Source organism: Marinobacter pelagius, assembly GCF_003315345.1.
In the GTDB taxonomy this organism is placed as follows: domain Bacteria; phylum Pseudomonadota; class Gammaproteobacteria; order Pseudomonadales; family Oleiphilaceae; genus Marinobacter; species Marinobacter pelagius_A.
The window spans coordinates 1-49,171 of sequence record NZ_QNRO01000026.1; the positions used below are offsets into that span (position 1 = coordinate 1).

The 49,171-nt window shown below is 60.1% G+C and carries 50 protein-coding genes; 24 read left to right on the forward strand and 26 right to left on the reverse strand.

The genetic code is table 11. The features are described 5' to 3' along the window. Window positions 1-86 precede the first annotated feature (86 nt). Entirely contained in the window at window positions 87-368 is a 282-nt protein-coding gene (ppnP, locus tag DET50_RS17040) for a pyrimidine/purine nucleoside phosphorylase (RefSeq protein ID WP_113863948.1), read from the forward strand. Window positions 369-521: 153 nt separating this feature from the next. Continuing rightward, window positions 522-2,165: a fatty acid--CoA ligase gene (locus tag DET50_RS17045; RefSeq protein ID WP_113863949.1), complete on the forward strand. Its 1,644-nt coding sequence runs from the start codon at window positions 522-524 to the stop codon at window positions 2,163-2,165. Window positions 2,166-2,269: 104 nt separating this feature from the next. On the opposite strand, the gene DET50_RS17050 is transcribed toward DET50_RS17045, so the two are convergent. From DET50_RS17050 to DET50_RS17085, 8 genes are all read right to left on the reverse strand, one after another. Next, window positions 2,270-3,700, reverse strand: a complete 1,431-nt coding sequence (locus DET50_RS17050) for an alkaline phosphatase PhoX (protein ID WP_113863950.1) — start codon at window positions 3,698-3,700, stop codon at window positions 2,270-2,272. Between the two features lie 12 nt (window positions 3,701-3,712). Further along, window positions 3,713-5,443 carry an alkaline phosphatase D family protein gene (locus DET50_RS17055; RefSeq protein WP_113863951.1) on the reverse strand — a complete coding sequence of 577 codons (1,731 nt, stop codon included), beginning with the start codon at window positions 5,441-5,443 and terminating at the stop codon, window positions 3,713-3,715. A gap of 236 nt (window positions 5,444-5,679) precedes the next feature. Then, entirely contained in the window at window positions 5,680-6,933 is a 1,254-nt protein-coding gene (locus tag DET50_RS17060; RefSeq protein WP_113863952.1) for a D-amino acid dehydrogenase, read from the reverse strand. Window positions 6,934-7,069: 136 nt separating this feature from the next. Beyond that, on the reverse strand, window positions 7,070-7,423 hold the full coding sequence (locus DET50_RS17065; RefSeq protein ID WP_113863953.1) for a translation initiation factor Sui1: 354 nt from the start codon (window positions 7,421-7,423) through the stop codon (window positions 7,070-7,072). 24 nt (window positions 7,424-7,447) lie between these two features. Then, entirely contained in the window at window positions 7,448-7,978 is a 531-nt protein-coding gene (locus DET50_RS17070; RefSeq protein ID WP_113863954.1) for a DUF4136 domain-containing protein, read from the reverse strand. An 82-nt stretch (window positions 7,979-8,060) separates the two neighbouring features. Then, window positions 8,061-8,666 (reverse strand): IMPACT family protein, encoded by a 606-nt coding sequence (locus tag DET50_RS17075; RefSeq protein ID WP_113863955.1) that lies wholly within the window; start codon window positions 8,664-8,666, stop codon window positions 8,061-8,063. Between the two features lie 13 nt (window positions 8,667-8,679). Beyond that, window positions 8,680-9,993 (reverse strand): sensor histidine kinase, encoded by a 1,314-nt coding sequence (locus tag DET50_RS17080; RefSeq protein WP_258546162.1) that lies wholly within the window; start codon window positions 9,991-9,993, stop codon window positions 8,680-8,682. Window positions 9,994-10,001: 8 nt separating this feature from the next. Then, window positions 10,002-10,688 (reverse strand): response regulator transcription factor, encoded by a 687-nt coding sequence (locus DET50_RS17085; RefSeq protein ID WP_113863957.1) that lies wholly within the window; start codon window positions 10,686-10,688, stop codon window positions 10,002-10,004. Window positions 10,689-10,860: 172 nt separating this feature from the next. Between DET50_RS17085 and DET50_RS17090 the strand changes: the two genes are divergently transcribed. Together DET50_RS17090 and DET50_RS17095 are read left to right on the forward strand one after the other, a co-directional pair. Then, the gene (locus DET50_RS17090) at window positions 10,861-12,021 is read left to right on the forward strand and encodes a GNAT family N-acetyltransferase (protein WP_113863958.1); all 1,161 of its coding nucleotides are present in this window, start codon (window positions 10,861-10,863) and stop codon (window positions 12,019-12,021) included. A gap of 56 nt (window positions 12,022-12,077) precedes the next feature. After that, window positions 12,078-12,743, forward strand: coding sequence for a hypothetical protein (locus DET50_RS17095; RefSeq protein ID WP_113863959.1), 666 nt, complete (start codon window positions 12,078-12,080; stop codon window positions 12,741-12,743). A gap of 18 nt (window positions 12,744-12,761) precedes the next feature. Here the strand turns inward: DET50_RS17095 and DET50_RS17100 are convergent, their stop codons facing one another. From DET50_RS17100 to DET50_RS17110, 3 genes are read right to left on the reverse strand one after another with little or no spacing between them, the layout of a single operon-like run. Beyond that, window positions 12,762-14,099, reverse strand: coding sequence for a nicotinate phosphoribosyltransferase (locus DET50_RS17100; RefSeq protein WP_220150166.1), 1,338 nt, complete (start codon window positions 14,097-14,099; stop codon window positions 12,762-12,764). Between the two features lie 17 nt (window positions 14,100-14,116). Then, window positions 14,117-14,665 (reverse strand): isochorismatase family protein, encoded by a 549-nt coding sequence (locus DET50_RS17105; RefSeq protein ID WP_113863961.1) that lies wholly within the window; start codon window positions 14,663-14,665, stop codon window positions 14,117-14,119. A gap of 53 nt (window positions 14,666-14,718) precedes the next feature. After that, window positions 14,719-14,934 (reverse strand): dodecin, encoded by a 216-nt coding sequence (locus tag DET50_RS17110; protein WP_113863962.1) that lies wholly within the window; start codon window positions 14,932-14,934, stop codon window positions 14,719-14,721. Window positions 14,935-15,020: 86 nt separating this feature from the next. Between DET50_RS17110 and DET50_RS17115 the strand changes: the two genes are divergently transcribed. Further along, on the forward strand, window positions 15,021-15,857 hold the full coding sequence (locus DET50_RS17115; protein ID WP_113863963.1) for a DUF3750 domain-containing protein: 837 nt from the start codon (window positions 15,021-15,023) through the stop codon (window positions 15,855-15,857). On the opposite strand, the gene DET50_RS17120 is transcribed toward DET50_RS17115, so the two are convergent. Both DET50_RS17120 and DET50_RS17125 read right to left on the reverse strand, forming a co-directional pair. Further along, window positions 15,786-16,097 (reverse strand): AzlD family protein, encoded by a 312-nt coding sequence (locus DET50_RS17120; protein WP_092001409.1) that lies wholly within the window; start codon window positions 16,095-16,097, stop codon window positions 15,786-15,788. The genes DET50_RS17115 and DET50_RS17120 overlap by 72 nt on opposite strands. Beyond that, window positions 16,094-16,834 carry an AzlC family ABC transporter permease gene (locus DET50_RS17125; RefSeq protein ID WP_113863964.1) on the reverse strand — a complete coding sequence of 247 codons (741 nt, stop codon included), beginning with the start codon at window positions 16,832-16,834 and terminating at the stop codon, window positions 16,094-16,096. Before DET50_RS17125 ends, DET50_RS17120 begins: the two co-directional genes overlap by 4 nt. Before the next feature lie 316 nt (window positions 16,835-17,150). On the opposite strand from DET50_RS17125, the gene DET50_RS17130 reads away from it, so the two are divergent. Beyond that, window positions 17,151-18,251 carry a Leu/Phe/Val dehydrogenase gene (locus DET50_RS17130; protein WP_113863965.1) on the forward strand — a complete coding sequence of 367 codons (1,101 nt, stop codon included), beginning with the start codon at window positions 17,151-17,153 and terminating at the stop codon, window positions 18,249-18,251. A 93-nt stretch (window positions 18,252-18,344) separates the two neighbouring features. Beyond that, the gene (locus DET50_RS17135) at window positions 18,345-19,757 is read left to right on the forward strand and encodes a sodium-dependent transporter (RefSeq protein ID WP_113863966.1); all 1,413 of its coding nucleotides are present in this window, start codon (window positions 18,345-18,347) and stop codon (window positions 19,755-19,757) included. Window positions 19,758-19,875: 118 nt separating this feature from the next. On the opposite strand, the gene DET50_RS17140 is transcribed toward DET50_RS17135, so the two are convergent. The 4 genes from DET50_RS17140 to DET50_RS17155 all read right to left on the reverse strand — a co-directional run bounded on the left by DET50_RS17140 (window position 19,876) and on the right by DET50_RS17155 (window position 24,134). Continuing rightward, the gene (locus tag DET50_RS17140) at window positions 19,876-20,778 is read right to left on the reverse strand and encodes an NAD-dependent protein deacetylase (protein ID WP_113863967.1); all 903 of its coding nucleotides are present in this window, start codon (window positions 20,776-20,778) and stop codon (window positions 19,876-19,878) included. 16 nt (window positions 20,779-20,794) lie between these two features. Beyond that, window positions 20,795-21,526 carry a polyamine aminopropyltransferase gene (locus DET50_RS17145; protein ID WP_113863968.1) on the reverse strand — a complete coding sequence of 244 codons (732 nt, stop codon included), beginning with the start codon at window positions 21,524-21,526 and terminating at the stop codon, window positions 20,795-20,797. A 200-nt stretch (window positions 21,527-21,726) separates the two neighbouring features. Then, window positions 21,727-22,290 (reverse strand): DUF1415 domain-containing protein, encoded by a 564-nt coding sequence (locus tag DET50_RS17150; protein WP_113863969.1) that lies wholly within the window; start codon window positions 22,288-22,290, stop codon window positions 21,727-21,729. Between the two features lie 257 nt (window positions 22,291-22,547). Next, window positions 22,548-24,134 carry an ABC-F family ATPase gene (locus DET50_RS17155; protein ID WP_113863994.1) on the reverse strand — a complete coding sequence of 529 codons (1,587 nt, stop codon included), beginning with the start codon at window positions 24,132-24,134 and terminating at the stop codon, window positions 22,548-22,550. Between the two features lie 183 nt (window positions 24,135-24,317). On the opposite strand from DET50_RS17155, the gene DET50_RS17160 reads away from it, so the two are divergent. Together DET50_RS17160 and DET50_RS17165 are read left to right on the forward strand one after the other, a co-directional pair. After that, complete coding sequence (locus DET50_RS17160) at window positions 24,318-24,596, forward strand: peptidylprolyl isomerase (protein WP_008939100.1); 279 nt, start codon at window positions 24,318-24,320, stop codon at window positions 24,594-24,596. A gap of 14 nt (window positions 24,597-24,610) precedes the next feature. Next, on the forward strand, window positions 24,611-25,546 hold the full coding sequence (locus DET50_RS17165) for a succinyl-CoA synthetase subunit beta (protein WP_258546163.1): 936 nt from the start codon (window positions 24,611-24,613) through the stop codon (window positions 25,544-25,546). Window positions 25,547-25,558: 12 nt separating this feature from the next. Here DET50_RS17165 and DET50_RS17170 read toward each other — a convergent pair whose 3' ends face one another. Further along, the gene (locus DET50_RS17170; protein ID WP_113863971.1) at window positions 25,559-26,740 is read right to left on the reverse strand and encodes a M24 family metallopeptidase; all 1,182 of its coding nucleotides are present in this window, start codon (window positions 26,738-26,740) and stop codon (window positions 25,559-25,561) included. A gap of 97 nt (window positions 26,741-26,837) precedes the next feature. Between DET50_RS17170 and DET50_RS17175 the strand changes: the two genes are divergently transcribed. Further along, entirely contained in the window at window positions 26,838-27,917 is a 1,080-nt protein-coding gene (locus DET50_RS17175; protein ID WP_113863972.1) for an MBL fold metallo-hydrolase, read from the forward strand. Here the strand turns inward: DET50_RS17175 and DET50_RS17180 are convergent. Further along, complete coding sequence (locus DET50_RS17180; RefSeq protein ID WP_113863973.1) at window positions 27,889-28,719, reverse strand: DUF2059 domain-containing protein; 831 nt, start codon at window positions 28,717-28,719, stop codon at window positions 27,889-27,891. The genes DET50_RS17175 and DET50_RS17180 overlap by 29 nt on opposite strands. A 90-nt stretch (window positions 28,720-28,809) precedes the next feature. On the opposite strand from DET50_RS17180, the gene DET50_RS17185 reads away from it, so the two are divergent. Next, the gene (locus DET50_RS17185) at window positions 28,810-29,538 is read left to right on the forward strand and encodes a transglycosylase SLT domain-containing protein (RefSeq protein WP_473741719.1); all 729 of its coding nucleotides are present in this window, start codon (window positions 28,810-28,812) and stop codon (window positions 29,536-29,538) included. Here the strand turns inward: DET50_RS17185 and DET50_RS17190 are convergent, their stop codons facing one another. Then, window positions 29,539-30,438: a LysR family transcriptional regulator gene (locus tag DET50_RS17190; RefSeq protein ID WP_113863975.1), complete on the reverse strand. Its 900-nt coding sequence runs from the start codon at window positions 30,436-30,438 to the stop codon at window positions 29,539-29,541. A gap of 130 nt (window positions 30,439-30,568) precedes the next feature. On the opposite strand from DET50_RS17190, the gene DET50_RS17195 reads away from it, so the two are divergent. Further along, window positions 30,569-30,763 carry a hypothetical protein gene (locus DET50_RS17195; RefSeq protein WP_113863976.1) on the forward strand — a complete coding sequence of 65 codons (195 nt, stop codon included), beginning with the start codon at window positions 30,569-30,571 and terminating at the stop codon, window positions 30,761-30,763. Window positions 30,764-30,855: 92 nt separating this feature from the next. Here DET50_RS17195 and DET50_RS17200 read toward each other — a convergent pair whose 3' ends face one another. Both DET50_RS17200 and DET50_RS17205 read right to left on the reverse strand, forming a co-directional pair. Beyond that, window positions 30,856-32,538 carry an AMP-binding protein gene (locus DET50_RS17200; protein ID WP_113863977.1) on the reverse strand — a complete coding sequence of 561 codons (1,683 nt, stop codon included), beginning with the start codon at window positions 32,536-32,538 and terminating at the stop codon, window positions 30,856-30,858. Between the two features lie 365 nt (window positions 32,539-32,903). Further along, entirely contained in the window at window positions 32,904-33,332 is a 429-nt protein-coding gene (locus DET50_RS17205) for an Lrp/AsnC family transcriptional regulator (protein ID WP_113863978.1), read from the reverse strand. Window positions 33,333-33,448: 116 nt separating this feature from the next. Between DET50_RS17205 and DET50_RS17210 the strand changes: the two genes are divergently transcribed. Continuing rightward, window positions 33,449-34,573 (forward strand): arginine N-succinyltransferase, encoded by a 1,125-nt coding sequence (locus DET50_RS17210; protein WP_113863979.1) that lies wholly within the window; start codon window positions 33,449-33,451, stop codon window positions 34,571-34,573. After that, complete coding sequence (locus DET50_RS17215) at window positions 34,563-35,369, forward strand: DUF1338 domain-containing protein (protein ID WP_113863980.1); 807 nt, start codon at window positions 34,563-34,565, stop codon at window positions 35,367-35,369. Before DET50_RS17210 ends, DET50_RS17215 begins: the two co-directional genes overlap by 11 nt. 12 nt (window positions 35,370-35,381) lie before the next feature. Here DET50_RS17215 and DET50_RS17220 read toward each other — a convergent pair whose 3' ends face one another. After that, window positions 35,382-36,038 carry a protein-L-isoaspartate(D-aspartate) O-methyltransferase gene (locus tag DET50_RS17220; protein ID WP_113863981.1) on the reverse strand — a complete coding sequence of 219 codons (657 nt, stop codon included), beginning with the start codon at window positions 36,036-36,038 and terminating at the stop codon, window positions 35,382-35,384. A 188-nt stretch (window positions 36,039-36,226) separates the two neighbouring features. Between DET50_RS17220 and DET50_RS17225 the strand changes: the two genes are divergently transcribed. Next, window positions 36,227-36,892, forward strand: coding sequence for an AbiTii domain-containing protein (locus tag DET50_RS17225; RefSeq protein WP_113863995.1), 666 nt, complete (start codon window positions 36,227-36,229; stop codon window positions 36,890-36,892). 10 nt (window positions 36,893-36,902) lie between these two features. Here the strand turns inward: DET50_RS17225 and DET50_RS17230 are convergent, their stop codons facing one another. Further along, entirely contained in the window at window positions 36,903-37,679 is a 777-nt protein-coding gene (locus DET50_RS17230) for a sulfite exporter TauE/SafE family protein (protein ID WP_113863982.1), read from the reverse strand. Window positions 37,680-37,798: 119 nt separating this feature from the next. Here DET50_RS17230 and DET50_RS17235 point away from each other — a divergent pair, with 119 nt between their 5' ends. The 6 genes from DET50_RS17235 (at window position 37,799) to DET50_RS17260 (ending at window position 44,054) form a co-directional block, all read left to right on the forward strand. Next, window positions 37,799-38,860, forward strand: coding sequence for a PA0069 family radical SAM protein (locus DET50_RS17235; RefSeq protein ID WP_113863983.1), 1,062 nt, complete (start codon window positions 37,799-37,801; stop codon window positions 38,858-38,860). Window positions 38,861-38,869: 9 nt separating this feature from the next. Beyond that, the gene (locus DET50_RS17240; RefSeq protein WP_113863984.1) at window positions 38,870-40,579 is read left to right on the forward strand and encodes a L,D-transpeptidase family protein; all 1,710 of its coding nucleotides are present in this window, start codon (window positions 38,870-38,872) and stop codon (window positions 40,577-40,579) included. A 69-nt stretch (window positions 40,580-40,648) separates the two neighbouring features. Continuing rightward, a complete protein-coding gene (locus DET50_RS17245; RefSeq protein WP_113863985.1) occupies window positions 40,649-41,305 on the forward strand; it encodes a c-type cytochrome in 657 nt (218 codons plus the stop codon). Window positions 41,306-41,319: 14 nt separating this feature from the next. After that, entirely contained in the window at window positions 41,320-42,300 is a 981-nt protein-coding gene (locus DET50_RS17250) for a c-type cytochrome (protein WP_113863986.1), read from the forward strand. A 45-nt stretch (window positions 42,301-42,345) separates the two neighbouring features. Next, window positions 42,346-42,801 (forward strand): hypothetical protein, encoded by a 456-nt coding sequence (locus DET50_RS17255; RefSeq protein ID WP_113863987.1) that lies wholly within the window; start codon window positions 42,346-42,348, stop codon window positions 42,799-42,801. Between the two features lie 152 nt (window positions 42,802-42,953). Next, window positions 42,954-44,054, forward strand: coding sequence for an oxidoreductase (locus DET50_RS17260; RefSeq protein ID WP_113863988.1), 1,101 nt, complete (start codon window positions 42,954-42,956; stop codon window positions 44,052-44,054). Between the two features lie 8 nt (window positions 44,055-44,062). On the opposite strand, the gene DET50_RS17265 is transcribed toward DET50_RS17260, so the two are convergent. After that, entirely contained in the window at window positions 44,063-44,950 is an 888-nt protein-coding gene (locus DET50_RS17265; protein ID WP_113863989.1) for an alpha/beta fold hydrolase, read from the reverse strand. 127 nt (window positions 44,951-45,077) lie between these two features. Between DET50_RS17265 and DET50_RS17270 the strand changes: the two genes are divergently transcribed. From DET50_RS17270 to DET50_RS17280, 3 genes are all read left to right on the forward strand, one after another. Continuing rightward, on the forward strand, window positions 45,078-45,863 hold the full coding sequence (locus DET50_RS17270) for a ZIP family metal transporter (RefSeq protein WP_113863990.1): 786 nt from the start codon (window positions 45,078-45,080) through the stop codon (window positions 45,861-45,863). An 88-nt stretch (window positions 45,864-45,951) separates the two neighbouring features. After that, complete coding sequence (locus DET50_RS17275) at window positions 45,952-47,619, forward strand: GMC family oxidoreductase (protein WP_113863991.1); 1,668 nt, start codon at window positions 45,952-45,954, stop codon at window positions 47,617-47,619. A 90-nt stretch (window positions 47,620-47,709) separates the two neighbouring features. After that, a complete protein-coding gene (locus tag DET50_RS17280) occupies window positions 47,710-48,330 on the forward strand; it encodes a LysE family translocator (protein ID WP_113863992.1) in 621 nt (206 codons plus the stop codon). Between the two features lie 5 nt (window positions 48,331-48,335). On the opposite strand, the gene DET50_RS17285 is transcribed toward DET50_RS17280, so the two are convergent. Next, window positions 48,336-49,007 (reverse strand): oxidoreductase, encoded by a 672-nt coding sequence (locus DET50_RS17285; protein ID WP_113863993.1) that lies wholly within the window; start codon window positions 49,005-49,007, stop codon window positions 48,336-48,338. Window positions 49,008-49,171: the final 164 nt, after the last annotated feature.

Consider the following 49,171-nt stretch of genomic DNA (forward strand, 5'->3'; position numbering starts at 1 on the left):
ACTCAACTACGGAGTCGATCTATCAACCATCTGAGGGTGGTATCAGATTGATGGGGTGAAGGTGCCCCATCAACCATTAAATCCGTATACCCAAAGTAAACGAGTATTTCGACGGCAAAGCCAAGTCCATTGCCTTCCAGACGGCCACCCTGCCGGCGACGGTAGGCGTGATCAGCCCCGGTGAGTACGAGTTCGGTACCACCAAAAAGGAAACCATGACGGTCATCAGCGGCGCGCTGACCGTGCTGCTCCCCGGCATGGAAGAGTGGATGACCTACGGCGCGGGCGAGAGCTTTGACGTTGCCGGCCAGGCCAGCTTCAAGGCGAAAGCCGATATCGACACCGCCTATCTTTGCACCTATCAGTAACACCCAGATTCGCAGAGCGTACCCGTTGCACCAAAATTGACGCGTACGTTCTGCAATTTTTTCACTTCCAGCGGTTCCTGTTTTTCCCAAACTGTGTCAGATTTATCTTTCTCATCGTAATAACAAGCACAAGCAGAGAAAGAGGAACACAAGATGGCACAGACCCGAATCCTGTCTCCGGCCAAGAACGCCTATCAGTACCCGCTGCTTATCAAACAGCTCCTGCTCTCGGGTCCCCGTTATAACCCGGACCAGGAAATCCATTACGCCAACCGCAGCAAGTACACCTACACCACTCTGGTGGAGCGCATTCACCGGCTGGCCAATGCCCTGACCGACGCCGGCGTGAAGCCCGGTGACACCGTGGCGGTCATGGACTGGGATACTCCCCGTTACCTTGAGTGTTTCTTTGCCATCCCGATGATTGGCGCCGTCCTGCACACCATCAACGTGCGCCTCTCCCCGGAACAGATCGTCTACACCATGAACCACGCCGAGGACGACGTGGTGCTGGTACACGACGACTTCCTGCCGATTCTCGAGGGCGTGAAGGGCGAGATCGAAACAGTCAAGACCTACATCCAGCTGACCGACTCAGACTCTGCCGCCGACACCAGCCTGGACACCGCCGGTGAATACGAGGCTCTGCTGAGCCAGGCGGGAACCGAGTTCGATTTCCCGGATTTCGACGAGAACAGCGTTGCCACTACTTTCTACACCACCGGCACTACCGGCAACCCGAAGGGTGTTTATTTCAGCCATCGGCAGCTGGTTCTGCATACCCTGGCAATGACCGGTTCCCTGGCCGCCTACGATGAGATGCCGTTGCTGCGTTCCAGCTCTGTGTACATGCCGGTCACTCCCATGTTCCACGTGCATGCCTGGGGTGTGCCCTATGCCGCCACCATGATGGGTATCAAGCAGGTTTATCCGGGTCGCTATGAGCCGGAACTGCTGGTAGACCTGCTCAAGGAGCACAAGGTCACCTTCTCCCACTGTGTGCCCACCATCATGCAGATGATGATGGCCACCGAATCCATCAAGACCGCGGATCTGAGCAACTGGCATGTGCTGATCGGCGGCAGCGCCCTGACCAAGGGCCTGTGCGATGCCGGCGCCAAGCTCGGCATCCGCATGTACACCGGTTACGGCATGTCCGAGACCTGCCCGCTGTTGAGCGCGACGCACCTCAAGCCGGAAGACCTGGAGCTGCCGCTGGAGCAGCAGACTGCCAAGCGGGTCAAGACCGGTATCGCCGTGCCCATGGTGGAGATCGAGATCGTCGATCCGTCCGGCAAGCCGGTTCCCCACGATGGCGAAGCCAAGGGCGAGGTGGTTACCCGTGCGCCCTGGCTGACCCAGAGCTATTTCAAGGAACCGGAGAAAGGCGAGGAACTCTGGCAAGGGGGCTGGCTGCACACCGGTGACGTCGCCAGCATGGAGCCGGACAACACCCTGACCATCAAGGACCGCATCAAGGATGTGATCAAGACCGGTGGCGAATGGCTGTCCTCCCTGGACCTGGAAAACCTGATCAGCCAGCACCCGGCCGTCGCCGGCGCCGCTGTGGTCGGTGTGCCCGACGAGAAATGGGGCGAGCGTCCCTATGCGCTGGTCACCCTCAAGCCGGGTGAAAGCGCCAACCAGGAGGATATCCAGAAGCACCTGCAGCAGTTTGTCGACAGTGGCGACATCAACAAATGGGCCATTCCCGGGCAGATGGACTTTGTGGATGACATTCCCAAGACCAGTGTTGGCAAGATCAACAAGAAGCTGATCAGGGATCAGTTGAAGTAACTGCGGGGATAAACGTGAACTCGGGGTCAGATGAAGGTTTTCATCAGACCCCTGGGGATTGTAATTGGGGTCTGAAGAACGCTTTCTTCTGACCCCGTTTTCACTCACCCCCCCTCAGGCAGGATCAGCTCATAAACCATCCCGAGGCCATTGGTAAACCCACCAAAACCATCCCTGCCCCCACGATCCGACGTAAAGTACATCCTCCGCCCGTCCGGCGAGAACGCAATGCCGGCAATCTCGGAGGCATCCTGCCCGACAATCTGGAGTAATGGCTTCAGGGTGCGGTCCGGCAGAATCACCACCACCTGCATATCACCGCCGTCTTCCGCTACCAGAATATCCCCCTGATCGGTCACAAACAGGTTGTCCACACCGGAGAGAATGTCATTCGGAGCCACGGCGGTGACGCGGTCATAGATAACCTCGATGGTCTGGGCCAGGGTGTCCACTGCCCAGATCCGGTCGTCGCCCTTGGTGGCAAAGTAGACGATACCGTTGAAGAACCAGACACCCTCGCCGCCGTCAAAAACAGTTGATTCCGGCAACCGGTTTTCATGCTGGGGCTCATGGGGGTTCTGAACATCCAGCCATTGGATCGGCTGGGGCGAATCCAGCGCCGCCTCGACGCCATCGCCGCCTACAACCAGAACCTGCAACCGGCCGGACTGCAACGCAGCCCGGTCACTGCCCTCGGGCCAGTCGGAGGGATCAGGAACCCACCGGTAGAAACGTCCATCCGGCATATCCTCGGTCAGGTACAGCAGGCGTTCGCCCGGATCGATGGCGATGGCCTCATGGGAGAAAAAGCCAAGGGTTGGCCTGGCCAATCCTTCGCCGGACTGGTAGGGGTCGCACTCCCAGACCTGGCCGTTGGGGAATTCCTCGCAGGACAGCCAGGTTTTCCAGGGTGTCACACAGCCAGCACAGTTGAACGTGGTACCGCTGAGAATGGTGTAGGAGTCAACAATGGTGCCATCAGGATCAAACACCAGTGTCCCCACCTGGGCCAGTCCCGGCGTGAACTCCTCGACGATATTGGTCAGCCCGGCCAGTTCCGGATAGGTAAACCCGATGCTGCCAACGCCGGGAACCTCACTGTTACTGATGTAGATCCAGCCTCCGTTGTCCCTGGGCACCACACCGGCGCCATCCGGAAAAATATGCCAGGGGCGGTTACCGATACCACCGGTCTGGGGGCCACTGACCGCCATGCCCTGTGGCTGAGGCAGCTCCCCATTGATCGCAACAACGCGGGTGACAAAGCCCTCCGGGGTACGGACCCCGTGAACGTCCGGGGCGCGCAACGGCCCGATATCCGCGAACCGGCCCACCAGCTTTTCCACCGTTTCAGGGAGGTCGCCGGTCTCGGGCGTGTCATCGGCTACAACTGGAGGAATGGCACTACCGGAGCCTGATCCGCCGCAGCCGGTCAGCCAGGTGGCGGAGCCCACCGCACCGGCGGTAAAGAACAGGGTCCGCAGAACATCGCGTCGTTTCCAGCGGTTTCCCTCCGGGATCAGTGATTGTGTCATCGATTGGCCTCCTTAACTCACAACCTGGCGCACTGGCGGATGAAACAGCGCGGTACGAACCGCCCGGGGCTCGGATCTCGCCCGATCCTCGTAGATCCGGCTATTGCCGCTATCGACACCGACCACCTTGGTCATCTCGGGATTGATCGTTCCAAGGCTGTCGACGCTTGAAATGCTTTGCACGTAAAGGAATTCCGCCTGGGTACGCGCCATGGTCACATCGACAAGAATGAAACCCGGAGACTTGAGTTCGACATACTTCATATGCGGGTTGGCCAGCTGAACCGCGGCCTCCGCGACTCCGGCTATTTCCTCAGGGAACCCCGGAGAGGTGACTGACGGCGTCACGAACTCTGCCGCCAGGGGCGCGGTCAGACTGTTCTCCAACAGGTTGCCGGAGTCCGCGTAGACCTCGTTGGCCCAGGAGGTATGGATATCACCGGTAAAGATCACCGTGTTGCCGATACTCTCTCCGGCCAGGGTCTGGAGAATATTCTCCCGGTCCGCCACATACCCGTCCCACTGGTCCATGTTCAGGGACAGCAGCTGACCGTTGAAGGCGGAGGTATCTTCCATGCCCAGAGTACGGGCTGCGTCCAGGGTGCGGACAATGTTCAGCTCGGCAAACATCACCTGCTGACCGATCATCCGCCAGGTGGCGGTGGAATCGGACAGCCCCCGGGTGAGCCAGCTCATCTGCTCTTCGCTCATGATCCGTCGTTGATCATCAAAACGGCCCGGATCCGCCGGCGATGAAACCTGCATATCCCGACCCTCGAGACGGGTGTCGAGCATGAACAGGTCGATCAGTTTGCCGAACTGGAATTTCCGCCAGACCCGTCCGCGTTCGGTACCGATTTCCCGTATGGGTAGCCATTCGAAATAGGCCTGTATTGCCGCTGCCCGGCGCTCACTCCAGCCACCCTCGGTAGCCTCGTCGTGGTTCTCTGCACCGTCACGGTAACTGTCATTGGCCGACTCGTGGTCATCCCAGATACAGATCATGGGAAACTGCTGATGCACCGCCTGGAGGTTGGCATCGGTCTTGTACTGGGCATGACGCTGACGGTAATCGGACAGCTCGATGATTTCATGGGCAGGCAGTGGATCCCGCCCCGGGAAATCACCGTACTCACCTGGACCGTATTCGTAGATGTAATCACCGAGATGCAGGATGAAATCCAGATCCGCCTGTTCGCTGACCGCCTTATACACGGAGAACAGGCCGTAGGCGTGGTTTGAGCAGGACACCACGGCAAACCGGGCACGCTCCGCCGGCATCCTGGTGTCCGGGAAGGTCCTGGTGCGTCCGACCACCGATTTCGCGCTGCCCACGGAGAACTGGTAGTAGTACCAGGTATCCGGCCGGAGACCGGTCACATCCACCTTGACGCAGAAATCCAGGTCCGGACCGGTGGAGGTATTGATCTGGCCAACCGGCTCCCGCATGTCCCGGTCCCGGGCAACGGTCACCCGCACCGGCACATTTTCGACGTCCCGGGCCAAGGCATCGGTGGGCGTGACACGGGTCCAGAGAATGACGCGATCCGGGAGAGGATCTCCCGAGGCAACGCCATGGTTGAAAGCCACCCGGGGAACCATGGCGGAATCACCGCTAACCACTCCGGGATCAGAGTCACCGGTTGAGGGCGAGGAATTTGAGCCGCTGCCGCCACAGGCAGTCAGCGCAGTGAAAGACGTAGCAGCGAGCCCTTTGACGACCGCACGACGTTGCCTGTCCATTCTGCTCTCCGTTGTTGTTTGCCCGGACCGGAAACAGACCGGCCGGATGTTGTGAGGAGTTCACAGATTGGGAGGAGTTTATTGCCAGTTGGTGACAGTTGCCCGGCATTTCGGGCCATTAAGGCAGAGATAGGGTCTAAGTTGGGGTCAGATGAAGGTTTTCATCAGACCCCTGGGGAAGGCGGAAGCTCTGGGCGAGATTGGGGTCTGAAGAACGCTTTCTTCTGACCCCGTTTTCACATCCCCGCGAAGGTGAAATCCACTTCGGGCTTTTTGCCCCCAACGATATCCGCCAGAGCCGCGGCCGAGCCGCAGGAGTGGGTCCAGCCCAAGGTGCCGTGGCCGGTATTGAGGTACAGGTTGGCGAAGTGGCTCTTGCCGATATAGGGCACGTTGGAAGGCGTGGCCGGGCGCAGGCCGGTCCAGAATTCGGCGCGGTCCCAGTCGCCCGCCTCCGGCATGATTTCAGCGGTGCGCCGGACGATGGCGCGGCAGCGGGTAAGATTCAGCTTGCGGCTGTAGCCACTGAGCTCGGCGGTACCGGCAACCCGGAGCCTGTCGCCAAGACGGGAGTAGACCAGCTTGTACTCGTCGTCGGTCAGACTGACCTTGAACGCCGCTTCCTCGTTCTTGACCGGCACCGTGATGGAATAGCCCTTGGCCGGGTAGATATTCAGGGTAATGCCCAATTGCTGCGCCAGGATGGCGCTGTAGCTTCCCAGGCATAATACATAGCTGTCGGCCCGCAGGGTTTCGTGGTGCCCTTCCCTCAGGGTCTGGACACCCAGAATCCGGTCACCGGCCTGGTCAAAACCGAGAATATCGGTGCCATAGCGGAACTCGACGCCGGCCTCTTCGCAACGTTTGGCCAACGCCTGGGTGAATTTCCGCGCGTCTCCGGACTCGTCCTCCGAAGTATAGGTCGCACCGGCAATACGATCCTTGATCGGCGCCAGCGCCGGCTCCAGTTCCACCGCCCGGTTGGCATCGATGATCTGACGATCACAGCCCAGATCCTGCATGATGCGGGTGGGCTCCAGGGCGCCATCGAACTCCTCAGGGTTGGTGTAAAAGTGGAGGATGCCTTTTTCCAGCTGGTCGTAGTCCAGGCCCAGCTCCGCCCGCAAGGTCTGGAGCTGACTGCGGCTGTAAGTACCCAGGTTGACCATCTGGCGGATGTTATGGGCCGCTTTGGCGGAAGTACACTCAGCCAGGAAAGCCAGCGCCCACCGCCACTGGGCGGGATCCAGGCGGGGCCGGAACAGTAACGGTGCATCCGACTGGAACAGCCACTTCAGGACCTTCAGCGGTGCGGACGGATTGGCCCAGGGTTCGGCATGGGAAACTGAAATCTGGCCGCCATTGGCGTAACTGGTTTCCAGGCCGGCGCCACTCTGCCGGTCCACCACCGTGACCTGATGTCCCTGCTTTTGCAGAAACCAGGCGGTGGTTGTGCCTATTACACCTGCGCCCAGAACCAGTATATGCATGCTTGCCTCCGGTCATAGAAATCCCCCAGCTCCGCAGTCCGGGGCTGAGGGATCTCGTGTATTGGTCAGAAATCGGGGAAATGCTGTCTCACGGCACTATTGTAACGTGAGCCGACGCGGATTGCGTATCAGACAATCATCCACCGGCTTTCTTGACGGTCCAGCCCTTCTGCTGAAGCAAGGGCACCAGCAGATCCCGTTGATCGCCCTGGATCTCCACTACGCCATCCTTGACCGTGCCACCGGTGCCGCATTTGGCTTTCAGAACCTTGGCATAGGCCTTGAGCTCCTTGTCATCCAGTGGAATACCGGAGATCAGAGTCACGCCCTTGCCCTTGCGGCCCTTGGTTTCACGGCTGACCCGGACAACGCCATCCCCTGCCGGCCGCTCAGACTTGCCGCAAGTGCACTGATCAACGGGGTTGCGGCATACCGGGCACATCTTGCCCTGCTCCGTGGAATAGACCAGACCGCCAGACCGATTCTTCATGGTGCCTCCGAGAGATTCCTCCGTTTACTCAAGGCCCGGAGGGTACTTCGAAAACATCTCGGACACCACCTCATCGATCAGCTCACTACGGGTCTCCGGTGACTGACTCTCCCGGAGATAGCGGCGACTGGCCGCGCGCCAGACCACCTGATCTGTTTCGTTATCCACCAGCTCGATGACCAGCTTGCCTTCCTCGATTTCACGCACGGGGGGCGGCGCCGCCAGCGCCCAACCGAAATGGCCGGTACCAAAACCGAACCCCAGGCCAACACCACTCTGTTCCAGCCGTTCTTCCTCGACAATCTGCCAGTTGACCAGAAGATCTGCCTCGGCTTCAGCCACCCTGCGCATGGCCTTGCGGTTCAGCTCCCGCTCAACCGCCTGGCGGACCCGGTTGCCGTCCAGGGAGACAAAGGAGGAGTTGCCCGCACTCGGTGCAAAAGCCCAGCTGGAATAATTGCCGAACACCACGGCATCGTCGTAGTCAGTTACCACGTTGGCGGCGCAGCCAACCATCAACAACGCGGCGAATGCTATGGTCAGAAAACGTATCATGATTGACTCCTCACACGGCTGATCCGCAAAAGATTTAGTTCAGTATACGCCTGCTACACGCACACCGATGCCGTTTCGATCCTCAGGTTTCCAGAACGTAATCCAGCTTCTGGGCGTTGCAGAACTGCGTAAACTCCTCCAGCTTGTCCATGGGCACAGACAGCCTGGCCAGAACGGAGGTTCCATAATCGATGCCATCGACACTGGCACCATGCACCTCGCACCAATGTCGAAGCGGCTGCTCGTCGGCAAAGGACATAGTGACCCGGGCCGGCGTTACCGGCTGCTGGACAACCCGGTCGACCGCTGACAACACGCTCTCCGCCGCCCCGGCATAGGCCCGCACCAGACCGCCGGCACCAAGCTTGATGCCGCCGAAATAGCGGATCACCATCACCAGTACATCCCCCATATCCTTGTGCTGTATCACGTTCAGGATGGGCTTGCCGGCTGTTCCGGAGGGCTCACCGTCGTCATTCATGGCCGCTTCCGCCGCCGACCCGGGGCGCCCGATCTGGTAAGCCCAGCAGATGTGCCGGGCATCCGGGTGATCCCTATGAGCCTGCTCCAGCCACTGATGGACCTCTTCCCGGGAACTGACCGGGGCAACACGGGCTATGAATCGGCTTTTCTTAACTTCTGTTTCCCGTTCGAGGTATCCTGCAGGTACTGGGTAATCTTTGCTCATGGGGAGTCCTGTTTCATCCTTTGCCGGCTGCCTTGACAGGAAGACGAATCGTCACCGAGAGGCCGCCCTCGTCGCTATTGCCGGCGGTGATGGTACCATCGTGAGCGGCAATGATATCCCGGGCAATGGCCAGACCCAGGCCCCAACCCTTGCCACCCCGGGACTTGTCAGCCCTGAAAAATGGTTCGAACAGCTGACCCAGCATTTCCTCCGGCACCCCCGGGCCCTCATCCCGAATTTCCAGAAGCAGTTGTTTTGCTGACGTTTTCAGTGCCACGTGAACGGATCTGCCACCGGGAGTATGGTCCAGTGCATTCTGCAGAATGTTGTCTACCGCCCTCTGCAACAAGCCCTCGTCTCCGAGCACCCGGGTACGGGCGACATCGGGAGCGGCGACGAGTCTGCATTCCACCCCCTGGTGTTTAGCGTAGTCTGACGCGTCCTCGAGAACCCGGTTCAGCAACGGCAACGGCTCCACCGGCAACCGGTTAATCTCCTCACCCTGCTCGGTGATCCGGTACAGGGTCAGGATCTGCCCGGTCATGGACTCCAGGCGCTCGTTCTGGCGCAGGATGCTGGCCATCAGGGGCGCATCCGCACCGCTATCACTGGCCAGCTCAATGGCCACCCGCTGGCGTGCCAGGGGCGTGCGCAGATCGTGGGAGATATCCCTGAGCAGCTGGGTCTGGCGGTCCAGCAGGTTGCACAACTGATCGGTCATGGCATTGAAGGCGGTCGCCAGCTGGCCCACCTCATCGCGTCGACCGGCAATGTCTGCATTCACCCGGAGCGAATTCTTGCCCGCCGCAATGGCCTGCGCCGTGGTTTCCATGTGTTTGAGCGGGCGGGACACCAGGCGGGCGATCCACCAGCAGGCCAGCGTTATCAAGACCGCGGCCAGGGCAAACTCTATGAACTTGAAGAACCCCGGATCCAGCCAGCCCTCCCCGCTGACCCTGGGCCAGGCCACCAGACGATAGCTTTCGGAAACATCGATCACCGCCGGCTTCTGGGGGTTCCAGCTCGACCGCATCCGTTCCCGGATCGGTTCAGGCAGGCGATCGTCCTGTTCATCCCGTTCGATCAGGATCAGGTGCAGGTCCAACCGCTCGCCCTGGCTGCGAAGGAAGCGCCAGGCATCGCCCCGGCCTTGGCGCTCCCGGATGTCGATGGCTTCCATGCCCAGGTCCCGAAGCCCCACCTGGCGCTCAATGGCCTGGCGCTCGCGATCCAACAGGAAGCGGGTGGCCAGGTTACTGGCAACGACGGTGACCGCCATGGCCAGCCAGATGGACAAGAAAATCCGCCAGAACAGCGGAAACGTCATGGGTTTCTTCACACGGGCACCCGATAGCTGTAGCCAAGCCCGCGCACGGTTTCGATCCGTGGCGGATCGTCATTACCCAGTTTCTTGCGAAGGTTACTGATGTGCATGTCGAGGGTCCGGTCATAGGCTTCAAGCCGACGCCCGAGGGCCCACTGCATGAGATCGGTCTTGCGTACCACACTGCCGGCATGGGCCAGCAGGACCTGAAGCACCTCGTATTCGGTTGCCGTCAGGTCCAGAGGCTGGTCGTTCTGATAGATGCGACGGTGGGCGGGCTCCACCCTCAGGTCGCCATATTCCCGGTTGTCGTTGACCTCCGCCTTCTGGTCCCAGGCGATGCGCCGGAGCAGGGCCTGTAGCCGGGCCACCAGCTCCCTCGGGTTGCAGGGCTTGGGAATGTAATCATCCGCGCCGACCTCGAAGCCGACAATGCGATCGGTCTCATCCCCCCGGGCGGTGAGCAACACCACCGGCAGGTGGGTCTGGGCGCGCAGCTCCCGCAACACATCCAGCCCGCTGATATCCGGCAGCATGATATCGAGTACCACGATGTCACAATCCTGGCCGAGGGCCAGCGCAAGACCGTCGCGGCCATTGGCGGCCTCACGCACGGTAAAGCCCTGATTGGCCAGGTAGCGGGCGAGAAGTTCCCTCAGCTCCTCATCGTCTTCAACGAGCAACACCCTGTCCTGCATCTTCGCACCTCTCACGAAACTGAAAAAAGTCTAACACGGCCATTAAACAACGCTGATCTGACACAAACTCCTTTGCACAACCTTTACAGATTGCTGCGCCGCCAAACAGGAGTGATCAGTCGGCGGGTTCTGGCGTATGGTATCGGGTACGCATCAACAATGTATCCGAGCCATGGCCGAATCCGCACCTCTGACCCTGCAGACCTGCACAAGCATCACCGACATTCCTCAGGAAGATTGGGAACGCCTGGCAGGTCGCACCAATCCGTTCCTGCGTTATGAATTCTTCCAGAGCCTGGAAGAATCCGGCTGCACCACTGCAGAAACCGGCTGGCAACCGTGCCACCTGGTATTCCGGCAAGGTAGCGTCATCGTCGGCGCTGCCCCCGGCTACCTCAAAAGCCATTCCATGGGTGAGTATGTGTTTGACTGGGCCTGGGCGGACGCCTATCAGCGTTATGGCCAGGACTACTACCCCAAGCTACTGATTGCCGTGCCGTTCACCCCTTCCCGGGGGCCCCGCCTGCTGCTCGAGGACAGCCTCAGGGCCAACCTGTCCGGCGGCACCATGGCAGAATTACTGGACGGGCTGATCGGTCAACTCGGGGCCCACTCCTGGCACCTGCTGTTTCCCGATGAGCGGGATCAGGCGTTGCTCAGCCAGCCGGACCAGCTGCACCGGATCGGCTGCCAGTTTCACTGGCATAACCGGGACTATTCCGGGTTTGACGACTTCCTGGCCCAACTCACCTCCCGCAAACGCAAATCCATCCGCAAGGAACGGCGCCAGGTGGCCGAACAGGGCATCCGCTTCGAACGATTTTCAGGAACCGATATTCCCGACCACGTGCTGTCCGCCTTCTATGTGTTTTACCAGGCCACCTACCTCAAACGAGGCCAGCGCCCGTACCTGAACAAAACCTTCTTCACCCTGCTGCGCGAGCGCCTGCCGGAACACCTGCACATCATCATGGCGGTGCGGGATGGCCAGATGATCGCCGGCGCGCTGTTCCTCAGTGGTGCGGACACCCTGTACGGCCGCTACTGGGGCTGCCTGGAGGAATACAACCACCTGCATTTCGAAACCTGCTACTACCAGGGCATCGAACTGGCCATAGAACTCGGGCTCGAGCGTTTTGACGCCGGTGCCCAGGGCGAGCACAAGCTGGTGCGGGGGTTCGAGCCAACCATCACCCACTCCTGGCACGGCATCGCCCACCCGGGCTTTCGGGAGGCCATTCAGGAATTTACCGAAGACGAGGCGGCCCAGGTGGAGACCTATTACCGGGAGGCGCAAACCTTGCTGCCCTATCGCCAACAGGATTCGAATTAACTTCTATACTGGCGTGAACCAAAATCAACTTTCGGGCCTGAACGGTAAGCACTGCCATGATAAGCGAGCTCCTGCCTGACATTCTCCTATCGGAAGCCAGCCTGATGATTATCGCCCTCGCCGCCCTTGTGATTGCGGTTATCGCGGCATTCCAGGCGGGCCGGATCCGGAATGCCTACCAGGACAGGGTGGAACTGCTGGAAGAGAAAACCTCGACCCTCTGGAGGGAAGTGGATGAAATGAGAGTGACCGGGTTCGACAGCGAGCCCCCGGTACTGACAGAAAACCCCGAAGGACAGAACAGCGACGCACGCTACCGCACCGAAAAAGCGGCTTATGATCGGCTCTGGCCACAGATCTGGCACCTTTATGACCGTGTTGGCGCCTTCCTCCGGGCCGTGGAAGCCGGCGACCCGCCAGGCGAGCTACGGCTGGATGCCCGCAACGCTGCCCTGGATGCCCGGGCGCGGCTCAACAACAACCGCCCCTTCTGCTGCGATACCGCCGAGCACCTGATTACCCAGCTGATCGATGTGGAAATCAAGGCCCACCTGACCGCATGCCAATACCTGGATGACCTGAAGGACGCCGGGGGCCACCCCTCTGACCATGATCGCCGGGTGATGAGGGATAAATGCAGCGCCCTGCACGACCACGAGGCGCGTGAATTGATGACCCAGTTGGTCCGGGTCATCCGCAAACGAACCCTGAATAACGGATAACCGTCGGGAGCCTGAAACCTAGACTGAAACCCGGGCGAGTGTCTCGGCCTGGAGCGTCTTGAGTTCCTCGCTGATGGTCACCCTGAGCGGTTCTGCCGGCTCGATTCCGAGGAGGCGTTCCGGAAGGGCTTTCAACCGGGCATCCGCTTGCCGGACCTGTTCGTCGAGGGGCGGAACCGCGCCTGCCACTGCCCGGCCATTCTCCATCACCACGTCCAGCAGCGGCTCGCCGTCGTGCTGTTCATGACTCAGGGCCACAATGTCTCCGCTGACCCGACCACTGCTGTCGAACTGTCGGAACACCTGTTTGGCGCCGGGGTAGGACACCTTGCCCGAAGAACTTTTCATCTTCGGTTCCCCGGCGTATTCCGTGAGTTTGTAAGCCAGCTCCAGTGAGGGCGAATCCACTGCAACGCCAATGGAAGTGCCAACACCGAAGGCGTCAATGGGCGCGCCATCTTCCAGTAACCGGGCGATGCCGTACTCATCCAGGCCACCGCTGGCAACAATCTTGATGTCCTGATAGCCGGCGTCATCCAGGATTTTACGGCAGTCCTTCGCTTCGGCGCCCAAGTCCCCGGAGTCCAGGCGAATCGCCCCGACCCGGGCATCGGGATCACTCTTCAGCCACGCCACAATGCGCCGGACCGCCCGCCGGCTGTCGTAGGTATCCACCAGCAATGTTGTACCCGGGTAGAGCTTAGCGTAGACCTTGAAGGCCTCCAGTTCCCGGGGATAGGCCTGTACGAAGCTGTGGGCCATGGTCCCGGTCACTTCCAGGCCGAAATCCAGCCCTGCCAGGACATTGCTGGTCGCAGACAGCCCCGCCAGGCGATAGGCGCGGGCACTCCGGTGCCCGGCATCCACACCATGCATCCGTCGCAACCCGAAGTCCGCCACCGAGCGGCCCCGGGCTGCCAGCGCCACCCGCACTGCCTTGGAGGCCAGCACGGACTCCAGGTGTACGTAGTTCATCACCAGGCTTTCCAGCAGCTGCGCCTCGGCGATGGGGGCTTCGATTTCAAGCAGCGGTTCCTGGGGGAACACCGGTGTACCCTCGGGCACTGCACGCACGGTGCCACTGAAACGGAAGCCTCTCAGCCATTCCAGAAATTCCTCCTGGAACCGGTTCAATTGTCTTAGCCGTGAGATGTGCTCATCGGTGAACCGGAGGTTTTCCAGCACCTCGCAAATATTGCGCTGGCCACAGGCGAGTACAAAATTGCGGTGCTCGGGCATGTCGCGGAAAAACAGACTGAACACGGCCCGTTCCTGCATGCCTTCGGACCAGTAGGCCTGGACCATAGCCAGCTCGTAAAGATCAACCAGCAGGGGCAGATCCTGTTCCCGAATCAAAGAATAGCCTCCTGGTGTCATGAAATGGTCGCGCCGGCAGCCCGCAGTTCGTCCAGCACCTCCGGCGCCTTCTGTTGATCCACGGCCCTGCAGCCGTCGCTCACCAGCTCCACCTGAAAGCCGTGTTTCAGCGCATCCAGCACCGTTGCCCGGACGCACACATCCAGAGCCAGGCCGGCGATGCGTAGCGTGGATATATCTTGACGCCTGAGGAAGCTCTGCAGCTGGGTTCCGTCAAAGGCGGAATAGGCATCGGTATCAAACCCCGTGCCCTTGCTGACCCGAACCGCAGTGTCCGGCAACGCCATGTCAGGATGGAAGGCCGCGCCCCGGGTATCCTGGATGCAGTGCGGCGGCCAGGGCCCGCCGCGGTCCTGGAAACTGCAGTGATCCACCGTGTGCCAGTCCCGGCTGGCGATGATCAGCAGGCGGCCCTGTTCCGCCTCCGAGATCATCCGGTTCACCACCGGGAGGATGTTACTGGCGCCCTCTACGGCCAGTGACCCGCCTTCACAGAAGTCATTCTGGATATCCACCAACAACAGGGCTGTGTTTTCAGTGGTCATATCACTCACCTCCTACAGCGCTCACCAGAGTGTGGGCACGATTCAGAAGAGGATCAGCTCCCGGCAATCCGGAAGCCGACCTTCAGCGCCACCTGGTAATGGCCAACCTTGCCGTCCACGATGTGGCCGCGGGTTTCTGTCACCTCGAACCACTCCATGTTGCGGACACTCTTGCCACATTCGGCCAAGGCATTCTCGATCGCATCCTCGATACTTTTCTTCGAGGAGCCGACTATTTCCACTTTTTTGTAGACATGGTGATCGGACATTGGCTATCTCCCAGTACATAAACGTTGTACTTTGAGATTAGAAGACAAGCCCGAGGCCAGCAAATGACGGCCGGAGAATGACCCGTATGAGAAAACTGAAACACAGTGCCGCCTGGATTTTCGCCAGCCTGCTCACCTTGCTGGCAGGACCGATGCTGATGGCGGCGAGCGGCACGCTCCAGGGTGCGGAAAGCTGGCAGACCGCCAGCCGGGACAGCACCGGGATCGCCCCGAAGCCCAAGCAGTACCAAGGGGCTATAGTCCAGGTCTACGGTGCCCGTGCCTGGAGCTGGCGCGGGTATTTTGCCGTGCACACCTGGATCGCCACCAAGGAAGCCGGTGCCAGCCAGTACCGGGTTCATGAAGTTACCGGCTGGCGTCGGTACGTAGTGAACTCACGCCCATCCATACCCGATCGCCGGTGGTACGGGGCGGAGCCGGAACTCTATGCCGATATCCGGGGCGATGAGGCCGCCGAGCTGATTCCACAGATTTACCGGGCCGTCGAGGAGTATCCCTACCCTACTGAATATGACGCCTGGCCCGGGCCGAACAGCAATACCTTCACGGCCTGGGTGATCCGGCAGGTACCGGGGCTGGAAGTCGCGTTGCCCAACCATGCCATTGGCAAGGACTATTTGGGCGATGGTGTTGTGGCGGAAGTCCCCGGCGGGGCCGGCTACCAGTTCTCCCTGGGCGGCTATTTCGGCGTGCTGGCCGGTGTTCGCGAGGGAGTGGAGCTGAATGTGCTCGGCCTGTCCCTGGGCATTAACCCCCTGGCCCTCGGCATCAAGCTGCCGGGGATCGGCGAGCTGGCCCTGAGGAACCCGAATCCCATGGCGGCCGAAAAATCAGAAAAGGTAGCGGACCAGGGCAGCGGAAGCGATACCGGCAGCGATGGCGGGCAGGGGCTTCTGGAGTAACAGCATGGTGACGGCGGTCACCGAGAGCGCAGCGATCGCCCCGGCATCGCCGCTGAACGCCATGGGTACGATGATCGCAATGAGCACCGAGCTTGCCATGGTGTTGATGAAGCTCTCGATGCGAGGACTGATACGTACGAAGGACATGGCAAAGACGCCACCAAAGCGGGTCACCAGTGTGACGACCGTCATGATGGCAATCAGCAACACCACGCCCATTTCCGTTGTGGTAATCGTCATGACTGATCCGCCTCCCGTGACGCCTGTGCGGTGGGTTTCTTTTCAAGCCAGAAATATCCAATCAGGCCACCAGCCAGGGCTCCGGTAACCACGTGGGTGTTCGGAGGCAGCCATTTCCAGGCCGCCAGTGACGCCACTGCAGCCACGCCCCAGGACACCAGTACCCGGGGCGACTTCTTGCCCCCCAACGCCATTGACAGCAGAAAACATCCGAGCACCATATCCAGCCCCAGGTTCTTGGGGTTCTGCAACAGCCCACCGAAATAGACGCCCAACCAGGTACCGAAAATCCACGCCAACCAGAGTACCAGTCCGCCACCGAGGATGACCTCCAGATTACGGCGGCCACTCTGGTATTCCTGGGCCGAGACCGCCCAGTTGGCGTCGGTCAGCAATAGCAGCAGGCCGTAGCGTTTGCCGGGCGGCAGGTCTTTGAGCATCGGGTAGAGTGATGCTCCCATCAGCAGGTGGCGGGAGTTGATGGCGAAGACAACGGCAATCAGGGGCAGAACCGGCACTTCCGCGCCCCACAATTCGAGCGCAGCAAACTGGGAGGCGCCGGCGAACACCGTCGTGCTCATCAGGATGGCTTCCAGAGGCGCCAGTCCCGACTGGACGGCCGCCAGGCCGAAGGCAGTGCCGAATGCCACCACGAACAACGAGATGGGGAAAAGGCGAACGAATTCCGCGCGGACCTTACTGGACTGGAGCTGATAAGGATATGAATGGTTAGGCATCGACGAAAGCTAAGCCGGAAACCTGATTATTCGTATAGGTAGAAACCACAACCCCTCCTGAAAATTTTCCGGTGCTCAAATAGTTGCATGAGAAACTCAGATAACCCGCCAAACAGGCTCTAACATCCCACCAAATTAAACGTTGACGTTAACGTAAATCAAGGCTAGCTTGTTTTCTGTCCAGCCTCACAAGGGCACGCCCGACACAATCCATCGGGCATGGGCACATAAAATCAAACTTCCGGTCACAAGCCGGAATGACAAGAACAAGACAGACCTACCGCCGCGATCCGGCCAGGTGGGAGAGGATTTCACCATGAACGTGTTTACCCATCCGGAGTTCGATAACCACGAACACCTGTCCTTTTTCTGTGACCCGGAAACCGGACTCAAATCCATCATCGCTATCCATAACACCTCCCGGGGCCCCGCCCTTGGTGGTTGTCGCATGTTCCCCTATGCCACCGACGAAGAAGCGCTTCGCGACGTTCTGCGACTGTCCCGTGGCATGACCTACAAGTCGGCCCTGGCCAACCTGGACCTGGGCGGCGGCAAGTCGGTGATCATCGGCGATTCCCGCAGGCACAAGACTGAGGCCCTGCTGGAAGCCATGGGTCGGCACCTTGAGAGCCTGGGTGGCCAGTACATCGCCGCTGAGGACTCCGGCACCAGCGTACCCGACCTGAAAGTAATGGGGCGCCACACCCGCCATGTGGCCGGCATTGCCACCCGCACCGGGTTTGACGGCAACCCCAGCAACGGTGACCCCTCCCCGGCTACGGCCTACGGCACCTTTATCGGCCTCAAGGCCGCGGTGCGCCATAAGCTGGGACGAAACGATCTCAACGGCCTGAAGGTCGCCATCCAGGGCATCGGCAACGTCGGTTTTCGCCTGGCCGGGCACCTGAAGGAGGCCGGCGCCGAGCTCTGGGTCTACGACATCCATGAGGACAACATGCGCCGTGCGGTGGAGCAGTTGGGCGCGAAGCCGGCCACCGCCGAAGACATTCTGTTCCTGCCTGTGGACGTGGTAGCCCCCTGTGCCATGGGTGCCGTTCTGAATGACCGCAGCATTCCCGAAATCCGGGCCGGCGTCGTTGCCGGGGCCGCCAACAACCTTCTGGACCGTCCCGAACACGACGCGATGCTCAAAGAGCGCGGCATCCTATATGCGCCGGATTTCGCCATCAACGCCGGCGGAATCATCGACGTATTCTACGAGCGCACCGGCGCCACCCCCGAGAAAGTCCGCGCCCACGTGGACACTATCGGAGACACCCTGACCGAAATCTTCAACCGTTCCGACCGTTCCGGCCTTCCCACCGGGGAGATCGCCAACGAACTGGCCGAAGAGCGGTTCCGCAAACATACCGCGGGTGCCGGGCTGGCGCCTTCGCGGTTGGCTCGCACCGGTTGACCTGACACCGGTGCTATCCCCCTTGGGGGCCGCAGTCTTCTGCGGCTCTCCTTTTTCGCCCTGACACAAAAACAAGTACCACAGGAGATAGTCATGTCTGTCACTTCATCAGGATCAGCCACCTATTCGGAGGCTCTTGAGGGTTCCAACGCCAAGCGCGGGCTCTGGTCATCGAGGCTCGCCTTCATCCTGGCGGCAACCGGTTCCGCCGTGGGGCTCGGTAATATCTGGAAGTTCCCCTACATCACCGGCGAGAACGGCGGTGGCGCGTTCGTGATCATGTACCTGGCGTGTATTGCCGTGGTGGGTATTCCCATCATGATGGCCGAGGTAATGATCGGCCGGCGTGGTGGCAAGAGCCCGGTCAACAGCCTGCACCTGATTGCCCAGCGCGACAAGCTCCATCCGGCCTGGAAACTGGTGGGCGCCGTGGGAGTCCTGGCGGGCTTCCTGATCCTGTCGTTCTACTCGGTGATTGGCGGCTGGGCGGTCTCCTATGTCGGCACCGCCGCCAGCGGCCAGCTCGCCGGCCAGTCGGCGGATGCCATCGGCGCGATCTTTTCCGGCCTGCTGAGCGATCCGCTCACCCTGCTATTGTGGCACACCGTATTCATGGCACTGGTCATGGTGGTGGTTGCCCGAGGCGTTCGCTCCGGCCTTGAGCGCGCTGTCAGCATCCTGATGCCCGGCCTGTTTATCCTGCTGCTGATCGTGGTGGGTTATGCCATGACCTCCGGCTCCTTCGGCAAGGCGGTCACCTTCCTGTTCCAGCCGGACTTCTCCAAGCTGACCACCTCCGGCGTGCTGGTAGCCCTGGGCCACGCGTTCTTCACCCTGAGCCTCGGTATGGCCGTGATGATGGCCTATGGCTCCTACCTGCCGAAGAAAATCTCCATTGCCAAGACCTCCATCACCGTCTCCATCATTGATACCGGCGTGGCGCTGCTGGCCGGCCTGGCCATCTTCCCGATCGTGTTTGCCAATGGCCTCGAGCCGGGTGCCGGCCCGGGCCTGATCTTCCAGACCCTGCCGCTGGCTTTCGGCCAGATGCCCATGGGCAGCTTTTTCGGCACCCTGTTTTTCGTGCTGCTGATCTTCGCCGCCTGGACCTCCGGCATCTCCCTGCTGGAGCCGATTGTGGAATGGCTGGAAGAGCAGAAAGGCATGAACCGCACCGTGAGCACCCTCGGTGCAGGCGTGGTGTGCTGGGCGCTGGGTATTGCCTCGATCCTGTCCCTGAACCTGTGGTCGGACGTGGCGCCGCTGAGCTTCATCCCGATGCTCGAAGGCAAGACCATCTTTGACCTGCTGGACTTCTTCACCGCCAACATCCTGCTGCCTCTGGGCGGCCTGCTGGTTGCCCTGTTCGCTGGCTGGGTGATGTCGAAGCAGGCGATGGAGAATGAGCTGTCGCTGTCAGGACCGGCGTTCAGCCTGTGGTTCGGGACTCTGCGGTTTGTTACACCGGTGGCTGTCGCTGTGGTGTTTATCTATAACCTGGTTTGATGCTGCGATGGGTGAAGTAGGGGTCAGAAGAAGGCTTTCTTCAGACCCCGGAGTTAACTGCAGATTTCCGTGGATGAAAAAGGGGTCAGATGAAGGCTTTCATCTGACCCCGTTTTCCTCAGAGCTGCCGGAGTGCTGCAGCCAGCGTCTCCCCGATGCGGGCGTTCAGCTTCAGGTCCACCAGCTCCTCGGCCCGCGTGCAGCCCAGGTTTAGCGTCGCCATGGGCTTACCCCATTCCTTCCCGTATCGGCAGAACCGGAATCCGGAATAAACCATCAGCGACGAGCCGATCACCAGCAAGCCATCGCTGGCCTTGAGCATATCCAGGGCCGACGTAACCCGCTGTTTCGGCACAAAGTCCCCGAAGAACACCACATCCGGTTTGAGAATCCCGCTGCACTTCGGGCAGTCCGCCGGGCGGAAGTCCGAGAAATCCACTTCCAGATCAGCATCGCCATCCGGCGCGGTGGTGGCGGTGTACTTCCGGAACCCGGGATTCAGATCGGCACAACGCTCATGCACTTCATCCCGTGGGCAGCGATAGCCGCAGCTCATACACAGGACTTCATCGGCCCGCCCATGGAGGTCGAGCACGGCGCGGGATCCCGCTTTCTGGTGCAGGCGATCCACGTTCTGGGTCACCACCAGGTTGCTGTGATTGAGCAGCTCCAGGTCGGCAATATAGAAGTGCGAGGGGTTGGGCGTGGCATTACGCATCACCGGCCAGCCGATGAGACTGCGGCCCCAATAGCGCTGGCGCGTACGGAAGCTTTCCATGAAGTCCTGGTGCTGCACCGGCTGCTTGCGCTTCCAGGCACCGTCGCCGTCCCGGTAATCCGGGATGCCGGAGTCGGTACTGACTCCGGCACCAGTCAAAATTATGAGCCTGGGATGGCGACGAACGAAACCCGCCAGCAGCTCGCCGGCCTCTTCCGGATCGTGGTTTGCCAGCGGCCGGTCAGTGTCCGGCAAGCGCTGGCTGGCACTGAAGGGGCGTGTGCGATGGGTGGTCACTGGCATGGAAACTCCGGCTCGGTCAGCCCGGCTTTCGGGCAACGTACACGGTGTTGAACGATTCCCGGTTCTGAAACGGGTTGTAAAACTTTACGACGTGACAGGCAACATCGATGAACCCGTCCCGCAGCACGGCCATGAATTCGTCGTCCTCACCTTCGTTTGACCACATGGCGAAGATGCCGCCAGGCTTGAGCTGCCGGGCCATGAGACCGATATTTTCGACGGTGTAGAAGCTGGCGCTGGAATCGTGGAGCAGTGCCCGGGGGGAGTGGTCGATGTCCAGGAGGATGGCGTCGAACTGCTTGCCCGGGGCATCGGGGTCAAAGCCGCCGGTTTCGGGATCGGCTACGGCGAGGTCGAAGAAGCTGCCGTGGATATAACGGGCGCGAGGATCGGCGTTCAGTTCCTTGCCCAGCGGCACGAGTTCCTGCTGGTGCCAGCGGATGACCGGCTCGAGGTACTCCACAACCAGCATTTCGCTCACCCGTTCGTGTTTCAGTGCGGCTACGGCGGTGTACCCAAGCCCTAGGCCACCAACCACAACACTCAGGTTGTCGCCTTTTGTTGCGTTCAGTCCCAGGTCGGAGAGGGCTACTTCGGCGTCCACGAACATGCTGGACATGAGGAATTCCTCGCCCAGTTTCACCTCGTAGATGTCACGGTCACCAATGGCGGGAATCCGACGCCTTCGTAGGGTGATCTCGCCGATTACCGAGGGTTGGCTGTCTATTTGTTCGAAAAGCAGTCCCATTTGTTTCGACTCTTCCGGTTGATCTGGCTCTGGGACCGTTCAAGCTTGGGAGTTTGCGACTCCTAGCCTGAAAGTCCGTGCAATCGCCGGTGGGCAGGGCTTTCCAAAACCCGCTCCTTCGGCACGTCCCTGTGACGCTTGAGCTCCGCCATCCATGGCTCCGCACAGTTTTGGAAAGCCCTGCCCACCGGCTCCTGACTCTATTCCCCTGTACCCAACGGGTTCTTCAGGCAATTCGCGAGGATTTCCCGCATCTTTTGGGCTCCCAACTTTCCCATCAACTCGATGTTTCGGTCAGGAATTCCTTCCACATCCGGATAACTGCCAATCGCGGCTTCCAGGCTGGCTTCGCGCAACAGATGCAGCATCGGGAACGGAGACCGATTGGTGTAATTCTCTGCTGCATCCGGCTCGGTGCCTTCAAACTGGTAGTCCGGATGGAAACTGGCGATCTGGTAAACGCCTTCCATTTCCAGGTAAGCCAAAAGACCGTCGGCCGCGTCGAGAAATTCATTGTAGGGGCCAAAGTCCTGCAATACATTCGGATGGATCAACAACGTGGTTTCGATCTCCGGTTCATCGTCCAGACGCTGGAGTTCGGAATGCAGGGCGTGCAGCAAATCGTCTTCGGTCTCGGCTTCCGACACCACAAACCGCACCCGGTTCCGGGCCAGTTCCCGTTTGGCGAACGGGCACAGGTTATACCCGACGACGACGTCTTCTACCCATTTTCGGGTTGCGTTAATAATCTCGGGCTCACCCAATTTCTTTTCCTCTTTACGATTGCGGCTACTCACAGATTGGAGCGGCCGTGTGGGCCTGGCTTTCCAAAACTGTGCGGAGCCATGGATGGCGGAGCCCAAGCGTCACAGGGGTGAGGCCGAGCGTTTATGAAGCGAAGCTTCATGCGACAGCCGAACGACAGCAATCTGTGATTGCTGGCCGGACCCCGGAGGGGTGCCGAAGGAGCGTGTTTTGGAAAGCCAGGCCCACACGGGCGCCAGCACCCAAAGCCTAAATCTTACAGGTACCCCTGACTCCGAAGATAATCATCATAGGTCCCACTGAAATCGGTAACCCCATCAGACTTCATCTCAATAATCCGCGTAGCCAACGAAGAAACAAACTCCCGATCGTGGCTGACGAAAATCAGTGTACCCGGATAGTTCTCCAGCGCCAGGTTCAGCGCCTCGATGGACTCCATGTCCAGGTGGTTCGTCGGCTCGTCCATCAGCATCACATTGGGCTTCTGCAGAATCAGCTTGCCGAACAGCATCCGGCCCTGCTCACCACCGGAAATCACCCGCACCGATTTGCCAATGTCGTCGCCGGAAAACAGCATGCGCCCCAGGGTACCGCGCACCAGCTGCTCACCGCCCTTGGTCCACTGGGCCATCCAGTCGGTCAGGGTATCGTCTTCGGCGAAGTCCGCCGTATGGTCCTGGGCGAAGTAGCCTACTTCTGCGCTGTCGGTCCACTTGACCTCACCGCTGTCCGGTGTGTAGGCGCCGGCCAGGCATTGCAGCAGCGTGGTCTTGCCGATGCCGTTGGGGCCGATGATGGCGACCCGCTCGCCGGCCTCGATCTGCAGGTCCAGCTTCTCGAACAGCGGCTTTTCATCGAAACCCTTGGTCAGCTTGTTCAGGGTTACCGCCTGGCGATGCAGTTTCTTGCCCTGTTCGAAACGGATAAACGGGCTGACACGGCTTGAGGGCTTCACCTCTTCCAGCTGGATCTTGTCGATCTGGCGGGCGCGGGAGGTGGCCTGCTTGGCCTTGGAGGCGTTGGCAGAGAAGCGGCTGACGAACTGCTGGAGTTCGGCAATCTGCGCCTTTTTCTTGGCGTTGTCCGCCATCATCCGCTCGCGGGCCTGGGTGGCGGCGGTCATGTATTCGTCGTAGTTGCCCGGGAACAGGCGCAGTTCGCCGTAGTCCAGGTCCGCCATGTGGGTGCATACGCTGTTCAGGAAATGGCGGTCGTGGGAGATGATGATCATGGTGCTGTTGCGGGCCACCAGGATGTTTTCCAGCCAGCGGATGGTGTTGATGTCCAGGTGGTTGGTGGGCTCGTCCAGCAACAGCACGTCCGGGTCGGAAAACAGCGCCTGGGCCAGCAGGACCCGTAGTTTCCAGCCCGGTGACAGGGCGCTCATGGGGCCATTGTGCTGTTCCAGGGGGATGTCCAGGCCCAGCAGCAGTTCACCGGCGCGGGACTCGGCGGTGTAGCCGTCCATTTCGGCGAACTGGATTTCCAGATCCGCCACGGCCATGCCGTCTTCCTCGCTCATTTCCGCCAGGGAGTAAATGCGGTCACGTTCCTTCTTGACGTTCCACAGCTCCTCATGGCCCATGATCACGGTGTCCATCACAGTGCAATCTTCATACGCAAACTGGTCCTGGCGCAGCTTACCGAGCCGGATGTTGGGCTCCAGCATGACCTGGCCGGCCGAGGGCTCAAGGTCGCCACCGAGGATCTTCATCAGGGTGGACTTGCCGCAGCCATTGGCTCCGATCAGGCCGTAGCGGTTGCCGTTACCGAATTTGGCGGAAACGTTTTCAAACAGGGGCTTTGCCCCGAACTGCATGGTGATATTGGCGGTGGAGATCAAGAAAGAAACCTGTCGATGTGGGGCCGGCAGGGCGCCGGCAAAGAGAAACCCGGCATTGTACAGGTTTGCCACCAGGACTGTGAGGCCGCAGAAACACGGATAAAAAGCGCTTGCCTCCGGCGGACTGTGCGGGCAGCATTCCCGTTCTGACGTACCCATTAATCCTGACACAGGAAACTGATCATGGCACAAGCAACCGCACGCCACATTCTGGTGGACAGCGAAGCAAAATGTGAAGAACTGAAGAAAGCCATCGAAGGCGGCCAGGATTTTGCCGAAGTGGCAAAGCAGCACTCCTCCTGCCCTTCCGGCCGTAACGGCGGCGACCTGGGCTCTTTCGGCCCGGGCCAGATGGTGCCCGAGTTTGACAAGGCGGTCTTCAACAGCGAACTGAATACCGTGATCGGACCGATCAAGACCCAGTTCGGCTACCACCTGCTGGAAGTCACCAGCCGCAGCTGATGGGGTCTGGCACCATGCCGGAAAGCGCCTTCAATGGCCAGCGGATGCGAATGCTGGCCTTTGCGGGCGCTGTCGGGGTGGCACCACTGTTGTTTATCGGCGGACCGGACTGGGCCTCAGGGCCTTTTTACCGGTCCGTCTGGAACCTCGGCCATATCGGCCTCTTTGCACTTCTGACGTACGCGTTAAAACCCTGGCAATGGCTCACAGGCTGGCGACTCTGGCTGGCCGCCACCGCTGCAGTCCTGTTGCTGGGTATCCTGATCGAGTGGCTGCAGTCCGGAACGGATCGGCAGGCTGACGGGCACGACATTCTGAGGAATCTGCTGGGGGTCTGGCTGGTACTTTCCTGGCGACCGGTCGTTTCCCGCAGCACCCGCGCCGATGCGCGTTCCTGGGTCCTCCCGACAGTCACCGCACTGTTACTGCTGTGCGAACTTGGCAGCACAGGCGCAGTCGCCGCCCGGCAATGGCAGGTCCACCAACAACTTCCTCTACTCTATGATTTCCGGCAAAAGGATCCCGCCCCCTACTGGAGCGGCAATGCGGTTCCATCCGATGAACACACCTCGAACCACCCCCAAAGCCTAATGATTGAACTGGGCACGGAAACCTACTCCGGAATATCCCTGAATAATCTGCCTGCCGACTGGCGCGGCTACGAGCAGCTGACCCTCATGCTGTTCAATCCCGGGCAGGAACCGCTAACGCTTACGCTCAGGATCAACGATTTGGCCCATGACCGCGGCGACAATGCCTACGGCGATCGTTTCAACACGCGACTGGTCCTGGACCCCGGCGCCAATACCTTCACTATCAACCTCGATGACGTCAGAAACGCGCCGGCGAGCAGGCTCATGGATATGACCAACGTACGGAGACTGGGGCTTTTCGCCGTACGCTTGCCGGCGCCCCGAACCGTTTTTCTTTCGGATCTGAGGCTGAACTGACCAAACGGGCAGCTAGCCAAGGGTCCAGGGGTTGCGGGTGATCGGCTCCGCACCATCGTCCGTGACCAGGATGGTCTCGCTACAGCCAATGCCCCACTGGTTGGGAATGCGCAGGCAGATGGGCAGGTGGAAAACCATGCCCGCGCGGAATTCCATGTTGCCGCCCCTGGCGATGAAACCCGAGCCTGCAACCCAGGAGGGCGGGAACTGGGCACCGACCGTATAGCCGAATACCCCGGAGAAAAACACCTTGTCGGCCAGCGGCTGGAGCGCCCGTTCGGCGTCATGGGCGGCCTGATCAAAGGTGACGCCGGGGCGAATCGAATTCAGCAGCGTGTCCACAATGCGTCGACAGCCGTCGTGGACCCGCTCCATTTCAGAGGAGGGCCGCGCGCCGGCCACAATGGTCCGCATCATGGGTGCCGTGTAGCGCTGCCAGGCGGACCCGAATTCGAGGAATACCGGATCCCCTTCCTGGATCACCGTGCGCTTGTGGTTGCAGTGAATCACGCTGCTGCGCCGCCCGGTGGTGACAATCGGCTGCATGCTCATGAATTCACTGCCGGCTTCCAGCAGGGCCCGGGCCCCTACCGCGGCGATGTCATTATCGGTGACACCGGGGCGCACCGCCGCCACTGCCGCTTCCAGCCCCTCGGCGGTTATCCGGGCACTTTCGCGCAGCAAGCCGATCTCGGCCTGCGACTTCACGATCCGAATCTTTTTCAGCAGACCGCCGTTGTTGAGGAACCGGACACCGGGCATCCGTGCCTTGAGTCCTTCCAGCACTCCCTGGCGCAGGGAGCCGTGCCAGGCATCGATACCGACGGTTTCAACACCGTCGTTGAGGATCTGCATGAGCGGTTCCAGCACTTCGCCGATGCCTTCCCAGCGGTAACCACTGACCCGGGCAACCCGGGTGGTGACCATGGCCGGCCCCATTTCGATGGAGGGCACCTGCAACAGGAGATCTTCCTGGGTGACCACCAGGGCGACATGGACGGACACTTCGAAGGTGCTATAACCGGTCAGGTAGAAGATATCGGAAGGATCGGTCAGCAGCAGCGCCCCGAAGTCTTCCCGGGCCATGCGATCCCGGACACGGGCCAGCCGCTGGTCAAATTCCTTTTCGGTAAATGGGCACTCCAACCCCCTGAGTTGCGAGGACAAGGCTTTCTGATAGGCATTGAAATCCATAGCGACTCTCCTCACTCGCATATACTAGGGAGAGTGGACCGAAATCGCGCTTTGTACAAATTTCACACACCGGAAAATTCAATTACCGGGAGCAGATATGGACTGCAAAAGACAGCCCAGCGGAGCGGTACAGGTCAGCGTTGAGCTGGGCGCCCTGACCAGCGTGGCCAAAGACCCGCAGGTGGCGGTTCGAGTTGGGCCGGTGGTGGCCTCCCTGGTCAACGGCGTGGGCGGCGACCCGCTGTTGCAGTTGCGACTGCTGCATGAATCCAGGAGCCTGCTGTTTGACCTGGGCGATACCGGCCGTATGCCCCTGCGCTCCGCCCACCAGGTCAGTGATGTCTTTATCAGCCATTGCCACGCTGACCACATCGGCGGATTCATGTGGTTCCTGCGCAGCCGCATAGGCCACTTTCCACCCTGCCGGTTGTTCGGACCGCCCGGGCTGATGCAGCACATCACCGGCATGATCAGCGGCATCCTGTGGGACCGGGTCGAGGATCGGGGCCCCCGATTTGTGGTACACGAGTGGCACGGGGACCATCTCAAACGATGGAAAATCACCGCGGGTGAATCGACACCCACGCCCCTGGAAGATGCGCCCACGCCCGACGGTGTGCTTTACCGGGAGCCGGAATTCCAGGTGCGTGCGGCCTTGCTGGACCATGGCACCCCGGTTCTGGCTTACGCTTGGGAGCCCTTTGGCAAGCTGCAGGTGCGCAGCGACCGTCTGAACGCGATGGGTTTGCAACCGGGATCCTGGCTACACGATCTGAAAATGGCGGTGTTGCGCAAACGGCCTGACGAGCTGATTTCACCGGATGCCTCCTGCGCCTGGCGGGCGGAGGATCTGGCCCGACAGCTGCTGATCCAGGCACCCGGAGACAAGGTGGTCTATGGCACAGACTTCGCGGATACCCCGGAAAACATGGAGAAAATGACCGCCCTGGCACACGGCGCCCACACCCTGTTCTGCGAGGCTTCATTCATGAACGCGGACGAGGCCCAGGCCCACCGGACCCACCACCTCACTACCCGGGCCTGCGCCCGGATTGCCAATGAGGCACAGGTCCGGCAATTGATCGCGTTCCATTTTTCCCACCGTTATGAACGCAAACGGGAGGCCGTTTACCGGGAACTCGGGGAGTTTACTGACCGCCTGGTGATTCCGGACTGAGGAAGCGGGACATCTGCTTGCCCACGCTTTCCACCGGTTCGGTTATGGCCTGCTGGATACTGTTGGTAACCACGCGGGAAAATGCCGAGCCGGCGTCGCTTTCGAGGAAGTCCAGATACAGGTCAAGTTCCTGGGTGCTGATGTTGCGGTAGGTATACAGATAACTGTCGTAGACCTGCTGTTCCATCATGCCGCGCAGCATGCTCCGCTGTCCCTCGATACGCTGGCGCAATTGCTCGTAGTGCACGGAGTCGGTGCTCAGTGCGGCCATCGCTGTCGCCATACCCAGCTGAACCGCAATGGACGTGTCCACGGCGCTTTCGGTGGCACGGGATGCGCGATCAAACCGGTCAAACATGCGGGCCCTTTCGGTACCCTGGTACTTTTCATTCAGGGCCGGGGCCTGTGCCCGAACCTGCTGCCAGCTGTCGGGGGCCGATGCGGCGATTTCCACTTCGGCTATCTTCCGCGCCACGGGTGTCTCATACCAGTCACGCACCGCTTCCAACTGTGCATCCGAGAGGTTCTCGTCCAGGTCGGCGATGATCCGGCGTTCGATGTCCTCGGCCCGGAAACTGCTGCTGACAATACTCCCCAGGGTTTCCGCCACCATCGGCGGTACCTGGCCACTGCGCTTCATGCCCTCGCGAATCCCCTGGCTCATCATCGCCGGGTATTGGGCAACAATGTCGTCAATGGGGGACGCCGCCAGCACCTGTTGGGCGCTCGGGGCGCCATGGGCCATCCCGCCCGCCAGCAGCGTTACGACTAAAAGAGGTTTAACTAGGGTGCCAAGTCTCATTTCACTATTATCCTGGGTTGGGAATACCGCCGTTTATGACACGGCCGCAGGCCCCTCAGCAAGCCATTCAGAGCCGCGGGAGATGACAGTTTGGTAGGGAAATCGCGCAAACCACGCCCCCGGCGCAGACAGCGCCGCGGCAAGCGCCTTAATGTGTGGCGTGCGCGGGCAAAGTGGTATGGATTACCGGTTCTGGGCTTGCTGATGGGCGTGTGGGCTACCCTCCGGTTCAGCCTGCTGGCCCCGGATCCGCCCGCCAACCCGGACAACCTGTGCGAGATTTTCCGGGAACACACCGTCTGGTACGACTACGCCCGTGCCTCCCAGGAAAAATGGGGAACGCCCATCGCCACACAGATGGCCTTCGTGTACTACGAATCCTCGTTCCGCAGTCATGCCCGGCCGCCGCGGACCCTGCTCTGGGGGCTGATCCCATGGACCCGGCCCACCACCGCCTTCGGCTACGCCCAGGCGCTGGACCCGGCCTGGCGGGAATATCTGGCAGCCAACGATGGCGGCTGGCTGACCGTGCGCTCGGACATGGCATACGCACTGGATTTCGTGGGCTGGTACAACCGCCTGAGCCATGAACACCTGGGTATTCCCTTCACTGCTCCCCGGGAGCTCTACCTGGCCTACCACGAAGGTCGCGGCGGCTATACCCGCAGAACCTATGACCAGAAGCCGGAGATCCAGGCACTCGCTGCCCGGGTCCGCAGTCGGGCGTTCCGCTACCATAACCAGCTGCAGCAGTGCGAACAGGAGTTCCAGTGCTGGCGCTGGTACCAGTTCTGGCCCTTCTGCCAGGCGGAGCCTTGATCAGAAGGTGGTGCTGATCTCGATCGCCGATTCCAGCGCCCGCAGCCGATCCACCATGAATTCCATGACGATGCGTACCCGGGCCATCTGCTGGGTATCCTGGTTGACGTGTAACCACAGATCCACGCTTTCACCCTCCAGCGGATCCGATAACCTCCGCAGCTCTTTGGCGCTCTCACCGACAAAACAGGGCAACACAGCCAGCCCGGCGCCGGCCCTGGCCAGGGCGGCCATGGACTGCAGGCTGTTGCAGCGGATCACCGAGGTGACATTCTTGAGGTGCTTGCGGTACCAGCGTCCGGTCGCCAACTGACTGAAGGTCTCGTCCGGGATGATCCAGAGGCAGTCCTCCGGCCGGTTATCGATGTCCATATCCCGGTTGCGCCGGCAATAGCGGGCGGAACCGTAGACCGCGGATTCAACAGCGGCAATGCGCTCCCCTTCCAGCGTGGCCTGGGGCTTGTTTTCCGGCCGGAGGGTGAGATCCGCTTCCCGGTGCGAGAGGTTGGCCACGTCGTTGTCGGTGAGCACTTCCAGCTCGATATCCGGAAACTCCCGGACCAGTTCCGCCAGGATCGGGCTGAGCAGCTCGTTCAGCATCATGTCTTCGGCCGCGATCCGGACCTTACCCACTGGTGCAGAATCTCCGCCAACCAGTTTGCGCTCCAGGTTTTCCATGTCCGTGGCCAGTCTTTCGGCCTCCCGGAAGGCCATCTCTCCCACAGGCGTCAGCTGCAATCCGTTCTGATTGCGTTCAAAAAACTGCACACCCAGAGACTCTTCCATCTGATCGAGTCGTCTCAGAACAGTGGTTTGGTGCACACCCAGCAATTCACCGGCCTTTGCAAGCGTTCCGCCTATTGCAAGAGCCCTAATATATCGAAGATAATCCCAGTCCATAATCACTGCATATTTGCAACGCGGATACGGAGTTTAACGTATTCAAGCTGCAAAAAAGAATCCTTAGAATAGTCTGTAAATTAAAGGTAGATCGCTAATCAATCCACCCGATGAAAAGGAGGAAGGCGCTATGACTCAGAACCATATCGCAACCGTAAACCCGCTGCCGTCCAGTATCCTCCACAATAGTGCTGAGGTCAGGCGCCAGTATACCCGTACTGCAGTAAAGCAGGCGGCGCAGTTTATCAGTCGCAAGGTGCGCATTTTCAACCGCAAGGCTGCGGTTGTGGCTCAGGATATGCCTCAGGTTCAGGGTGGACACTGATTCACTACAGGTGATTCAGGTCAGAGAACAGCCCAAAGAAAAACGCCGGCGAGCAATCGCCGGCGTTTTTTTGTTGGCTCGAAGAAAAGTAATCAGAACTCCCAGACCACCTTGCTGTTGCGCGCAAACCAGTCTTCCATCCTGTTGTTATAGAAGTCCTCGATCACATTGCGCTTGATCTTCATGGTGGGCGTGAGCATGCCGTTTTCCATGGTCCAGGGCTCCTTCACGACCACCACAAAGGCGACCTTTTCATGGGCCTCGCAGGCCGCATTTACGGCGTCCAGCTCCGCCGCCAGCTCCTGCTCGAGCTGTGAGCGGTCGGCACCCCGTTCCAGCTGATCCCGTGCTTCCTCGGATAACAGCATCATCAGGCAGGGCTGCGGCTGATTGGCTCCGGCCACACAGACCACCTCGGCCTGAGGGTGATTGAAGCGGTTCTCGATCGGCACCGGCACCACGTATTTGCCTTTCGAGGTCTTGAACAGATCCTTGACCCTGCCGGTGATCCGCAGAAACCCCTGGTTGTCAATTTCACCCATGTCGCCAGTCTTCAGGAAGCCATCGTCGGTAAGGTCCTCCCGCGTCTTCTCCTCATTCTTGTAATAACCGAGCATCTGGCCCGGACTCCGGACCTGAACTTCGCCGCCCTCACCGATCCGGTGTTCAACCCCGGGGTTGGCCATGCCCACATACCCGGCCCTGGCCTGGCCCGGGCGGTTGGCATGGGAATACCCGAAGTTCTCCGACATTCCGTACACCTCCAGCAGCTCCAGGCCCAGGTTGCGGTACCAGGAGACGATCTCTGCGGACAGGGGGGCGGCGCCGGTGAGTGCAGCACGACAGTGGTCCAGGCCCAGTTGCCGGAGCACCTTTTTCTTCACCATCGAGTTCAGGATCGGGATGTTGAACAACAGCTTCTGCTTTTTCGGCGGCAACTTGGCATTCACGCCCAGGTAGAACTTCATCCACAGGCGGGGCACCGAGAAAAACAGCGTTGGCCTGGCCCGCTGCAGGTCTTCCTGGAAAGTATCCAGGGAGTTGGCGAAATAGAGATGGAAGCCGAAATACAGGGACTGGGTCTCCACCGCCGCCCGCTCCGCCACATGGGCCAGGGGCAGGTACGACAACATGCGCTCCTCGGAACTGACCGGGAACAGTTGCTGCAGACCGTCCGCCACGGAAATCATGTTCCGGAAACTGTGCATGACACCCTTCGGACGACCGGTGGAACCGGAGGTGTAGACAATCGTGGCCAGGTCATCCGGGTCGGGTATCCGGGGTTCGGCGGGCTCCTGTTCGGCAATGATCTGAAGCCACTTCGGCGTGTCATCCCGGGGCGACAGCGGCAGGGAAATAATCGGAAGATCGGCAGGCAGGCTGCCCTTGATATCGTTCCAGCCGTCGGCAGTGCCATCCATCTTGCCCAGGAATAGCAGCCTGGCCTCGCTGTGCTCCAGGATATAGGCCGCGGTTTCCCCGTTGAGAGTCGGGTAAAGCGGCACACTGACATGACCGGCTGCCCAGATCGCCAGGTCCGCCAGGATCCAGTAGGCACTGTTCTTGCCCAGCAGTCCGATGTTGCTCCGGTCCGGCAGGTCCAGGCTCATCAGATAACCGGCCATCCGGGAAACCTGATCGACCGCCTGCTTCCAGGTGATATCTTCCACGCGGCCATCGGGATAGGGCTGGGTGAGATAGACGTTATCGGGGGTTTGCTCCGCCCAGTAATAGAGACAGTGCAGCGAGGTCTGCTTGCGAGGATCTACCGCCATTCGTAACTCCTGATTGTTATTGTTCAGCCGGTGTTGCGCGGTGCTTTATTGTTGTTATGACTCTACCTGCATAGTAGCGGACCTTGCCTTGGCCTCAATAGCAATAAAGAACGTCCCGGTTGGCCAATTCGTCCGCCCTGAGAAGTTGTTCAAAAAATAAACCGTGACATTAATCAAGACTGGTCTACAGTGAGAGTTACAGCGTATCCAACAAGCAGTCGCATCAATGTCTGGAGATGACTATGAAAACATCGACTCGCTCGGCTCTGATCTTCCCCGCCTGGGGTGTGATCCTCATTGGCTCTGCGGCCTTTTTCTATTGCGCCTATGCGGGCCTGCTGGGCAGCTGACACCAGCAATCCGTACTAGCGCCTGAATCGGGTCTCCAGCACCACCGCTGAGTTGGTGCGCTCCACGCCCTCGAGATTCCCGATATCATCAAGGACCTTGCTCAGCTCCTCCAGGGACTGAGCCTGGACGATGGCAATCAGGTCATACTCGCCGCTGACCGAGAACAGCTGCACAACCTGGCTGATGTCTTCCAGGGCCATGTTGGTTCGTGCCGTAAGCTTCTGGATCACCTTGATTGATACGTGTGCCTCAACCTGGTTGGCCAGGTACTCCCCGCCCAGTTCCACCGAATAGCCCCGGATAATGCCCGCCTTCTCGAGCCGTGCCAGTCGGTTCTGGACCGTTGAGCGGGACACATCAAGTGATCTGGCCAGGTCGGTAATGCTGGTTCTGGCGTCCCGCCGGAGCAGCATGAGCAGCTTCTGATCCTGAGAATTAATCATTCTGTTAACTCTATATGGCGTTTTGCCATTATTGTAGATCACTTCGATCATATTGAAACTGCAAACCGGCAACACTCTTCCCCATACTGGCACCAAAACAACAGGGAAGATTCGCCATGATCATCAGACCGGTTGCAGCAACAGACCTCGATACCCTCTACCGAATCGCCGATGAGTCCGGCCCCGGTTTCACCTCCCTGATGCCGGACCGGGACGCACTGGCCCGGAAAATCGACCATGCCAGCGCCAGTTTCTGCCGGGAGATCGAGACACCGGGGGATGAGCACTACCTGTTTGTCCTGGAAGACGAGGAAACCGGTGCCATCATGGGCACCACCGGCATCGAGGCCCGCACCGGCCATACACGGCCCCTGCATCACTTCCATCACAACACGGTGGTCCATCATTCCCGGGATCTGGGACTGCGCCGTCAGGTGGAGACCCTGACCCGCTGCAGCCATTACAACGGCCACACGGAAATCTGCTCGCTCTATCTTCGCCCGGAATACCGCAGGGCCAATGCCGGCAAGCTATTGTCACGGGTCCGGTTCCTGTTCATGGCGCAACACCCGGAACGTTTTGCCGATACCGTCATCGCTGAAATGCGCGGCGTCTCCGACCACGCCGGGCAGTCGCCCTTCTGGAACTGGTTGCGGCAACACTTTGTTGATATGGAATTCACCTCAGCCACCAGTCTGGTGGGCTCCGGCTACACTGATTTCATCGAGGAGCTGATGCCGGCGGCACCGCTGTACACGCACCTGATGAGCGACGAGGCCCGAGCAGTGATCGGCAAGGTTCACCCCCACACCCGCCCGGCCCTGCGAATGCTGGAGGCCGAAGGTTTTCGCCACCGCGGTTTTATTGACCTGTTTGATGCCGGGCCGACGGTGGAATGTGGCCTGGGGGATATTGCCAGCGCACGGCGTTCAATCCAATGCACTGCCCGGTTCGCTGACGCTGGCAGGCCGGGACAGCTGGACCAGACCGCACAACCGGTGATTGTTGCCACCACCGGCACAAAGGATTTCCGGGCGACGGTGACCGATCGGGCATGGATCGATCCGGACGGCGCCGCGGTTACCCTGCCGCGCCAACTTGGTGACCGGCTCGGCATCAATGAACAGGCAGCCGTATGGCTACTGCCCCTCAATCACGCTCAGGCGGACTCCGGGAAACAACCGGCACACCCGGCGGCCATCCCTGCGGACGAACAAGGAGATAGACACTATGCACACTGATTACCAGACCCTGTTCCGTGAACTCTGGGAGAACTACCGGACCGTCACCCCATCTGCAGAGCGGATTCACCGGCTTCTGGCCGAGCGGGAACCAAGGCCGGTGGTCAATGACCATATCGCACTGCGCACCTTCAATCTTGATCCGGTTGGGCTGGACACTCTGGCAAGGCATTTCCTGAATCTCGGTTACGAGGCTTGCGGGGAGTACCACTTCGAGGCCAAGAAGCTCTACGCCCGGCATTTCGAACATCCGGACAAGCACGCGCCCAAGGTGTTCATCTCGGAGCTGCTGGTGGACCAGTGCTCGCCCGGGCTTCAGCAGATCGTGGGTAAGCTGGTGGACCAGGTCGATCCTGACAGCACCACCGCCGACAATTTCCTGTATTCCGGCCGGCACTGGCAGGTAAGCCGTGACACCTACCGGGAATTGCTGGAAGAGAGCGAATACGCCGCCTGGATGGCGGCCTGGGGTTACCGCGCCAATCACTTCACGGTCAGCATCAATGACCTGGACAGCATTCACAGCGTCGCCGAAATGAACCAGCTGCTGAAGGATAACGGCTTCACCGTCAACAGCAGTGGCGGCGAGGTGAAAGGGTCGCCAAAGGATTTGCTGGAACAGTCATCCACCATGGCGGACCGGGTCGCGGTGCGGTTCTCGGACCGGGAAGAGGTCATTCCAAGCTGTTTCTACGAGTTCGCCCTGCGTTACCCCAAACCCGATGGAGAACTGTACACCGGCTTCGTCGCGGCCTCGGCGGACAAGATCTTCGAGAGCACCCACGCCGGTAGCTGAACCGGGAACCCTTCAGGACCACCCCTGCTCCCCGAGCAGGGGTACGAACCGCACTCCGCCAAGGTTTTCGGTCCTGAATTCATCCTCCGACACCCGGGTCACCCGTATCAGAGTCTGGGAGATGTGTTCCGAGCCCACCGGAATCACCAGGTGCCCGCCCACCGCCAGCTGATGCTTGAGGGCGTCCGGTACGGCGGGAGCTCCGGCGGCGACGGTGATGCCGTCAAACGGGGCCTCCTCCGGCCAGCCCAGTGTGCCGTCTCCGCAGCGCACCCGGACATTGTCGAAATTTTCCGCCGCCAGATTCTTCCGGGCCTGCTCCGCAAGCTCCGGAATCCGCTCGATACCGAACACTTCGGCGGCAATGCAAGCCAGTACAGCCGCCGCATAGCCCGATCCGGTACCGATATCCAGCACCCGCTCACCACCCCGAAGCTCCAGGGCATCGACCATCAGAGCGACAATATAGGGTTGGGAGATGGTCTGGCCGGCCCCGATCGGCAGGGGACCATCCTCGTAGGCGGCGTCCCGGAGGCTCTCCGGCACGAAGGCTTCCCGGTGTACCCGGCGCATGGCTTCCACCACCAGGGGATCATCAATGCCCCGGCTGATGATCTGGTAATCCACCATGGATTCCCTGCGTGATGTAAATCTGTCTTCTGCTTTCATTTCCAGACCTCCCCGGCCACTTACCGTCGGTTACAAGCTATAACCTTTTTACAACGGCGAAAGCCGGATCCCGTGTATACGTTTTAGTTCAGAACTTGCGGTTTCGACAATCGTAAGTCGCATCAACAACAACAAAAACACGGCAATGGAACAGACCACCCCGAATGGCCATTGCCGGGGAGGAAAACATGTCTGCATCCGTCAATCACCTGGAGGAACGGACCCAGGATTCCAGTGAACTGGTCGAGGATATCGTGCAATCAGCCATCACCCTTGCCATGATGCTGCGGCATCGCGAGGTTGCAGCCTGGCTGCGCACGGAATTCGATGGCTATCAGGACCTCGCGTCCGCTCCGCCCTTCCGACGGGACCTGCCCGGGCACATCGTTGCCCGCTCGCCCCAGTATGGCTGGATTCCTGCGCCACTGGAGGAAGACCAGAAAGCTGAATACGGCCACATGGATCTGACCGACGGCGTCAAGTCGCTGGAAAAGGTGTGCCTGAACTGCAAGAAAGGCGATGGCAACCGGGTTCCGCTGGAAAAAGAGGCCATGGTTGCCCTGCAAAAGCAGATCAACCTGTCCGCGGAGCTGGCCATCAACCTCAGCCGGGATGTCTACTGTCGCGTGCTGCGCACCATTCGCGCTGCCATCTACCTGTACACCCGGGCGCTGATGGCCGAAGGCATTGAAGGCGAGCACAATCACTACAGCAAGGAAGAGCGGGCCAAGGTCGCCCACCTGGACGATCCCGAAGCTTTCTGGCGCAAGGCCATCGACGAGGTGGATAACCTGCCGATTCCGGATGTCCGCTCCGTCGGTTTTCTCGAGAAGGTCTTCGGTCGCGCTGGCTGAGGGGATTCCCTCAGCCCAGCACACTGAACATACCAACACTGCTGACCACCAGCAGGACCACCCCCAGCACCCGGAAGAAAACCGGGGTTTCTGCCCTGAGCATGCGGTCGTGCACATAAAGCCCGATCACATGGCCGACTGCGGCACAGGGCAGTAACCACAGGTGGTGGATGAGTTGCAGATCCACATCGGCCCAGACGAACGCGGCCATCTTGATCAGCACCAGGATGAACCAGAGTGCGAACAGGGTATCCCTGAGCTTTTCCTTCACCACGTGCTGCGCGGCAACGGCGATGATCAGCGGTGCCCCGATCAGGGATGTGCCGCTGATATAGCCCCCCACCATCAGGAAAATTGCATCCACGGTCTTGCTTCCGCTGCGGAACGGCTTGTTGATGATGTAGGAAACCGAATACAGGGCCACAATCACAAAGATGATCGCGCTCAACACGTTACCCGGCATGGTGATCAAACCGAACACCCCGATCAGCTTGGGCACGATCATGATGCCAAGAATCCGCCACAGGTAAGGCCAGTCCACCGTGCCACCTTCCACCGGATTCTCCCGGCTTCGGTTCTTCCGGTTGTTCATCCAGATGGTCAGGGATGAAAACACCAGCAAGTGCACCGCAATGATCGGCAGAAACACCAGCGGCTCGTCGTAGACCAGCAGGAGAAACGGCAGGGAAAGGACCGCGCCACCAAACCCCAGGCCCGAGCGAACGAACCCGCTCCAAACGAATATCAGGCCAATCAGGGCGTACTGGACCAGCGTAAGATCAGACATGGGTTCCTCGGCATTCAGACATCAGGCCGGCAGTCGAACTGCCGGATTCTGCTTGCCGGGAAGGATACAGGGGTAGTAGCATCAACAATACTGTATACATAAACAGTATTGGTGAGACTATGAAAACCCGGGGCACCAGCCTGAATCCGCACAACCGCTTCCAGCCCATCACCACCGACCGTGACCACGACGACGGCTGGTACCGGGACCCGGAGGATGACACCTGCCCGGATTCCATGGCGACGGAGGTCATGGATGAGACAGTCAGATCCATCATCAGCCGCAACAGCTCCCCGGACATCCCGTTTGAGCAGTCCATCAACCCCTACCGGGGCTGTGAGCATGCGTGCATCTACTGCTTCGCCCGGCCCTCACATGCGTACTGGGACATGTCACCCGGGCTGGATTTCGAAACCCGGCTGATCGCCAAACCCAATGCCGCAACACGGCTCCGGGAAACCCTGGACAAGCTTGGTTACCGTGTGTCCCCCATCGCCCTGGGCATGAATACCGATGCCTACCAGCCCATCGAGCGGGAGCGGGAAATCACCCGCGATCTGCTGAAGGTGATGTGCGAATACCGGCATCCGGTTTCTCTGATTACCAAGGGCGCATTGATCCTGCGGGACTTGGACCTGCTGGCGGACCTGGCGCGGGACCAGCTGTGTTCGGTCACCATCAGCCTGACCACCCTGAGCAATGACCTGAAACGCCGGATGGAGCCCCGGACGGCCGCTCCCGCCACGCGGCTGAAGATGATTGAACGGCTCCGTGAAAGCGGCATTCCGGTCGGGATCATCATCGGCCCCGTCATCCCGTTTATCAACGACCAAGAAATCGAGGCAATTCTGGAGGCCGCGGCCAACGCCGGAGCCGAACAGGCCGGCTGGATTATGCTACGTTTACCCTATGAGCTGGACGAACTGTTCCAGGACTGGCTCCAGCGACATTTCCCCGACCGGGCCGGGCATGTCATGAACCGGATTCGTGATCTCAGGGGTGGCAAGAGTTACGACAGCACCTTCGGCAATCGTATGACCGGTCTGGGTCCCTACTCTGACCTCATTCGCCAACGCTTCCGGAACAAGGTGCGCAAGCTCGGACTCAATGGCCGTGACCACGGCTCGCTGAGGACCGATCTGTTCCGCCGCCCCGCCGGAGACCAGATGGCATTATGGTAACGAGTGGATATGAGTAAATCCTGGCACACCGCGTTGGCCATCCTGGCAACCTTGATCATCTTGGTGCTACCGGCGCCTTCTGTCACGGCGGCAGGCCCGAGCGAACCTCTTGTCCAACGAATTGAAGCGCTCGAAGGCGGGCAGCCGGTGCAGGTGCTTGGCGAGCCACTGCTGGCACGGGAAGCATTGCGCAGATTCTACGAAAACCACGGTTTCCAGCTGGCCTGGTCCTCCCCGGGCCATCGCCGGGAACTGGCTGAAGCCATCAGGCAGATCGCCAACGACGGTCTCAACCCGGTGGACTATCACGGAGATCTTTTATCAGACCTGGTCCTGCGCGCGCGGGATGATCTGTCAGGGGAGATTCAGGCAGACATCGACCTGCTGTTTACCGACGCCTTCCTGCTGGCGGCATCGCATCTGCTCGAGGGCAAGGTGAACCCGCAGACCATTCACGCCGAGTGGAGTGCCAGCCGACAACACCAGGACCTGGCGGTCTCTCTCGCGGAGGCACTCCGGAACAACACCATTGCCGCGACTCTCGACAGCCTCCGCCCCACGCACCGGGCCTATGCCAAATTGATGGAGGCCCGCAACCAGCTTACTCCCCTGCTTGGACACCCCTGGTTGCCAATTGCCGACGGCCCGTCCATTCATCCCGGTGATCAGGATCCACGGCTGCCAGAGATCCGGCGCAGGCTGGCCGCCCTGGGAGACATCCCGGCCCCGGCTGATCCGGCAAGTTCAGTCACCGACCAGACCTTCTACGGCGAGGACCTGGACCTGGTGATTCCCAATTTCCAGGCCCGGCATGGCCTGGAGCCGGACGGCATCATCGGCAAGAAAACGCTCGCCGCCGTGAATCTCATGCCGGTGGAGCGCATCCGGCAGATCGACGCCAGCCTGGAGCGTTGGCGCTGGCTGCCGCAATCCCTGGGTGATGACTATGTGATCGTCAATATTGCCGGTTTCGGACTGCAGCTGGTAATGGATGGCCGCGAGGCATTGCAATCGAGGGTTATTGTCGGCCGGCCCTACCGCCAGACCCCGGTTTTCTCCGACCGCATCCGGTACCTGGTGTTCAACCCGACCTGGACCGTTCCCCGGAAACTGATGATCGAGGACCTGCTGCCACAGATCATTCGGGATCCCGGATTTCTGGAGCGCCAGGGTATCCGCGTCTATCAGGGCTGGGGAGCCGACCGGCAGGAAATCGATCCGGCGTTCATCGACTGGTTCTCACTGTCCAGGAACAACTTTCCCTATCAACTGGTCCAGGAGCCCGGCCCCCTGAACGCCCTCGGGCAGGTCAAGTTCATGTTTCCCAATCCCTACGCGGTCTACCTGCACGATACACCGGGCCAATACCTGTTCGGCCGCCAGGAACGGAGCTTCAGCTCCGGCTGCATCCGGGTGGAAAAACCGATGGAACTGGCCGAGCAGCTTCTTGCCGGTGCCCCCGAGTGGAACCGCGAGAAGATCGATCGGCTGCTGCAGGAAAAAACTCCGGTCACCGCCGTCCTCCCTGACCCGATTCCGATCTATATTCAATACTGGACAGCCTGGGTAGACGAAGACCAGCGAATCCAGTTCCGTGACGATATCTACAACCGCGATTTCAGGTTACTGGCCCAGTTGCGCCAGTCCGTGTCCGGGGACCATCAGCTGCCAACACCGGTTGTCGCAAAAGATTTCCGCAAAACCGGCGGGAATGATTAACCAAAGTCAGATTGACTTTAGCACTTATGGATATATGCTAATGCGTTTTTTTATGAACGGAGACAAACAATGAAAACCCTCTCCCACCTGATTCTGATGGGCGCCATAACCGCCCTGGCCACCGGCGCTTTCGCCGCCGAAGGCGATCCCGAGCGAGGCGCCGAGCTGGCCGCGCAGGGTGATGGCAGCGGCGCCCCATGCCTGGCCTGCCACGGCGCCGACGGTTCCGGCAACAATGCCGGCGGTTTTCCCCGGCTGGCCGGGCTCGATGCCGCCTACCTGACCCGGCAGATGCTTGCATACAACAGTGGCGAGCGTGTCAGCCCGGTGATGCAGCCCAATATCGACAACTTCGATGAACAACAGATCCGGGACCTGGCCGCCTACTATGCCGCCATGCCGATTCCCGAGACCACGACACCGGCCAATGTCAGTGACGAAGTACTCGCCCTCGGTGAGAAACTGGCCAACCAGGGCGACTGGGATAACTACATTCCGCCCTGCTCCTCCTGCCACGGCCCCGGCAACCGTGGTGTTGGCGACACCTTCCCGGCCATCGCCGGACAGCATCCGAATTACATCCGGTCACAGCTCAATGCCTGGAAGAGCAACCAGCGCAACAACGATCCCAACCAGCTGATGACAGCTGTTGCGGAGCGCCTGACCGAGGAACAGATTAACGCCGTGGCCGCCTACCTGGGCAGCCAGAGTGCAACCGCGAAATAACAGGAGGCAGAGCCATGAAAATGAAGCATACGATTTCCCTGCTCGCCGGCCTGCTGGTTGCAAGCCCGGTGGCCCTGGCGCAGCCTGAAGTGCCGGTCAAACTGCCGGAATTCAAGGAAGGCCAGTACGTTCACAGCGCCCCCACCGTGGAGGACCTGAAGAACGATGACAGCATCCACCCGGAACTGAAAAAGGTCATCCTCAAGGGCCGGGACATGTTCATGAACACCCAGCAGTATCGTGGCAAGTATGTGTTCAATGACTTGAACTGCAAGTCCTGCCACATGGGCGAGGGACGCATGAACTGGTCCGGCCCGGTCTGGCCGGCTGCCACCACGCTGCCGGATTTCCGGGGCAAGAACCAGCACGTGAACTCGCTGGAAGAGCGGATTGCCGGGTGTTTCTCGTTCTCCATGAATGGCAAGCCCCCTGCCTATGGCAGTGACGACATGCTGGCCATGATGGCCTACCACCAGTGGCTCGCCAAGGACGCACCGGTTTACGAGAAAAACATTGGCGGCCGCGGTTTCAGCCACCTTGGCAACAAGAAGCCCGAGCTGGACTATGAGCGCGGCAAGCAGGTCTACGCCGAGAATTGTGCGGTCTGCCACGGCGACAACGGGCAGGGCCAGAAGAAGGACGGCCAGGTTGTGTTCCCGCCGCTGTGGGGTGATGGCTCTTACAACTGGGGTGCAGGCATGACCCGGATTTTCACCGCGGCCTCGTTCATCAAGAACAACATGCCGCTGGGGCAGCCCGGGTCACTGACCGACGATGAAGCCTGGCAGGTTGCCAACTACATCAACTCCCAGGAGCGTCCCCAGGATCCGCGCTATACCGGTGATGTGAAAGAGACCCGTGAGAAATTCCTGAACTTCCACAAGCACACGAACTATGGAACAGTAGTCAACGGAAAACTATTGGGCGATCACGATAACACCGGCGACAAGCCTTTCCTGAAGCCCGACGCACTGCGCCCCCGGACCTTCGAGTAAGGTCCCCGGCGTACCGGGAGGAAAGGCACAGGCAAGGAGACTCTCATGCCACGCATACTGCCTTTCCTCTCGGCGCTTTTCATTCTGAGCGGCTGTCAGTCGCTACCTTCCGACACACAAGGCAACATTCCCCCCGACCGGGTTCTGCTGAGTGCTCAACACTGTCTCAGCGAGTACATTGATGATCTCGACAAGGTCCACTTTGGCCCTTGTCTCAAGGTGATTTCCATCGATGGCAAGGCGCCCAGTGTTACCGAGGACGGCTTCATTGCATTACCCGTGGCCACGGCATTCAGCCTGGAAACCAGCTGCGTCTACCGGCACGCAGATGGCACTCCGGTTCCTGCGACGGTCACCACCGCCAGCTTTGAAATAAAAGAGGCCACCTTCAGCTCTGGCGGCAGACGCTGGTATCTGCATGCCCATAAGCAGGCGCGGGGAGCTATTGGTTGCGAACCTACGCTAGCCCCTTCCGTTTATCCCACCTACAAAACGAATTAGGCCCGTAGGCAAGGAAGTGGCGCCCCTAGACGAGCCGGTTCGGAATAATCCTTCAAAAATACTGACAGGCTAAATCGATATTCTTCGCTTTAAGAGAACGCTCTCTGCCACGATAGTTTGCTCTCACAATTCATTGGCCTATGAGGGTATCTATGAGCGACGTTATGCAAGCCTGCAAATTCAGTTCTATCGAGGTACCTAACCGGTTTGCCCTGGCCCCGATGACGCGCACCAGCGCCGAGGCCGACGGGACCCCGAATGCACTGATGGCCGATCACTACGAAGCCTATGCCAGGGGCGGTTTTGGCCTGGTGATCACCGAAGGCACCTACACAGATGACAAGGCGAGCCAGGGTTATGCCAACCAGCCGGGCATCATCAATAATGCCCACATCTCCGGATGGGAAACGATCGTTAACCGTGTCCATGAAGCTGGCAGCAAGATCTTCATCCAGTTGATGCATGCCGGTGCCCAGTTCCAGGCCAATCACTACACGGATCAGCCGCTTGGCCCAAGCACAGTGAGTCCGAAGGGCGCGCCCCTTGGCCTGTATGGTGACCAGGAAGCCTGGCAGACCCCGTCCGCAATGACTGAGTCAGATATTGAAGTGGCGGTCGATGGCTTTGCCCGTGCCGCTGAGAACGCTAAAGCAGCGGGCTTTGATGGCATCGAGATTCACGGAGCAAACGGCTATTTGCTCAACCAGTTCCTGAGCACGCATTTCAACAAACGTGAAGACCGCTATGGCGGAACTCTGGAGAACCGCCTGCGCTTTGTGGTGGAAGTAGTCCGCGCCGTTCGGGAAGCCGTCGGTGACAGCTATCCGGTGGGCATACGGCTGTCTCAGGCGACGGTGACCGATCCGGACTATCAGCTACCCGAGGGCGAGGCTGGCTTCCGGAAAATTGTCGAAGCGGTTCGGGACGCCGGTGCCGATTTCGTCCACACCACCGATGGTGACGTCAGCCGGCAGAACTTTGTCGATGGCGATCAGAGCCTCGCAGATGTGGCAGCCTCGGTTGAAGGTCTGGAGTTGATTCTCAACGGTGGTATCGATGAAACCAACCATCAGGATGTCGCCAACCAATTCCCGGGTGCCCTGCTGGCTGTCGGCAAGAAAGCGCTTGCGAATCCGGACTTCGTACAGCGGCTAAAGGATGGTAAGGAAATCGACGATCTGGACTTCGCCATGCTGCAGCCCAAAGCCACCATTACCAATGAACTGGCCTGGCGCGAACAGAACGCCGCCTGACCTGGGGGTCAGCCAGCCGCGAAAAACCGCCGGAGTTCGTCAATGACGGACTCCGGCGCCTCTTCAGGCAGGAAATGACCGCATTCAAGCGCCTTGCCGTGCACGTCGGCACCGTAATCGCGCCACACTGACAGCACGTCGTAGGTCCGGTTCACGAACCCTTCCTTCCCCCACAGCACCAACAACGGACAGGTGACCTTTCGACCGGCGTCCCGGTCCGCCCGGTCATGGTCCAGATCCACAGTCGCCGCTGCCCGGTAATCCTCGCAGCTGGCATGGATTGCCTCCGGGGCCGAGAAGCAGCGAACATAGTCGCCAACCGTCTCCGGATCGAATGTCGCCCCCGGCGCAGACCATCGCCGGAGCTTCTCGCGCAGATAGTAATCCGGGTCGAGGCCGATCATGTGCTCTGGCAAGTTATCGGGCTGTATCAGGAAAAACCAGTGATAGTAGCCGGTCGCGAAGTCCTGGTCGGTGTGCTCGAACATGTGCAGAGTGGGCGCAATGTCCATGACACACGCCCTCTCGACCAGATCCGGAAAACCCAGACAGAGACGGTGGGTCACCCGGGCGCCACGATCGTGGCCCGCCACACTGAATCGCTCATGGCCGAATGCGCGCATGACTGCCACCATATCGGCGGCCATCTGTCGCTTGCTGTAGGTGACGTGCTCCGGATCGGAATCCGGTTTGTCGCTGTCCCCGTACCCCCTGAGATCAGGGCAGATGACATGAAAATCCTGAGTGAGGGCCGGTGCCACCCTTTGCCACATCCGATGGTTCTGCGGGTATCCGTGAAGCAGCAACAGGGGCCGCCCGGAACCGGCGTGGGCAACGTTGATGGTTACGCCTCCAGCATTCACCTGGCGGTATTCGAACAGCTCACTAAACCCCATGGTATTTCCCCTGTCCTGATTGTTCTGCCATCGTTGTTATGACTCAGGCGAACCGAGCCGCGCCATTCGACCATTCGCCAAGGGCCGTGGAGTGCTATGCTCAAACCGACAGCCAAAAGGAGCCCGAATGTCCGCTGATTTCAGTATCGTCTGGCTGGGAAGCCTTGCCAGCCTGTTTGCCGGCCTGGCCACCGGGGCAGGCGCCCTGGCGATTTTTCTGGTACGCACCATCAGCCACAAGCTCCAGGATGGCATGCTGGCGGCTGCCGCCGGCGTCATGCTGGCCGCCTCCTTTTTCTCGCTCCTGCTCCCGGGCTTGGAATACGGCGCGGACATCACCGGCCACACCTGGCTTGCGGCGCTGATCGTTATCTTCGGTGTGCTCTCCGGCGCCGCCGCCCTGCTCTATGTCCACCAGAAACTTCCGCACCAGCATTTCGAGCTTGGTCGCGAGGGTTCAGACGCTTCATACATACGTGGCATCTGGCTGTTCATAATAGCCATTACCCTGCACAACTTTCCGGAGGGCATGGCGGTCGGCGTCGGGTTTGCTGGCGGCGATGTCCGCAACGGCTACGTACTGGCGACAGGTATCGGCCTGCAGAATATCCCGGAGGGACTGGCCGTCGCCTTCTCCCTGCTGGCCATCGACTATTCCCGCCTGAAGGCCTTCACCATTGCGCTGCTGACAGGACTCGCCGAGCCAATCGGCGGCGTATTCGGCGCCACGCTGGTGTGGCTGGCCGAGCCCCTCATGCCCTGGACCCTGGGTTTTGCCGCAGGCGCCATGCTGTTCATCATCAGCAACGAAATCATTCCGGAAACCCATCACCGGCAGTGGAAAATCATGTCTACGTTCTGCCTACTGGCTGGCTTCGTTGTCATGATGTTCCTGGATGCCACCCTCGGCTAATCCATTCGTCCAATTCAGGATGTATCCGGCAAGGATTTGCGATACAAAGAGCTATCTCAACACAATAAAAACAAACCGGTCAGACATCATGAATGACAGAACCCGTTCGTCCTCCGGGCCTTTCGATTACATCATCGTGGGCGCGGGCACCGCTGGCTGCCTGCTGGCCAACCGCCTGAGTGCCGACCCGAATAACCGGGTCTTGCTGATCGAGGCGGGCGGCCGGGACAACTACCACTGGATCCACATTCCCGTCGGCTACCTCTACTGTATCGACAACCCCCGCACCGACTGGCGTTTCCGGACCGAACCGGATCCCGGCCTGAACGGCCGCTCGCTGATCTACCCCAGGGGCAAGACCCTGGGGGGCTGCTCCAGCATCAACGGCATGCTCTACATCCGTGGCCAGGCCAGGGATTACAACCAGTGGGCCGAAGTCACCGGTGAGGACGCCTGGCGCTGGGACAACTGTCTACCCGACTTCATGCGCCACGAGGACCACTATCGGCTGGACGAGGGCGGCGATGCTGATCAGGAACACCATAAATTCCACGGTCACGGCGGTGAATGGCGGGTGGAGCACCAGCGCCTGAAATGGCAGGTGCTGGAAGACTTTGCCACCGCCTGCGTTGAGGCAGGCATCCCCCGAACCCGGGACTTCAATCGGGGTGACAATGAAGGTGTGGACTACTTCGAGGTCAACCAGCGTTCGGGCTGGCGCTGGAATACCTCCAAAGCTTTCCTTCGGAAAGCCGAGAAGCGCCCCAACCTTACCCTCTGGCACTCCACCCATGTGTTGGGTCTGGAGATGGAATCGGGTGGCTCCGGCCCCCGCTGCACCGGAGTCCGGGTAGAGCGGCCCGGGGCCGGTGATGTGGTTGCCTGCGCGGAAAGAGAAGTCATCCTCTCCGCGGGCGCCATCGGCTCACCGCAACTGCTGCAGCTATCGGGCATTGGCCCTGCGGATCTTCTGAAACAACACGGTATAGACGTGGTCGCCGATTTGCCCGGCGTGGGCGAGAACCTGCAGGACCACCTGCAGATACGGTCCGTGTACAAGGTCAAGGGGGTCACGACCCTGAACACCATGGCCAACTCCCTGATCGGCAAGGCCCGCATTGGCCTTGAGTATCTGCTCACCCGCTCCGGCCCCATGAGCATGGCGCCGTCCCAGCTTTGCCTGTTCACCCGGAGTTCTGACGAGTACGAGCACGCCAATATCGAGTATCACGTCCAGCCCCTGAGCCTGGATGCCTTCGGCCAGCCGCTGCACAGTTTCCCGGCCATCACCGCCAGTGTCTGTAACCTGAACCCCACCAGTCGGGGTACCGTGCGCATTCGCAGCAACGACCCGAAACAGGCCCCAGCCATCGCCCCGAACTATCTCAGCACACCGGAGGACCGCAAGGTCGCTGCCGACTCCCTGCGCGTGACCCGTCGTATTGCCGAACAACCGGCCTTCGCGCAATACCAGCCCGAGGAGTTCAAGCCCGGGCTGGAGTACCAGAGTGACGACGAACTGGCCAAACTGGCCGGAGATATCGGCACCACCATTTTCCATCCGGTGGGCACCACCCGAATGGGCCGGGCAGATGACGACCAGGCCGTAGTGGACCCTCACCTCAGGGTCCGGGGCGTGGCAGGCCTGCGGGTGGTCGATGCCGGGGTGATGCCCACCATCACCAGCGGCAACACCAACTCGCCAACCCTGATGATTGCCGAGAAGGCTGCGCGTTGGATTCTGAGCGGCGATTAGCAGCTGAATTAATTGCAGTTTCCAGGTTTTTTGATGGGAACGGGCTGCTAGAATTGGCAGTCCGTTTTACTCGCAAAGGACTGACCCACAATGACCCTTGCCACCTGGCTCACCGTTGTCACCATCTGCATTCTTGGCGCCATGTCACCCGGCCCCTCGCTGGCACTGGTGCTCAAACAGACCCTGACCGGTGGCCGGCGTAACGGTGTCATTACCGCCCTGTCCCACGGTGTCGGCGTGGGAATCTACGCCTTCCTGAGTATTCTCGGGCTGGCGGCCATCATTACCGCCTCCCCTACCGCCTTCTCGATTCTGCAATGGGGTGGCGCAGGTTACCTTGCCTGGCTCGGAGTCAAAGGCCTGTTGGCAAAACGGCAGGAAAACGAGGAGCTGCCGGATGCGCCGACCACCAAAAGCGCAGCCCGGGACGGCTTCCTGATTGCCTTCTTCAATCCGAAAATCGCCGTCTTCTTCCTGGCCCTGTTCAGCCAGGTGGTCGGCACCGACACTAGTCTGCTGGCGAAATTCGGCTATGCCGCCACGGCGCTGATCATAGACACCAGCTGGTACCTGGTCGTCGCCTGGCTGTTCTCCAACCCCCGGTGGCTGGATGCGCTCCGGCAGCGGGCGGTCTGGTTCGAGCGGGTTTTCGGTGCGGTCCTGATAGGTCTGGCCGGCCGTCTGGTGGTGGGAATCCTGAACGGGAAATAAGCCGGTCAACCGGCGAGGGCAACAATGTCCGGGTATTCCCGGATCTGAACCACACGCTCAGCCGGTTCCGCCGACGATATCCCGCACACTTCGTTCACCATGGCTTCGGCCACGGTCTCCGCCTTGATCGCCCGGTACTTGTCGAGGGGACCGATCAGTACCCGGTTCACCAGTGGCATGGCCATCTGGCCCAGCTCTTCGCCACCCCGGTGTTCCTGGCGATCGCCCAGAAGCAGGCTGGGGTGGTAGATGGAGAGGTAGGGGAAGTCCAGCTCTCGGACCGCATCTTCCAGCTCCCCTTTTACGCGATTGTAGAAAATGGTGGATGAGGAGGATGCGCCGATGGCGGACATCAGGATCAACGACGTTGCACCCTGTTCCCGAGCCAGTTTCGCCGCAGCCAGGGCGTAACCGTAATCCACTTTCCGGAAATTGTCCTGGGAACCGGCTTTCTTGATGGTAGTTCCGAGGCAGCAGATCAGCGCATCCACGGCAAAGATATCAGCATGGGCGGTGAGATCATCGAAGTCCACCACATGCTGGTCCAGCTTCGGATGTTCCAGTGACATCGGTTTGCGCACCGGCACCACCACTTTGCTGATCGCTTCCCGGGCCAGCAACTGCTGTACCACCAGATGGCCGGTCAACCCGGTCGCCCCCAGCACCATCACGTTCATACCGCGTTTCTCCCTGATCTTGTTTTTGGAATGCACGCTTTGAGTCTATCAGTCGGACGCATATAAAAAAGGGGTATCCGGAATTTCTGGTTGATAAAATGCCAAAGATGTAAAGAAGAAAATCTTTCTCAGCGGATTATCTGATTGATCCTCTTCAGCCTACT

Coding starts and splice junctions, on each gene's coding strand:
- DET50_RS17045 (WP_113863949.1), top strand. CDS start 522: ATGGCACAGACCCGAATCCTGTCTCCGGCCAAGAACGCCTATCAGTAC.
- DET50_RS17050 (WP_113863950.1), bottom strand. CDS start 3,700: ATGACACAATCACTGATCCCGGAGGGAAACCGCTGGAAACGACGCGAT.
- DET50_RS17055 (WP_113863951.1), bottom strand. CDS start 5,443: ATGGACAGGCAACGTCGTGCGGTCGTCAAAGGGCTCGCTGCTACGTCT.
- DET50_RS17060 (WP_113863952.1), bottom strand. CDS start 6,933: ATGCATATACTGGTTCTGGGCGCAGGTGTAATAGGCACAACCACCGCC.
- DET50_RS17065 (WP_113863953.1), bottom strand. CDS start 7,423: ATGAAGAATCGGTCTGGCGGTCTGGTCTATTCCACGGAGCAGGGCAAG.
- DET50_RS17070 (WP_113863954.1), bottom strand. CDS start 7,978: ATGATACGTTTTCTGACCATAGCATTCGCCGCGTTGTTGATGGTTGGC.
- DET50_RS17075 (WP_113863955.1), bottom strand. CDS start 8,666: ATGAGCAAAGATTACCCAGTACCTGCAGGATACCTCGAACGGGAAACA.
- DET50_RS17080 (WP_258546162.1), bottom strand. CDS start 9,993: ATGACGTTTCCGCTGTTCTGGCGGATTTTCTTGTCCATCTGGCTGGCC.
- DET50_RS17085 (WP_113863957.1), bottom strand. CDS start 10,688: ATGCAGGACAGGGTGTTGCTCGTTGAAGACGATGAGGAGCTGAGGGAA.
- DET50_RS17090 (WP_113863958.1), top strand. CDS start 10,861: ATGGCCGAATCCGCACCTCTGACCCTGCAGACCTGCACAAGCATCACC.
- DET50_RS17095 (WP_113863959.1), top strand. CDS start 12,078: ATGATAAGCGAGCTCCTGCCTGACATTCTCCTATCGGAAGCCAGCCTG.
- DET50_RS17105 (WP_113863961.1), bottom strand. CDS start 14,665: ATGACCACTGAAAACACAGCCCTGTTGTTGGTGGATATCCAGAATGAC.
- DET50_RS17110 (WP_113863962.1), bottom strand. CDS start 14,934: ATGTCCGATCACCATGTCTACAAAAAAGTGGAAATAGTCGGCTCCTCG.
- DET50_RS17115 (WP_113863963.1), top strand. CDS start 15,021: ATGAGAAAACTGAAACACAGTGCCGCCTGGATTTTCGCCAGCCTGCTC.
- DET50_RS17120 (WP_092001409.1), bottom strand. CDS start 16,097: ATGACGATTACCACAACGGAAATGGGCGTGGTGTTGCTGATTGCCATC.
- DET50_RS17125 (WP_113863964.1), bottom strand. CDS start 16,834: ATGCCTAACCATTCATATCCTTATCAGCTCCAGTCCAGTAAGGTCCGC.
- DET50_RS17130 (WP_113863965.1), top strand. CDS start 17,151: ATGAACGTGTTTACCCATCCGGAGTTCGATAACCACGAACACCTGTCC.
- DET50_RS17135 (WP_113863966.1), top strand. CDS start 18,345: ATGTCTGTCACTTCATCAGGATCAGCCACCTATTCGGAGGCTCTTGAG.
- DET50_RS17140 (WP_113863967.1), bottom strand. CDS start 20,778: ATGCCAGTGACCACCCATCGCACACGCCCCTTCAGTGCCAGCCAGCGC.
- DET50_RS17145 (WP_113863968.1), bottom strand. CDS start 21,526: ATGGGACTGCTTTTCGAACAAATAGACAGCCAACCCTCGGTAATCGGC.
- DET50_RS17160 (WP_008939100.1), top strand. CDS start 24,318: ATGGCACAAGCAACCGCACGCCACATTCTGGTGGACAGCGAAGCAAAA.
- DET50_RS17165 (WP_258546163.1), top strand. CDS start 24,611: ATGCCGGAAAGCGCCTTCAATGGCCAGCGGATGCGAATGCTGGCCTTT.
- DET50_RS17170 (WP_113863971.1), bottom strand. CDS start 26,740: ATGGATTTCAATGCCTATCAGAAAGCCTTGTCCTCGCAACTCAGGGGG.
- DET50_RS17175 (WP_113863972.1), top strand. CDS start 26,838: ATGGACTGCAAAAGACAGCCCAGCGGAGCGGTACAGGTCAGCGTTGAG.
- DET50_RS17180 (WP_113863973.1), bottom strand. CDS start 28,719: ATGAGACTTGGCACCCTAGTTAAACCTCTTTTAGTCGTAACGCTGCTG.
- DET50_RS17190 (WP_113863975.1), bottom strand. CDS start 30,438: ATGGACTGGGATTATCTTCGATATATTAGGGCTCTTGCAATAGGCGGA.
- DET50_RS17195 (WP_113863976.1), top strand. CDS start 30,569: ATGACTCAGAACCATATCGCAACCGTAAACCCGCTGCCGTCCAGTATC.
- DET50_RS17200 (WP_113863977.1), bottom strand. CDS start 32,538: ATGGCGGTAGATCCTCGCAAGCAGACCTCGCTGCACTGTCTCTATTAC.
- DET50_RS17205 (WP_113863978.1), bottom strand. CDS start 33,332: ATGATTAATTCTCAGGATCAGAAGCTGCTCATGCTGCTCCGGCGGGAC.
- DET50_RS17210 (WP_113863979.1), top strand. CDS start 33,449: ATGATCATCAGACCGGTTGCAGCAACAGACCTCGATACCCTCTACCGA.
- DET50_RS17215 (WP_113863980.1), top strand. CDS start 34,563: ATGCACACTGATTACCAGACCCTGTTCCGTGAACTCTGGGAGAACTAC.
- DET50_RS17220 (WP_113863981.1), bottom strand. CDS start 36,038: ATGAAAGCAGAAGACAGATTTACATCACGCAGGGAATCCATGGTGGAT.
- DET50_RS17225 (WP_113863995.1), top strand. CDS start 36,227: ATGTCTGCATCCGTCAATCACCTGGAGGAACGGACCCAGGATTCCAGT.
- DET50_RS17230 (WP_113863982.1), bottom strand. CDS start 37,679: ATGTCTGATCTTACGCTGGTCCAGTACGCCCTGATTGGCCTGATATTC.
- DET50_RS17235 (WP_113863983.1), top strand. CDS start 37,799: ATGAAAACCCGGGGCACCAGCCTGAATCCGCACAACCGCTTCCAGCCC.
- DET50_RS17240 (WP_113863984.1), top strand. CDS start 38,870: ATGAGTAAATCCTGGCACACCGCGTTGGCCATCCTGGCAACCTTGATC.
- DET50_RS17245 (WP_113863985.1), top strand. CDS start 40,649: ATGAAAACCCTCTCCCACCTGATTCTGATGGGCGCCATAACCGCCCTG.
- DET50_RS17250 (WP_113863986.1), top strand. CDS start 41,320: ATGAAAATGAAGCATACGATTTCCCTGCTCGCCGGCCTGCTGGTTGCA.
- DET50_RS17255 (WP_113863987.1), top strand. CDS start 42,346: ATGCCACGCATACTGCCTTTCCTCTCGGCGCTTTTCATTCTGAGCGGC.
- DET50_RS17260 (WP_113863988.1), top strand. CDS start 42,954: ATGAGCGACGTTATGCAAGCCTGCAAATTCAGTTCTATCGAGGTACCT.
- DET50_RS17265 (WP_113863989.1), bottom strand. CDS start 44,950: ATGGGGTTTAGTGAGCTGTTCGAATACCGCCAGGTGAATGCTGGAGGC.
- DET50_RS17270 (WP_113863990.1), top strand. CDS start 45,078: ATGTCCGCTGATTTCAGTATCGTCTGGCTGGGAAGCCTTGCCAGCCTG.
- DET50_RS17275 (WP_113863991.1), top strand. CDS start 45,952: ATGAATGACAGAACCCGTTCGTCCTCCGGGCCTTTCGATTACATCATC.
- DET50_RS17280 (WP_113863992.1), top strand. CDS start 47,710: ATGACCCTTGCCACCTGGCTCACCGTTGTCACCATCTGCATTCTTGGC.
- DET50_RS17285 (WP_113863993.1), bottom strand. CDS start 49,007: ATGAACGTGATGGTGCTGGGGGCGACCGGGTTGACCGGCCATCTGGTG.